Raw genomic sequence first — 57,671 nt, 5'->3', positions numbered from 1 at the left:
CGGGTAGTTGGTTTACTAAATTAAAGCTTTAATTCCATATCTATGCGGTGCATGCCAATTCCCCAGCCATTTTCAATCATCTGAAGCTGCACAGCGCCATTCTTAGCAAAAAATGGCGCTGATAAATGACTGGCAGCTATTTTGATTCCAACAATATTGGCGGCTTTTCCGATCCGGATTGTTCGGTCCATAAATACTGAACCAATCCCTAATCCCTGCACTTTAGCTGAGACTAAAATCCAATTGAGATGGCGCCATGCTTGATCTGCACCCACTAGACCATAAGCACCAATAACAGCGCCATCCAACATACATACTTCATAGCCTGAAGGGGCGGCATCGAGAAATTGTGCATAATCAGCACGTTCATTGGGGGAAAAAAACGCAGGGCAGTTCTCGTCAAACAACCTAAGACAGGCATCTTTATCATTGGCGGCATAACATCTAAAACTGATTGCAGTATTCAACGAAGACCCCCTTGATAAAAAAGAACATCTAAAAAGTGGGTAGAGTAAATCAACGAAACAAAGCATATAACGTTCATTTGCCCAAACTCGATATTATGCAGGCTTAACAGGCGTCGCCGCGCCATCCCCAACCACAGTGTTCCAGGGTTTCACTTGCCAGCGGGCGACCAGGCCGTTCAGCACATAGGGATCAGCTTTAGCAAAAGCGGCCGGAATTTCGGCACTATCGCAGCGAAACAGCAACATGGCGCCGTCTGCCGGATCGCCGATAGCACCACCTAACAACAACTCACCACGCTCAGCGGCCTGCCAAGCCAGCGCCAGATGAGCCATCCGGAATTCACCGCGTCGCGCTAAATAATCTGTGGCGATGTCGTATATCAACAGAAAGTGCATCAGCATATCTCCTGCAATGATTGTAGAAAGGGTCGGGCTGAATCATCGGAATAAGGCAAATGGCTTTGATTGACTCCGGCCTGATAGTGCATCACCAATCGGATAACCCAAGCCAAATTCAGCGAAGCGCCGGTTCAAGTCATGGGCTCCTGGGGTAAACCACAGAGTGACAACTGCAAGGTGCCAACACCATCGTTCAGCACCCGCTGGTATTAGTCTCGGATCAAAGGCTTCGCAGGATTTCCAATCACAGTGACTCCGGGCGGAACACTTTTTGTCACCACAGCACCCATGCCGACTACCGCACCGCGTCCAATAACAATGGGTTTATCGGTACCGTCGCGGATAATTGCGCCAGTCCCAATGTAAGCATGATCTTCTATCACCACATGCCCATTACACATGACACCGGGGGCAAATGTTACGAAATCGCCAATCACACAATCATGAGCCACGTAGGAGTAGATGTTGCCATGGAAGAAGCGGCCAATTTTTGCGTTAGAAGTTACATTGGTAAAGCTGCAGAAAATTGCGCCATCGCCGATGCTGTTTCCATCCAATGACACATGATTAGGTGCATGGATAGAGAATGGCGTTGCGACATCTGCCGGGATACTGTTTGCGATGCGCTCTCGAACAGCAGAATTTCCAATCGAAATATTGAATCGACGCTCCGAAACGGGTGCCGTAAGAAACTCTGTCATGCTCATGACACGATAACCATTAACTCTTTGGTTTTGCGTGAAATACTGATCTTCGACTACAAACACCAGCTCGGAATCATGTTCAATACCATCCCAAATTGGCAACCAATGTGCTGCGAGGGGCATGACTTCCTTACCGAACCCACCAGCTCCGATAACACCATAAAGTTTCATTTTTTCGTCCTGTTACAATTCAATGTAAAGCTAGCTGCTGGATAAACGATTGTATTGTGAGGCCGGACAAAAAACGAGGTCATCAACACAATCCGAAAAGCAGTGCAGCCTGCACCTACATCGATAGTAGCATCAACAACGTCTTGCTCTGAGCAATTTGTTAATTTTTAACAATACTCTCTTTGTAAAGCATAAGGTTACAGCTTAACTTCGAGTGGTCGCTTTTCCGTTTGAGCATCCTGATGGGCGTTCTCTTGTTGTAATTCTGCCTCTAACTCCAGCAAGCGTTTTGACCTGCCTTTAAGTCGTTTTGCCGGACTGCCGAAAAAAACACCCCATGCTTCAAGGCTTTTGGTAACCAGCGATAACGCACCGACAGTTGCTCCTTCACCGATTGATACTTTAGGCAAAACTACAGTTCCAGCGCCAATAACGACATGTCGCTCAAGCGTGACAGCACCACGGGTCAAGTGAGTATATTTTTCTGGCACGGTCGGGTTGGTTAAATGTTTACCGCTGTAATCATCAGTTCTGCTGTATATCTGCACCCCATGTGAGAGGCCGCTGAAGTCCGCCATGCGGATCCCATCCCCTGCCGACAGCAAGCAATATGCACCAATATGAATATGTGAACCGAGTTCCAGCCAACCGCTCCCGGCGGCGATAATAGTGCAATAGCCATCAATTCGAACATTGTCACCAATTTCGATGTTCTCAAGGCCGATGATTGTGCAGTTCTTGGCAATTCGGACATTACTTCCAAGTCTTTTGAATCCTGCAAATTTAAGGTCATGTTCGCTGAAATAACCTATTTCAAATGGGTTCATAATTTCTCCTTTTTAGGCTCCATACCGGATCCTGCAACTTACTCGGTATAAATGACGTAACGATTGGTGAGAGCATCCGATAAATGACATTGTAAAAGAAAATTTTTCTTTTTTGATAAGCATAAAGGTACATTTCTACCTTGCTTTAACAGAGATTTTCAACGGGACAGAACCGGGGCCGAACACAGTGTTGAAAAGGCCGCGAGCTTATATCACGCGCCATCTGCATTTGCCAATGGCCTTAACATTAACTTGCAAATGGCTGCTTCGCGCCTTGTTTTCCGTTTAAGCCACCGCCAGCTTCAGCGCTATCCCGGTTAAAGTCAGCGCCACCAGTGCATCAAAGATCCGCCAGCGTTTGGGTGAACTCAACACTGTTTTTAACTTTGGAGCCAAAGCAGTCAGACTGCTGAACCACATGAACGAGGCCAGACAAGCGCCAGCAGTGAACCAGGCCGGTTGTGGTTGCAAGGTGCCAACTCCGCCAATCAGTACCACGGTATCGAGATAGACATGCGGGTTGAGCAAAGTAATAGCAAGTGCCGTCAAAGCAGTTTGCTGCCAGGGTTTGACCTGCACTTGTTGCGTTGCCAGTAGCCCCGCACTGCCTTGCCAGGCTCGCCGTCCAGCGCCGTAGGCCAACCATAACAACATCAGTACGCCACACCAGGTCAGCACCGGCACCAGCGGCGGAATAATTTGTTGTAACCACTGCACGCTATAAACCCCGGTGACAATCAGCAGCGCATCACAGCTGATACAAACAAGCGCAATCACCAGCCGGTTGGCACCGGCCATACTTTGGCTTAGCACCCAGATATTTTGCGCCCCGATGGCCACAATCAGACTAAGCCCGACGGTAAAACCGGTAAAAAATGACAACATGGTTTAGCTCCATAACAAGGCAGGTCTGCGATCGGCCATTTGCCGGGCGTTTGCGCAGCAGCCACACAACACTGGTCATAGTCTAAAGATCCGCACTACAATGAATCCAACGAATAATTTTCAGATACCATGAGTTTTAATCATGATTGACTATCGACTCCTGCAAGCCCTTGCGGCGGTGATTGAACAACAAGGTTTTGAAAAAGCAGCGCAGCAGCTGTTTTTAACCCAGTCGGCGGTCAGTCGGCGGATCAAACAGCTGGAAGCTTTACTGGGTCAGCCGGTGTTGTTGCGCACCACACCGCCGGTCGCCACCGCTACCGGTCAGCGCTTGCTGAATCACCTGCAACAAGTGCGGCAAATGGAAGCGGCGCTAGGGTTGACTGATGACCCCGAGCATTTGGTGGTGCGCCTCGCCACCAACGCCGACTCACTGGCGACCTGGTTGCCACAAGCGTTAGTGCTACCGGATCATCCCGGCGTACAGTTTGATTTAGTGGTTGAGGATCAGTCGGTTGGCTTAAAACGAATGAAGCAGGGTGAGGTAATGGCTTGTGTCTGTGACGCCGCGCAGCCAGTAAATGGTGGTGCGGCGTTATATTTGGGCGCGTTACGTTATCGTGCTGTGGCCAGTGTCGATTTTGTAAAACGGCATCAACTCACTGAAAACCTGCCGCAGAAAATTGCTGCTTTACCTTGTATGGTGTTTAGTCAGGACGACCAGCTGCAACATCAGTATTTGCAGGACATCGCCGGAGCCACCCCACAGCGGGTGCATTTATGTCCATCATCCGAAGGTTTTGTCCGCTCTGTTGTGGCGGGGTTAGGTTTTGGTTTATTGCCAGAACTGCAAAGCCAGCACTTGCTGAACTCGGGGCAACTTATTGATTTATCGCCGGGTTATGCGCTTGACACACCGCTGTACTGGCATTATTGGCAAAGCGAAAGCCCGCTGCTGCAGTTGTTGCGACAGCGGGTGGAGCAGACAGCAAAGCTGTATTTGATACAAGAATAAAACCGCAAGAGTCCGCGAACTCCCTCTGACTCTGGCAGTCGCGGCTAGCCAGGCAAAGTTGCTGTTTTTGTTGCGTTCGGCATCAGTTCTGGTGAAGTTGACGCCTCAGCCACCCCACGCCAGCGCCATAACAACCACAACGCCAGACAATCAACAAACACCGCAAATATCGAGGCTTCGGCGCCAAAATTACCGCCGGTTAGCCAATCTGGCTGGGCTTGCAGTTGTGGTAACAACCAGCCGTTATGTTCGTGCCCGCTGACCTGAAACCCCAGCAGATACCCTTGCGCCCAATTCCAGCCAAAATGCAGACCCAGCGGCAACGCCAGACTGCGGGTTTTTAGATAAGCCAGGCCAAGCAACAATGAAGCTAAGGCCAGATCCAGCATTGCCACCAATTTGGCGCTGCCCTCAAGGCCAGGATTTTCCATGTGCCCAGCGGCAAAAATGGCGGCAAATAACAGCTGCGTTGGCCAAACCCCCAACCCATCGATCAATCGCTGAAATACAAAACCCCGAAACAGTAACTCTTCCAGCGCAGCGCCTAACAACAGCAAATAAGCACCTAAGATTAAATCTGCGGCTTGAAACTTAGGATTGATGCCAAAGGTGGCTGCTGAAAAGCTCCACATCAGCAACGCAATCACAGCCATCATCGCCATGCCAGCAGCAGTACCAAACAACAGCTGTTGCCACCAGCGGGAATTCAAAGCCAGCCCCAGATCGGCCAGTCGTTGTCTTCGTAACAACACACAACTCCAACTGACTAACAATAAAAATACCAGTGCCAGCGGTTCGAGCTGCATGGTGCTGGCGCCAAGACTGGCCAGCCAATCTCTGGTCGGTTTATAAAGCTGACGTGACACGGCGAGAATGGCGATAAATACCATTACCCACCAACCATTTCTCAGTTGCTGCTGCGCATTAAAGAATATTTTATTCATGGAGTGTTTCCGTTAGTTTGAATCGTTGTTTGAAACATAATTTGGATATATGCCGATTAGGCCACAACGGATGGCAAGTTAAATGCCAAAGGAAATTTATCTATAATTCAATATCTTATAAATTGACGCGTTTTATTGATAACGGATTGCGACCAGTTAATAGTCATTTATGTAATAAAGTGGTTGAAGTTTAACAGCAGAAAGTTGGAGTGGGTTTAGGCTGGCCGTAGCGGGTAACACAGGAAGAAGATGAAGAGGTCAGCATGAGTGCTGACCTCAGTATACCCGGCTAATTAAGCCTTATACGGCATTGCGCCTAAATAGTCTTTTTTGCCCACATCCACACCGTTGTGACGCAAAATGGCGTAGGCGGTGGTGACGTGGAAATAGAGATTCGGAATGGCATGCTGGATAGCAAACTCTAAGCCGGTCAGGTATTTACCTTCCCAACGCGGCTGACTGATGTGACGTTCAGCTGCTTCGGCCAAATCTTCAGCTTTAAAGCTGTTGAGGTAATCCAGCGTTTGCGCGATACGGGTTTTCAGCTCGGCTAATGTGGTTTCGCTGTCGTCATGTTTTGGCGCACTGTCGACCACACCGGCTAAGCGGGCGACACCAATTTTGGCGGTATCACAGGCAATTTGCACCTGACGGATCAGGTTAAACTGGTCCGGTGCCAATCGCGAATTTAACAGCACCGTCACATCGTATTTTTTCGCTTCAGCAACCAGCGCTGCTTTGTCCAGAATAGCGTTCAGGTTATTCAGCATTTTGCTGAACTGCACTACGGTTAAGTCATAAAGCATGTTCATTCCCCGGTTTGGTTGGTCAATCAGAACGGCGGCCAGCACCACGGTGCGAGCGCCAAAAATACAGCTGGAAAGGAAATGGGGTGGCCGCTGACGTTAATCAATCCACCGCCACAGATTTATCACCATCACCGCATTGATTTTGACGCCGCAACCATCAGCGGGTCATTTTTTTCACAAACACCACCACGAACAAGGCGATGGTAAAACTACCGGTAAAAGCTTCAAAAGCAGCAAATAACCGCGACCAGCCAATCGGCGTGATATCGCCGTAACCAAGAGTGGTAAAGGTCACCACCGAATAGTACAAACAGGTACCGAACAGCTTCAACTGATGCCAGAAATTATCGGCCGGATTAAACTGCAATAACTCACCGCCACTCATCACGCCGAGGAAAAAATAACAAATGGCACTGAGGAATATCAGTAATAGCGAAAACAGCACCACCCGCAGTGGCTCTTCACCATATCCGCAAAAGACATCAATCAGTTTTGACAGCAACCGCGGCTTGCTCCAGCGGGGATACTGAAACCGGCGCATCCGTAGTTCCTGTTGAATATAACGACCTGATAACACAAATAAACCTTCATGCTCGGCGGCTTTACGCAGGTCGCGGTAAATTTCCTCTGATTGCTCGAAATAATCATTGGCAAGCGCCCGGTCGCGGATTTTATCGGCTTGATGAGCGATTTTTTCCTGCCGCAATTGTTTACCGAGCTGCATATTTTCAAGACGGGCCCCGGCCCATTTCACCCCTAATAAATTCGCCTGATGCATACAGGTCCAGTGCACGTTGGCTTCACGCAAGTCGGCTTTCATCAGATTGACTTCGGTCAGATTAGCTTTATACAAATGCGCGCCATGTAAATTGGCGCGGTATAAATCGCTGAAACTTAAATCGTAACCGGCTTGCCCCGGTGCCGCTGCCAGATTTAATCCTGCCAGCTGGGCACGTTTCAGCGCCAGACCACGCAGCTGACCACCATTTTTGGCGTACAGTTCCAAGGCTGTTTTGTCCCCAGGCTGATCTTTGCAAATTGTTGGATCGTGCCAATAACAAAGGCCGGACGCAGCGGCCGGTTCGTGGCAACAATGTTTTGCATCGTCTTCCTGATAACAACAAAGAGTGGCGGCGCTCATCAGAACACCCAAACTGGCAGCAAAAGGTAAGGCTAAGTGTAGTCTTAAAACGGCGCTCAGTTTTCCGTATTGAGCGCAGTGAAAGAGCCTGGCTTATCAGCATTCAGGTTAAACACTCGCCGTTAACCTCAGTCGCATTGGTCTTTGCAACATCAAGCTTTACCGGCAACGGCTGCCGCTGCACCCAGTAGTGAAATATCAACATACCAGCGGCAGTCAGTAGTGCGATACCAGCGAACAAAACCCACATCAACAGCGGCTGGTTCATTTGTTTGGCAATGACGGTGTAGGCAAAACCTGATAATAATCCGGCAAATAAATTGCCCAGCGCCATCGCCACAAAGTAATAGCCCATATACATCGCCGTCTGATGGCGCGGTGCTATAGCCGCGACATATTCCTGACTTTTTGGCGACGCAATCATTTCACCACAGGAAAATACCACGACAGCACCGACGATCGTTACGCCGCCAACCAGCAACATGCCGGACAGTCCACAGCCCAGCAAACCAGCGGCCATCACCACAGTGCCGACCACCAGCACCGGTATCGCCGGCCAGCGCTCAATAAAAGTACTGATAGCAATCTGCGCCAGCACTATCGTGGCAAAACCAAGGTTAACAATATATTCCGGGTTAATCTGCCGGTATTCAGCGGCCCACTGGCTGGCCAGTTGTTCGGCGCTTAGTTGCTGCTGTAGTAAAGCCTGTAAACCAGCAGCCATCTCGTCAGGCGGCAGCAAAATTTTGTGATGCGCCAGTTCCAACACCAGACTTTGCCACTGTGCAGGCTCTAAAGTGCCAAACTGGATGGCCAGAGCAGGTAAAGCGGCCGCCAGTTGTGGAATATTGACCGCCGCAAAATAGTCCAGCAACGTTGGCGACCAGGCCGCCAGGCTTTGCACCAAATCACGGGTGTCGACGTAATCGCGTAAATACACCGGCAAGGTGATAAATAACTGATTGTACGCAGTAAAAAAGCCGGTGAGCAGCAGCAAAAAGCAGACAAAACGGCCGTTACCCAGCTGCATTTGCTGCTGATACCAAGCTAAGATTTGCCCGGAGTTGCCGTTCGAATGCAGACTTTTCGCCAGGCGCAGGCCGTAACTCCAGCCCAGATTCAGGCCAATCCACAGACCAGCGACTAACAACATCTGCCACCAACTGATGGCAAAGCGTGGGCTGAACATCAACCCCAATAATAACGGCAACACCAAGAGCGCCAGCCGTCCGTTACCCAGCACCTGCTGCATTTCCTGCAGCACCTGGCGCACGGTGCGTTGATCCGAGGTATTAACCACCGGATCGCGGTACCAAAATAACGCCGGAATAAAATTGATTAAAATCCACAATGACGACATTACAAACACCCAGTCCCAGCTGATCGCCCGCAAATACCCGGCGACCAATGGCCCGACAAAACCGCCGATATTGACCATGGTGTAAAAAATCCCAAACGCCAGCCCGCGATTACTGTCGTCGCTGCAGCGGCCAACGGTGCCCACCACCACCGGTTTAAAACAGGCCGCACCAACCGCCACTGCGGTAAAGGCCATAAAAAATGCCCAAAAGCTCTCGACTTGTCCCAGCAGATAATAAGACGGCGCCATCAGCGCAAAAGAGCATAAAAACATCCGCCGATAACCATAGCGATCAGCCAGCGCGCCGGTCAGCACCGGCAGTAAATACAGCAAAAACGGGATCATACCTTGCAAAAAGCCCCGTTCCTGATCGCTAAAACCAAGACCACCATGGCTTGTTGGGCTGGTCATATACAAAGAGGACAAACTGAAAAAGCCGTACCAGGCCAGTCGTTCGAATATTTCCATGGTATTGGCGACATAAAAAGTCGCCGGAAAGGGGCTGCGTCGGACTGAGCTCATAGGTTTTTCTCTGAGTTTTTTTAACTAGTTGAAGTAGGGGCGCTGCAACACCAATTCGGCGCAAAGCAAATCACTAAGCGCCGTACCCACCGACTTAAACAAGGTGATTTCATCACGATGTTGCCGTGCTGGCAGATTGCGGCGGCACAGCTCGGCCAGTTCGGCGCGAATGTCGTTGGCGGAAAACTGTTGCTCGGCGATTGGGATCAACAGCTCGCCCGCTTCATTCAGCACATTATTGCGATCATCGACATACACCGAAGCGCGCCGTACTAACTCAGTGTCACATTCACGCTGCTGCGGGCTGTGATTGCCGAGCAAATCGACATGACAGCCTGGCGGAATATGGTTGCCAAATAACAGCGGCGTCGGCGAGCCGGTGGCAGCGACGATGATGTCGGCCTGCTGACAAGCCTCGTTAATCTCCTGCACCACCTGGACTTGCAGCCGCGGATATAACTGCTGCACCCTGTGGCAGAGTTGGCGCGCTGCCGCCTGATTACGCCCCCACAGCAATAAAGTTTGTAAATCATGTTCGGCCAGATGTGCCTGAATGAGTGGTAACGCCAGGCGGCCACTACCGAGTAACAGCAGGGTGCGGGAATCCGGCCGCGCCAGATAACGGGACGCCAACGCCGATACTGCGGCGGTGCGCCAGCACGTCACGCTGCTGCCTTCGACCCAGGCCAGCGGCACGCCGTTATCACGCCGGTACAACAAAATACTGGCGTGTAAAGTGGGCAATTGCAGCTCAGCATTATCCGGAAAATAGCTAAAGGCTTTTACTGCGATCACCTGCTCATTCCAGGCTGGCAATAATGCAAACGCTTCAGGGCTGCCCGGCGTCAGTGGCCAAACCTGCCTTGCCGGCATGGTGAACTCTTTGGCAAAACCTTGTTGTAAAGCATTGATCAACAATGGGAAATCCAGTACTTGATCCACTTGTTGTGCGCTGATAATTTGCATTGCGTACGTCTCTAAAAATAAAAGGAGCAGGTGCGGCTTAGCATTCCAGCGCAAACTGCGTCGGTGCTTTGGTCAGCTGCAGATAACCATGCGCGGTCACCAGCACATCATCTTCCAGCCGCACCCCGCCATAATTGGGCAGATACACACCTGGCTCGATAGTGATCACGGCACCGGCTGGTAATTTCAGCTCGTTGCCGGGACTTAAAAAGGGTTGTTCGTGCAACTGCAACCCGACGCCATGACCAAGACCCGGCCCGGCATAACGGCCAAATTCAGAGCGTTGTAACACCTGATCGGAAATAGCAAATAACGCACTGGCTGAAATCCCGGCTTTGACTGCTTTTAATGCGGCCTGCTGCGCCTGCTGTACCGCCTGAAACAGCTGTAACTGCAATAAATCAGCTTTGCCGGCAACATAACTGCGGGTCATATCGCTGCGATAACCATTTACCACAGCGCCAAAATCAATCAGGATTAAGTCGCCTTTTTTCAGTCGCTGCGTACCAGGCAAAGCATGCGGCAACGCTGAACGTGCACCAAAACCAACAATAGTGGCAAAGGACAAGGCTTCAGCACCCAGCTTTTTCAGCCGGTATTCAAGTTCTGTGGCAAAATCAATCTCGGTGATCCCCGGCTGCAACAGCGGCAAGGTTTGGGCTAAAGCGGCATCGGCTATCTGCGCCGCGCGCTGAATTTGCACCACTTCCCAATCGTCTTTGACGATTCGCAAACTGGTGAGCACCGGTGGACAAGGGCTACATTGCACAGCTGACAGATCCTGTTGCAACAGTTGCCATTGCTGCACACTCACAGACTCAGCTTCATACCAGACACGACTCACCTGCTGCGCCGCGAACTCCAGCGCCAGTGCTTCGCCAAGACGTTGCTGATCACGATCCCGACAAATCACCCGGCAGCCATTTTGCGCCACTGCGCATTCCTGCCGCGCCTGTGCTTCAAAACGGTAATCGGTGATCAAAGCCACGCTGTGCTGGGTCAATACCACACAAGCCGCTTCACCGGCGTAGTTCACCAGATAACGTAAATTCTCAGCGCCAAAAATCAGCGCCGCCTGTTGATTGGCTTGTTGCATCGCCTGCCGAAATGCGGCAAGGCGATTGGCAAACTGTGGCTGCAACGGTGCCAGCATCGGAATTCCTGTGTTCATCGGAAGATAAATCCTTCTGCAAATGGATCTTGGGGATCAAGATAAAACTGGTGGCGCCCGGTGACATTAGCCTGGCCTTGCACCCGCGGGATCACCGCCGGATAACGGCCGTACTGCACTAATTCAACTATGGATAATTGAAACTGCGAGCCGAGAATACTTTCGATCACCAGCGTTTGCCCGAGCGCCAGCTTGCCTTGCTGCTGCAAAATGGCGGCAAGACCCGACACACCACTGCCGGTAGGACTTCTGTCTAGCTCACCATCGGCAAACACACAGACGTTGCGCATGGCGGCTGTTGGACTGGCTGGATTGTTTGGACTTAGCGGACGGTTTGCATTGGCTGAATTATGTGCATCGCCTGCAAAAAGCGGTGCGCCAGTAAATATAGTGCCGTATAAAAAGTTTAAATCAGGCTCGAACGGGTGCTGAATCTCAAGTTGCTGCGAAAGCGCCAGCTTAATTCGCTGACCCAGTTCAATAATTTGCCGGTGGTTTTGCGCCTCAAGCGATAAGCCAATACTGGCAGCATCGACATAAGCATAAAAAGCGCCGCCATAAGCGAGGGTGTAGGTCAGTTCACCAATCCCTGACAGATACAGGCGTTGATCCGTCGCCACCACAAAAGAGGGCACATTGTGAAACCAGCAGTGCTGCACCTGACCTTGCTTTACCTCTGCAAATAACCGGATCTGGCCACAAGGCGCATCCACTGCAAAAGCAGTAACAGGCTCCGTCATCGGTACTACGCCGGCTTCAATCGCAACTTTGGCCAGCGCAATCATCGCGTGACCGCACATGGTGCTATAGCCTTCGTTATGCAGAAAAATCACCCCAAACGCACTGTCGGCGCGTTCTGGCGGCACAATAATGCAGCCGTACATATCGGCATGGCCACGCGGCTCCCACATCAACGCCCGGCGCAACCCATCAAAACGCTGCTGACAATCACGCCGTTTTGCCAGCACCGAATCACCCCTAAGTTCCGGAAAACCAGCCGTAATGATGCGCAGCGGTTCGCCACCGGTGTGACAATCCAAGGTGCGGATTTCTAAAGCAGTGGTTGGTGGCATTGTCTTGTTATCGAGCGGCGGTTGCCACTGTGTAAATCGCTGATAGCTTTGCATTTAACCTTCTGTTCCGGCTTGGTACTGGCACGGTTTCGTGTCCTGCGCACAAGGAAAATTCTTGATATAGAATATTGTATACAATATATTTGAATTGAAAGTAAACAGTTTCAGGAGAATTTATGACGAAGATGACATTTTTAATTGCGCTTCAACGGTTGCAACGAAACCGTTGGCTAAAAAGCAGTTTGCTGATGAGCAGCTTGGTTATTTGTAACATCGCCAATGCCAATCCGGCCGACAACACAAAAATGGCGAGTGTGGATCAAATCCTCAGTCAGCAGCACCAATGCAGCGCCAGCCTGACGCTTCGCTCGGCAGCACTGACTCCGGCGCAGCAACAGGCGGCCTGCGCGCAACTTGCCGCCATTGAGCAACGTTTCCATCAGTTATTTCAAAGTGCTGGTAAAGCGGTGAGGCATGATCATAACACCATGCTGCGCGCCAATATTTATCAGTCAAAACAGCAGTATGTTGAATTTGCTGGCCAGCATTTTCAAATGCCGACCGACAATGGTGGTATGTATCTGGAAGGTTTTCCTGATCAGCCAGGCAATCAGGCTGAATTTGTTGCTTACCAGCGTGAGCAAGGCCAGGTCTGGAATTTAAGCCATGAATTTGTGCACTATCTGGATGGTCGTTTTAATTTATACGGTGATTTTTGTGCCACTTTACACGACTCGCATGCGCCACCGGAAAACTGTCCGACCCCGGCGCCCGACACCCCTTATTTAGTCTGGTGGACCGAAGGCATGGCCGAGTACGTGGCGCATGGCACAGAGAATCAGGAAGCGCTGAAACTGGCGGCCACCCAGCAATTTAAACTGAGTGAACTGTTTCATACAGGTTATGAGCGCAATCATGGCAGTGATCGGATTTATCGCTGGGGTTATCTGGCTGCTCGTTATTTGCTGGAGCAACAACGCCCGAAAGTTGATGGGATGCTGAAATTGCTACGCAATGGCGACTACCCCAGGTATCAGGCGCTGGTGCGCAGCTGGGGTACGTCGATGGATCAGGAATTTAGTCAGTGGCTGACGCAGCAGGCCAGCGCCGGAAAAACCGCGCTTCAGCCTGTTAACAATGGCAAATATAGCGCAAATTAAGCTGTTACAAAGCGCGCTGCAAACTGCTACGCAGCGCAATAAGCTGTTGACGCAGCGCAATAATGTCCGGCTCGGCCATCCCACATTTCATGCCGAGATTCCGATTGACCTCACTGGCTGCTGGTCGCAACGCCCAGCCAGCTGGGGTCAGGCAAATTTCTAACGTCCGTTCGTTATCCGGCTGGCGGCGACGGGTTAACAAGCCCTGCGCTTCCATTCGTTTAATCACCGGCGTTAAGGCGCCGGAATCAATATGTAATTGCTCGCCGATATCTTTCAGCGCCAGGCCATCTTTTTCCCACAAAATCAGCATCACCAGGTATTGCGGGTATGTCAGACCCAGTTGGTCTAACATTGGCTTGTAAATTTTGGTCATCAACAAGGAGGTTGAATACATCGCAAAGCACAGCTGCTGATCCAGATGTAAAGCTTGTAAACGGTCGGCAGACAGCGGCTCCATGGCGGAAGTCAAAGGCAAAGCAGTTTTTGGCGTTTTGGCAGACATGGTGACATCCGGAGCAGTATCAATAGCGCAAGGGTAAACAGAGCGAGCCTGAAGATCAATAACTTCTGGCCTTCATCCTTGAAGTTGCAGGGTAAACACCCGTTGTACCCGAAACTTCAGGTACAACGGGCCTCTGCTGTTACAAATACTTCTGCAAAAAGGCTAAATAGGCATTTTGCGCGGTGATGCGGTTGGCTTTTTTGACAAAACCATGGCCTTCATCCGGAAACAATACATATTCCACCGGCACGCCATTTTTCTTAATAGCTGCGACCATTTCATCACTTTCTACCTGTAATACCCTTGGATCGTTGGCACCTTGTACCACCAGCACCGGCTTTTTCACTTTGTCGCCATGGAATAACGGCGAAATACGGCGCAGGCGTTCCCCGTCTTTGGCCGGATCGCCAAGTTCTGCATACAAAGACTCCCGGAACGATTCCCACCATGGTGGAATACTTTCCAAAGTCCGTACCCAGTTGGTTACACCGAAAATATTGATGCCCAGTTTAAATTCGTCAGTAAAGGCCATCGCCGCCATCGTCAGATAACCACCGTAACTGCCGCCCATCACGCCAATACGGTCTGTGGCGACCCAGTTCAGCGATTGCAGATACTTTTTGCCATACACAATGTCCTGCAAATCATCTTCACCGTGTTTTAAATCGTCCAGGTGGAAAAAGGTTTTGCCATAACCGGTAGAGCCACGGTTATTCACCGCCAACACCGCATACCCCTGATTCACCAGATGTTGGATCACCGGATTGTAACCGGTGCGGGATTGGCCGCCCGGGCCGCCGTGGATCCAAATCACTGCCGGTACGCGGCTATTGGCGCTGGCTTGTTTTGGCTGGTACAACAAGGCTGGAATTTGCACCCCGTCAAAGCTGGCAAAACGCACCACTTCGCTCATCACCAGATTGTTTTCGTTGATATTGCTGTCGAGCGCCTGAGTTAACCGGTTGGCGCTGGCATCACCAATTTTCCAGACGTATAAATTAGACGGACTGTTGTCGGCATTGACGTAAAAGCTTAAATACTGACTGTCGGCCGAAAAGCTGATGCCGCGTAAATCGCCGTCCGGTAACTTGGGTAATTGCAGTGGCTGGCCAGTGTTTTGGTCGGTGATTTGAATTTTGGTCGAAGCATCAGCGTTAACGGCTGTCACCTTGTATTTGTTATCTTTGCTAAAACCGATGTAGCTGATATCCCAGTCGGCCTGCTGGTACACCACACTTTGCTTGCTGGCCAGGTCATAACTGAAAGCCTGACTGAATTCCGAACTTTGATCCGAGCCAAAAATCAGCTGTTTGCCATCACGGCTAAAACCATGGGCGGTAAAAGTGACATTGCCATCATGGGGAGTGATATGCAGCGGGGTTTTAGTTGGATCTTGTAAATCAAGTAAATACAGGTTGTTGTCAGCATTGGTGCGTTCTTTACTCAGCGCCAGATAACGGCCATCGTCGCTGATCGCCGCCACTTCAAAACCTTCTTTGTTTTGATACACCAGGGTGCGGGCGTAGGTTTTAGCGTCGTACTGATACAAATCGAAAAATTTTGGGTCGCGCTCGTTGCTCATCACAAAAAACGCCGTATCACCCAGCCAGCCGCCAAACATCGCTTTGAGTTTGTCACCTGGGGTTAAATCAACCACTTTGCCATCAGCTTCAAGCACATACAGATGATGGAGTTCATTGCCGCCCTGATCAGCGGTATATAACACTCTATCGTCTTTTGGAAACCAGTCCACGGGCAATATGGCGTCAGTGGTCGATGTGGTCAGCGGTTGCCAACTTTTGCCATCGAGACTCACGCGGTACAAATTAAACACGCCGGTTTCATCAGAAGCCACCAGTAACGACTGGCCGTTATGATTAATCGCGCTGCCCTGATACGACCTGGTGGCATAAAACTGCTCAGCGCTATAGTTGGCAAATACCGCAGCTTTGGTAGTCGTCGGTTCTGCAGTAACGACGGCGGCAGCGGCTGGTTCAGCTGGTGCTGTGGCCTTCTCGCAACCTGCAAGGATAGAGACGGTCAATAAACTGAGCAATATCACCGAAGATCTGGTTCTCTGTACCTGGTAACTTTTCATTCGAATTCCTTCTGCCTTTATGTAAATGAAATTATCCACTGCAACGCTGACGACTCAGCCCGTTCCCTGACGAAAGTAAAACGTCACTGATTAAAATTCAAGCAACGTGCAAGCTAACCATGAAATTACTACGGTAAAACCGTTGATTTGTAAAAATATATTTCAAAAACCCTGGAAATCGCTGCTTCAGAGGATGCATGAAAAAAAATTATGCAAAGTTTCGGCTGTAATCCGACGAAAGCGGCAGTTTTGTACTATAGGTAAACGGCCGGATAACGGCAGGTAACACTAAAAAAACAATATTCCCAGGTTACAAAAGGATTGCTATGAAACACATTAGATCGAAACTACATCGTTGCGCTTTTGCCGTCAGTACCATTCTTTGCAGCAGCGCCGTTCTGGCGCAGGCTACCCCACCCGCCGAAGAAAAAGCCGTCGAACGGATGCAGGTCACCGGCTCTCATATTAAACGCACAGATATGGAAGGACCGTCGCCGGTGACCGTCATCAATCGCGATATGATTGATAAATCTGGTTTTGATAACTTACAACAATTGCTGGAACGCTTGCCAGCAACCGGTGCGGGCACTTTCTCCACCCGCGGTAACAGCCAGGATTCAACCGCCAATGGTGCCGCAGCCATCAGCTTACGTGGTTTTGGCGCTGACGCGACTTTAGTGCTCATCAACGGCCGCCGTGTGGCGACCAGTGCTTTTGCTGAAGGCATCGTCAATTCGTTTGTTGATATCAACAGCATTCCGGTTGCCGCCATTGAACGGGTTGATATTCTGAAAGACGGTGCATCGGCAATTTACGGCTCAGACGCTGTGGCTGGTGTTGTCAACGTGGTGCTACGCAAAGACTATACCGGCACCGATGTGTCATTAGGTTATGGCTCTGCTACCGGCCCTGGATATGACGAAACCACCCTCAGCACCGTCTGGGGCACAGGTGATGATAAAAGTAACGCCACCTTAATTCTGGATTATTTTAACAACGGCCAAATTGATAACTCAGAGCTGGGCCGCTTTGGCACTGCCAACCAATCCGTTTACGGTGGTCAGGACCTGCGTTCTTCACGGGGTTATCCCGGTCGCTTTATTGTTGATGGTGTAACGCTTCGGGATCCAGGTTGTCCGGCCGACAGCATTGCCGGCCAGACGTGTTTGTATGATTATGGCCCGGCATCCATCGCCATTCCGGCAGCTGAACGGCTTGGCGCTATCTTAAACTTAAGCCGTAAACTGGATGGTGATATTGAGATATTTTCTGAAATCGCCGTTCAGCACAATACCTCAACTGCCGGCGGTGCAGCGACACCTCTGGATGAAGGCGCTGGCCTGACAGTACCGGGTTCGCACCCAAATAACCCGTGGAAAAAGGACATCAAAATAGGTCGTTATCGTACTGTTGATGCCGGTAACCGTCGCTGGGACATTACCTCAGACACCTTGCGGTTGTTAGCAGGTATTCGCGGTAATTTTAACAACTGGGAATGGGAAGCTGCAGCACAAAAAGGTCGCAGCGCAGCGACTCAGACCGGTGAACGGGATCAGGGCTGGGTCAGAACCGACTTTTTACAAACCGAAATTAATGCCGGTCGCTATAACCCATTTGGTGGCGTGCAAAACCCTCAATCGGTTATTGATGCCATTACCACCAGCTTGGTGCGTCGTGGTAAGTCGCATCTGACGTCGATCGATGCACATATTGGTGGCGAACTATTCCAGCTGGAAACCGGTGCTGTTGGCCTGGCGGCTGGTGTGGAATACCGCAAAGAAGATGCACGTGATACGCCGGATGACCAGTTCACACGCGGACTTATTTTTGGTACGGAATCGGTCTCAGCAGCTGCATCGCGCTCACAAAAAGCAGCGTATATCGAACTGTCAGTACCGGTACTGGAAAACCTTGAGTTGCAACTGGCCGAACGTTACGACCATTACAGCGATTTTGGCGGCACTGCCAATCCAAAAATCGCCTTGCACTACACCCCGACCGACACTGTGTCGCTGCGCGCATCCTGGAGCCAGGGTTTCCGGGCACCGTCACTGGCACAAATTGGTTTAGGGCCATCACAGGAATCTCAATTTTTTATTGATACCTTCCTCTGCCCAACACCCAATGCCGCAAATCCAGCCTGTGCTTCAACCGATTACACCATTGTGTTTGCCGGTAATCCAAATCTGAAAGCTGAAGAGTCGGAAAGCTGGAACGTTGGTATGGTGTGGCAGGCCACGCCTGATCTGGATTTCAGCGTCGATTTGTGGAGCATCACCCAGGACAACAAGATAGACGAAGTACCCTTTGGTGAAGTGTATCAGGCCGAATGTGGTAAGCAAAACAGCACCATTTGTATCCGCTTTACCCCATTGGCGGGTCAGACGCTGGGGATCTTAAACCGCATCAACAATGGTTACTTTAACGTCAGTTCACAAGAAGCTCAGGGCCTTGATTTATCAGGGAACTACAAAATGGATCTCGGTGATAACGGTCTGCTGAAATTTAATCTGGAATGGACTTATCTGGATGAATTTGAAAAAGATAACCGCTCTTATGCTGGTGAATATCGTTACCCGCAATATCGCTGGGTGACTTCAGCTGACTGGAGCCGGAACGATTGGGGTGTGGCAGCATCTTTATCTTACATCGGCGAGTTTGAAGATACACCGGACATAGATTTCGACGGTTCACTGGATTTTGACACTGAAACGTCGGAGATGGTTGATTCTCAAATCACGGTTGATACGCAGGTTTATTACAATCTGAATGCTCAAACCAAACTGTTAGTTGGGGTCAGCAATCTGTTGAATGAAGATCCACCATTTGCCGCTGGTGATGGCGACGGTGACTTGTACGGTTACGTGAGCAGCATTTATAGCCCGCGTGGCCGTTACGTTTATGCCAAGGTCAGTTATAAGTTCTAACTATTCGCAGATTTTATGAAAGACAGAACATGGCCGGGCCTAAGCCCGGCTATTTTTTCATCCGGGATTTAATCTTTAGTCAGAGATCCGCTGCTCTGCTCAGTCCGGTTGATCCAATCACTCAACACAATATGGGTTTTAATTTTTATGATGGCAGGATGTGCATCCAGTTGTTCACGAATTTGATGTAACCGCGCCACCGAATCGGCCTGCACAAACACAATTAAATCAATTTCACCACTGATACCGTGACAGCGTCGCACTTCCGGAATGGCGGTTAGCAACGGGATCACATCAGCACAACGCGCACTGTTGTGCTGAATATCAAAATAAGCAGCAACAGCGGGCTGAGTTTTAGCACCTAGCAACACCTGATAACCACGAATTTCGCCACTTTGTTCCAGCCGCTTTAGCCGTTCCGACACAGCACTGCGCGATAAATTAACCTGCTCAGCAATTGATGAAACTGACTGGCGCGCATCTTCCTGTAATGCTTTGATAATCAACTGATCAAATTTATCTGACACAAAGTCTCCAATCTGGACAGAACACCGGCAGAAAGCGGGTTGGCCCGACAAAACGTCGGCAAAGGACAGCAATTTTCCGCCATTTTGCACTGCAAAAACAAGGTAGCATAATGTCAGAAATATAGTGCCAGAGATAATGACGGCGGTTGGCTACAACAAAAAAGGATCTTGCGGGATGAACACAAGTCATAAACTAAACCTCTGGCAAGGAGCGGCACTGCTGGCGACCACCTTGCTCGGTACCGGCGTGTTTATTTTGCCACAACTGACCATCGCCCAGGCCGGCTCTTTTGCCAGTTGGGCCTGGTTGCTGCTGACCATATTAGCCATTCCAGTCACTTTTGTGTTTGCAGCACTGGCGCGGGTGCTGCCTCATGCCGCGGGGCCTGCGCATTTTGTCGGTGAAGCTTTCGGGTCACTGGCTGGTCGGGTCACCGGACTGATGTTTGTGCTGGTCGTGCCGCTCGGTGCTTCGGCCGCCATGATGATGACTTATTCCTTTGTCGCACCACTGCTGAGCCCCTGGCTTGGCGATTTACGTTATTGGCAGCTGCCGGTGGAACTCATGTTTTTACTGTTGTTGTGGCTACTGAACCGGCGTGGTGTGCAGTTGTCCGCCAAACTACAGCTGGGTTTAACACTACTCATTGTGGCAGTGGTGTTGTTGATGTTTGGTGCTTTTGCGTATCAGGCAGATAACGTACCTTTACCAGACAACACCAGGGTTGAATTCAATACCGCCGGTTTTACCGCAGCGTTGGCTCTGGGGTTCTGGAGTTTTCTTGGCGTCGAGGCCATGACCCATTTAGCCCAGGATTTTCGCGACCCCAAACGTGATTTAGTGCCAGCTTTGTTGCTCGGCTTGTTGGTGGTCGGTTGTATTTATCTCGGTTGCAGCCATTTGCTGCAAATCTTAGCCCAGCCAGGCGAAGATTTAAGTATGGTCGATGGTTTTAACCGCTTATTTGGCGGAGGTGGTTATCTGCTGATTGGCGTACTTGGGCTTTGTAGTGGCCTCGCCACTGTGAATGTCTATACCGCCAGCGTGGCGCGGCTGTGCTGGAGTTTCAGTAACAACGGCGTGTTGCCCAAAGCATTACAACCACTGAACCGGCATCAGGTGCCAGAGCGGGCACTTGGGAGTATTTTGTCACTGATGGCAATTGTGTTGTGTGGCGCCGAATGGCTGGATGCCGGATTGCCGGACTTGATCGGCTGGGTGAATGGCGTGTTTGTGCTGATTTATCTGGGCAGCATGACCGCAGCACTGCGGTTACTACCTTCGAAACACCGGCTGGTGGTGTCTGTCAGTATTGGCATTTGTTTGTTGCTGGTATGGATGCTGGGCGCAGCCATGAGTTACGCGGTATTGCTAATCCTGATTACTGCACCACTACTGTGGTGGCAACAACAATGGCTAAGAACCAAAGCAGCCTAAGCTGGACTGTCATCAAAAAATAACCGCAGCCGGTTCAAGGGCTGCGGTTCTCAGACAACACTGATTTTATTGCGTAGTGACTTTATTTCGGCGCCAGCGCCATTTCCAGCTCGGAGTTCATCACCACACCTTGTTGATTCACATCCATTTTCAGCGCCATTTTCATGGTGCTACCAGAGAACTGCTGGAAATCAGGCGGAACTTCAGTACCACTGGCTTTCATGGCGGCTTCAAGCGCTTTGAAGAAACGGCCATAGTCCATACCAAAACTCAGCAAGCCATTTTTAGCCAGGCTTTCTTTAGCAACTGCTGCCGATTGCGTGGTCGCAGTTGGTCCAACGTATAACAACAGGTGCGAATCAGACAAAGCTAATTTTGGCTGAATACCCAGTACAGCGACTTCCGGAACGATGGAAGCTAAATCCAGCTCTTCGCCAGCTGCAGGTAATGCAACGGTTGCCAAAGGTGGGTAAAACGCTTTAATACCTTCAAAGAAGGTGCGGGCGTTATCGGCAGACACCGTCACCAGCGCGTCAGCACTTTTCAGGTTACTGGTGGTGAGGTCAAGTTCGGCGTCGTTGATTGTCACCGACAGACCTTGCAGCCCACTCGCCATCCCCGCCATCGCCACGGCAGCTAATGGATTTGATTGTTTCATCTGCGTTTGCATCTCAGCTAACGGCTGGCAGCTGTAAGCCGGTTCAGTTAAACCGGTCCAGAGTTTACCCAGCGTCGGGGCCAGTTGTGCAACGTCCAAACCTACCGCCATTGAAAACATGCCTGAATTGTGAAGGGACATGGTATGTGCCGGCAGGAAACCACGTAAAGCGGCCAACAACTTCACTGTTTCCTGATTTTCGGTTGGGATCAACATCCGGCCCGTCACTTTCAGCAACGCTGAATTGGACAGGTCAAACTTATTGTCGATAAACAGCCCCGGCCAGCTGGCGCTGATAGCGGCAACATCGGCTTCACAAGCCGGGTTGCGCCAAGCGGCCAAAGCGACGGTGGTTTCTGCACCAAACACAGCTTCAACGTCTTTCGCCAGACGGTTACCGTCTTTACTGGTCAGGAACTTGCTGAACTGTGCGGTGCTCAGATAACCATAAGCACCTTTTTCCAGCTGATATTTCTGCTGCAGATCTTTGATAGTTGAGGTATTCGCCAGGCTTTGCTCTGGTTTTTCTGCCTGCACCATGATGGCCAGATGCTGCTTATCAAATTTCTCTGAGGTAAAAGCAATCGTGGCCCAGCCGTTTTGCACTGAAACCAGTAAATCCATGGTCAGTTCTTCGTGAGTAAAACGGTACTGGCGGTATTTAATAGTGTTGATTTGCTGCGCTACATGGCTGAAACCACTGCTTTTTTCAGCGTCATCGAACAGACGCCAGAATGCAGCTTCATCACCCAGTTCCATCCGCAGTACCGGTGACAAACCAACCATATAGGCCAAGCTGCGCATTTGCGCTTTAATACCGGTATTGGCACTTAATGCGGCTGGATCAGCCAGCGCTTTCATATAGGTCTGAACCAGTGCCAAACCGAATTTGTGTTGTGCTTCGGTAGCTTCAACGGCCATATCGGCAAAGGCTTTTTGCATATTGGCATCGTAGTACTGTGGGCCCATGCCGAGGCTGGACAAATAACTTCCCAGGTCAATTGGCGTTACCTGCGCTGAAAACAACGCGGTGTCAGCCGGAACGTATTCCAGGCCTGCCAGTTCTGGTGCCGAGGCCATGCCCGGGCCAAATTTATAATAAGCCAGCGCTCCGGCGGCAATTACAGCGACAGCTATCAAGGTCTTACGCATTCTGCACTCCTTTTCATTGATCCGATGGTAAGACCTATACCCGTCATCCTTGAAGATTCGGGGTTGTTGGCCGCCTTCACTCGCCCCAGTCACATAGATAGCTATGCTCCTGGGGTCTCGCTCAGTTACCGCCTACCCGAATCTTCAATGATTTTGGGTATACACGTCATTGTTAACTGCACCAGCCATCGCTGGCTACAGATAAATGCCGGGTTACACCATACTTTTGTTTACGTTAGTTTGACAAAACGTCTTTATATCACAACAACATGAATTACGCAGACTGATTCTGCGCCAGCATCGCCAAAGCCAGAGCTTCAGCTACCTTAATCCCATCAATTCCAGCCGACAAAATACCACCGGCATAACCGGCGCCTTCGCCAGCTGGGTATAAACCTTTGATATTCAGACTTTGGAAATCGGCGCCACGCTTAATGCAAATTGGTGACGAAGTGCGGGTTTCGACGCCGGTGAGTAAACCTTCCGGCCGGGCAAAACCTTTGATTTGCTGATCAAAAGCCGGGATCGCTTCGCGAATAGCTGCGATGGCAAAATCTGGCAACACTTTAGATAAATCAGTCAGTGTCACCCCAGGCGTATACGACGGCTGTACTTCACCAAATTCAGTGGATGCTGTACCTGCAAGGAAATCACCAATCAGCTGGGCTGGCGCATCATAGTTTTCACCGCCAAGCACAAAGGCCTGAGTTTCTAAAACTCGTTGCAATTCAATGCCAGCCAGCGGGTGGCCTGGATAATCGCGTTCCGGATCAATACCAACGACGATGGCGCTGTTGGCATTACGTTCGTTGCGCGAATATTGGCTCATACCATTGGTGACAACCCGGCCTGCTTCTGATGCCGCAGCCACCACTGTGCCACCCGGACACATACAAAAGCTGTAAACCGTGCGGCCGTTACTGCAATGATGCACCAGTTTGTAATCAGCAGCACCCAATAGTGGGTTACCGGCATTGCTGCCAAAGCGGCATTCATCAATCATCGACTGGCGGTGTTCAATCCGAAACCCAATTGAAAAAGGTTTGGCTTCAATGTAAACACCACGCTGATACAACATCTCAAAGGTATCGCGGGCGCTGTGACCGACCGCCAGCACCACATGACGACACGGCAAGGTTTCACCGGTCGACAGTTGCAAACCTGTGACTTCGCCATCGGTCAGCAACAAATCGTCAACGCGGGTACTAAAACGAATTTCGCCACCAAGTTCGATAATGTTGGCGCGCATTTTCTCCACCATATTCACCAACTTGAAGGTGCCGATATGGGGTTTGCTGACATACATAATTTCATCAGGCGCACCGGCGGCGACAAATTCGCTCATCACTTTGCGGCCATAATGTTTTGGATCTTTCACTTGGCTGTACAATTTGCCGTCAGAAAAAGTGCCAGCGCCACCTTCACCAAACTGCACGTTTGATTCGGTATTTAACGGCTTTTTGCGCCAGAAACCAAAGGTGTCTTTGGTGCGCTCGCGGACTTCTTTGCCGCGCTCCAGAATAATCGGTTTAAACCCCATCTGCGCCAGCAACAAACCGGCAAATAAACCACAAGGGCCAAGACCAATCACCACCGGCCTGTCGCTTAACTGCGCCGGTGCCTGCGCCACGTACTTATAACTGGTGTCAGGGGACGGTTTAACGTGTTGATCTTTTTCGAACTTTTTAAGCAGCAGCGCTTCTTGATCCACGTCAACATCCAGGGTGTAAATCAGCTGAATGTCAGATTTTTTGCGTGCGTCATAACCACGTTTGAACATACTGAAACTTTTCAGCTGTTCCGGTTTTATCTTAAGCTTGTTAAGAATGGCCGCTGGCAGCGCAGCCTCGTCGTGATTCAGTGGTAATTTAATTTCAGTTAAACGGATCATGCAAAGTCCTATCGGTGTCTTAGCCAGCATGTCGCCAGCTCACAAGATGGTAATTGCGGCTATTTTACGTCAAATTGGCTGATCAGACGTAATAAATGCCGTTACAATTTGCGTCAAAGCTTACAAAGCCACTGCTGACTTGTATTTTTGTGTTTGTTCCGTACAATTCCGCCGCAAATTGGCGGATTTATTGGGCCCGTGGTTTGTGGAGGTCAACATGGCGTTTGTCGTCACTGATAACTGTATCAAATGTAAATACACCGACTGTGTCGCCGTCTGTCCAGTGGACGCCTTTTTTGAAGGCCCCAACTTCCTTGCTATTAGCCCAATCATTTGTATTGATTGTGGTTTATGTGAGCCAGAGTGTCCGGCCAATGCCATTTTTCAACACGACGCCTTACCTGAAGGGCAACAGCCATTTATCGAGCTGAATGCCGAACTGGCGCTGGTCTGGCCCAATATCAACACCGTCAAAGCAGCCCCGACCGATGCCGACCTTTGGAATGGCGTACCAGATAAACTGCAATTCCTCGAAAGTTAACATCACACCGCAGACGCACGCCTCATCGTCGGTACTAGCCGTTTGCCACTGCAAATAACTGCTGTTCTAAAGTTCGTCCCTGCGTCAGGCTGCGATACTGCCAGCCCTGGGCCCGCAGCACACCAATCAGGGTGATATCCAGATCAGGTGCCAGTTCGCGGTCATAGTGGATAGCAAATTCGTTTTTCTGTGCATTCTCAACGCTGCTAACACCGGGCAACTGCCGAAGCACATTCAGTACCAACGCAGCATCGGCGTTTTCGAGTTGCAAACTCAGATAACCGACAGCGCCTTGTTGTACCGAACGTTGCTGTACCAGCTTGCCATGCTCCAGATACAACACGGTGCCACAGAGCCGTTCCAGTTCAAAAATGTTGTGGGAGCTAATCATAAAAGTCGCTTCAGACGTCAGATTTGCAATGATTTGCCGCACTTGCAAGGCATTCACCGGATCCAGGCCAGCGGTTGGTTCATCCAGCAGCACCAGCTCAGGTTGCCCTAACAGAGCTTGAGCAATCGCAACACGTTTGCGCATACCATGGCTCAGCACCGTGGCTTTTTGCGAGATATAATCGGCTAAATCAACCAAGGCTAATACCCGGCGGGTTTCGGCGATGGCCGTGGCTTTATTCATGCCTTGTAACTGGCCATAAAAGGTTAACTGTGTACCGATGGAGAAATTCGGATCCAGCATCGCATCTTGTGGCAATGCACTCACCCGGCCGGACAATCCCTCACTGCCTGGCTTTTGGCCAAAGATTTCAATATTGCCATGGTCTTGTTTCAGGAACCCACACAAAATACTGAATAAAGTAGTTTTGCCGGCACCGTTTGGACCAATCAGCGCAATAGGCTCGCCAGCTTCAAGGGAGAAGTTCAGGGAATGCAGAACCTGATGCCGGCCAAAAGATTTAGATAATTGCTGCGCCTGAATAATAGTGCTCATAATGATTTTCCTTGTAATGCGATCCGGCCCAGCGCCAGCAGTACCACGGTTTGTGCCAGTGGTAAGGTCACTTCTTTAAAGGTCGACCACCCCTGATTGCTGAGTAATGCCGGCACTTGCGCACCAGGCATATATTGCAGCAACCGCAACACATCCGGAAAATACCAGCCAGCCCAGCTAATCAGACCAACCAGCACACCACCGCCAACGATCGCCAGACAAACCGCAAGTTTCGACGAGCGCACTAACACCGAACATAACGCCATCAGCGCGGTAAAAGGTGCCAGCACAATCACCAGATTCAGCGCCATGATCAAAGCTGCCTCTAATGCCGGTAGTGACAAACTGTGTTGCCGCCACACCGCAAGCCCGAGTGTTGCGACCAATGAAATCACGATGAGCAATCCTTGCACCAGCCACTGCCCGAGAAAACGACCGAAAAAAATGGTGTCGCGGCTGGTCCGTAAGGTCAGAAAACGTAAGGTGCCCCGCGAGCGGTCGCTACTGGTCTGATCGGCACTGGTGATGACAACGGCCAGCGGCAGTAGCACCAGGCTAATCAGCCAGTACACGATAAGTTCGGGAAGCGGCCAGGCCATCAGCTTGTACATACCGATCATGCCAAAAACCCGACTCAACATAGCCTGGGTGTCGGCTTGCTGCAGGGCAGAACTTGCTTCAAAAATGGGGTAACGCAGAATTAAAAACCAGATCACGGCAAATGCCGCTAACGCAAACCAACCGCGTGGGCTGCCAAACAAACGAAATAATTCAAAGCGGGTAATTAACCAGGTATTGCGGCAGAACTTTGGAAAAGAAGAAGCTGTGGCGGACATCATGTTGATCCTGATAGCAATAAGTTAATTGAGGAAAGCAAATGCTGCGCCAAAATATATTCATTACAAATCAACAGGATAAATAGCTGCCAAATTTTAACTCCGTCAAATCGGCTATTTTTTAGCAAAAATAACTGCAAATTAACTTTTTTGTTGTTGCTTCAACCAGAAATAACTCAGCCACGACAAGGCCAGACAGACGATCCCCCAACGCAGACGTTGGGCGAAATTCAGTCCGGGGCGGCTGAAAATCAGAATTAATGGCGCGTACCAAAAGTACAGGACGCCAAAGGCGACAAAGAGTTCATTAAAATTAGGTAACAGTTCCATTACAATCATGCGCTTTGCTCCATTAAGCTACGATCGGCATGGTAGGCCGATTCCGGCATAAATTCAACACAAAACTGCAAATTAAATAAACAAATATTATACATATTTACCTGAATTGACCATAAACCAGGCGATTGGCACCAAGTGAGTGCCTTGCAAGCACCGGCCAAAAAACATCCAATAAGACCGGCAGAACTGAGATTTAATGCAAATTCACACCATCAGCAGCCGGTTTGCTTCTGTGGTGTTGATGGAGCTTTCCCGGTGTGGCGGCCTTAAAACCACAGGTCTTTATATTTACCGTAATGAAAATAACCCCACTGTCCCAACCGACGCAGCGCTGGCAATGGAAATTTAGGCAAAGCCGTTTGATACAGCGGCAATGCCGGTTGGGCAATGCCCATGACCCGCTCTGCCAGGCGCTTACCCGCTTGCACCGAAAACGACAAACCACTGCCACAGTAGCCCATGCTGTACAGCACATCACCACGTTCATCTGCTTGATAAATATGTGGAATATCATCCAGCGCCATACAGACCCAGCCCGACCATTTATATTGATAACGAACTTGCCGCAAAGCCGGAAAGCTCTGCTGCAACACCTGCAGCAACCGGTCAGCGTAATATGGATTGGCGGCGTCTTTACCGGTAATGGCGCCACGACCGCCGAATAAAATCCGGTTATCCGGCAGTTTACGGTAATAGTATTTCAGGGCTCTGGTATCCATCACCACGTGACTGGTCAGGAAATTACAGGCTGCCAGTTGCTCAGCAGTTAACGGTTCGGTGACGATAATCTGCGATAACACCGGTAAAGTGCGCGCCTGCACTCCGGCATGAAAGTTTTTCGGCGTGTAGCCATTGGTGGCAATCACCACTTTCTTCGCCTGCACCCGCGCCGATGGTGTGATCAATAATTGCTTGCCGGCCTGTTGCTGCCAGTCAATCACCGGTGAACCACTGTGAATACGGGCGCCGGCGTCCCGCGCCAGCCGTTGATAGCCCCAGGCCAGTTTCAACGGATTGACCCCAAAACCATCGGCATAGCGCAAAGCACCAAAGGCTTGTTGATCACCGACATATTGTTGCCGCACTTGTTGCTGCGTTAATACTTCGACTTGATAGCCAAACATTTTTTGCTGTAATTCGGCTTGCGCTTGTAACACTTTGCACATTGACGGCTTATGCGCCATCCGCAGATAACCGGGTTGCTGCATATCACAATCAATCCCTTTGGCAATCAGCGCTTTAACTGTATCCACACCTTCACAAAACTCGCGGTAAATGCCGTGCATCACCGCATCGCCCCATTGTTTTTGCATCTGGGCATAAGGTTTACGCCCACTGGACTTCAGCACAAATCCGGCATTGCGGCCGCTGCAGCCCCAGGCAGTCTGATTGGCTTCCAACACCACGGCTTTCACACCATGTTCGGTCGCCAGATGATACGCAGTGGAAAGCCCGGTATAACCAGCGCCAATAATCGCCACATCTACACTGATGTCGCCGTTTAACATGCCGTCATCGGCCGGCGCCTCACCAGATTGCGCCGCCCAATAACTATCAGGGTAAGGTTGATGTTGACCGGGAAAAATATCGTGCATCGGATCGTACATGGCGCTGGCCGGATTTTTTGCTGCTGTCATAAGAAGTCTGCTTCGTATCTGCTTACTGAGGGTCAGTCGGAATTCAGGGCGGAGCCCTTTGTAGTTATGCGCCTAATCATGGCAAGATATACCTACCTTGCCAAGCCTTTCAGACCACAGCATGAATACAATCAACAACATCCACTACCGACCGATGCAGCCCGAAGATTTTGCTGCGGTGTTGCAACTTGGCAATCTGGTGCATGGTGATGGTTATCTGACACCCGCAGTCCTGCAACAATATTTCGACCGTGGTTTGGTGCAGCAGCAAAATGCCAGTTTTGTCGCTTATGCGGATGCGAACCAGTTGGTGGGATTCCGGCTGGCATTTGCGGCAGGACAATGGGTTTTAGATCAATGGTGTAGCCCGGACTTATGGCCAGTGCCACCGGAAAAAGTCGCTTATTTTAAATGTAATACCGTGGCACCGGCGCAACAAGGAAGTGGCATTGGCGGAAAATTACTGCAACTTTCGATAGCAGCCTTACAACAACAAGGTGCGATTGCAGGTTTAGCGCACTTGTGGCAACAAAGTCCGGGCAATGCGGCGGTGAAGTATTTCAGCCGGCATGGTGGGGTGCTGATCAAAGAGCATCCGGATAAATGGCGCGCCGAAAGTTTGCAGGGTTATGCCTGTGTGCGTTGTGGTTTTGATTGCCATTGTTCGGCAGCAGAGATGATTTTGCTGTTCCCTGAACAAAGCTAGTTACTTCACAGTAGAAAATCAGCCGCACCTGTTCTCCGAGGATGACAAACGGGAACAGGGCGACTGAGGGAGAGCAGATTTCACTCAGGAAGATAAAGTTGATCTGACAAACAAAATCAGCGCGATAACCACCAGCCAACTTTGTTGCCCATGCCAGATCAACCGGGGTCATATTCACACCAAAAGCGCGTTTCACGTGGAACCAAAAATGCCGGTTCTATACGCATTTTTAGCCACATGTAAGCACTTACATTTATAGCTGAAAGCCATTTGCTTGCCAAGCCAAATTGCAAAATAAGTGGTTGCAACGCCTCACCGATTCAATAAATACCATGCCAATTCATCGAATGCTGCTGCAGCTAACCTGCGCTTTGAAACTCAGCAAGACCATGCAAATCAAGTCTTGCCGAGTCATCCCATCGCCAGAAAGCGCTGTTCACAGAAGCGACAATTTTTGTTTATTTGCTATGCGGATTGTTGTTTTGATCAGCAGTTGATTGCGGAAGTCCGGATTTCCATCGCATTTTTGGCGGCAGCGCCGGTTTTTTCTATAGAATCCGCCGCCCCGAAAACCGGGGCACGTTTTGTGTTATTTCCAGGTACTAAAAAGCTGAAATTGGTCTTTCACTAGCGCAACTAATTTCGACAATTTGAGGTGTACATGTTTCGTCGTCCAATATTAAACCAAGCAATCAGACTGAGTCTGTATTCGGCAGCCGCTGCCAGCACTTTGCTGAGCACAGCCGTTGTTGCCCAACAAACTGAAGCCGCCGTTGAGCGGGTGCAAGTTACCGGGTCCCGGATTATGCGCGAAGGCGCTATTTCTCCTTCTCCAGTCACATCGATCAGTGGTGCTGAACTGCTGGAAACCGGCGCGCTGAATATCGGTGAAGCCTTAAACGAGCTGCCAGCTCTGGCCTCTACTTACTCTCTGGCCAACTCAGGTAATTCAATTGGCACGGCCGGTTTAAGCTTACTGGATTTACGTGGTATGGGCACTTCCCGTACTCTGGTGCTGGTTGATGGCAAACGTCATGTGGCTAGCAGTGCCGGTACGGCCTCTGTCGATACCAACACCATTCCAACCGCCTGGGTGGAAAGTGTTGAAATTATCACCGGTGGCGCTTCGGCCATCTATGGTGCTGATGCTGTCACAGGCGTGGTGAACTTCAAACTGAAGAAAAATATTCAGGGTCTGGACGTTTCAGCCACTGCCAGCAAGGCCAATGACAATCCGTACCACAACCAGAAACTGACCTTCTCTTACGGTCAGGATATCGCCAATGGCGATGGCAACGTGGCTTTTGCTGCTGATTTCGCCACTCAGGATGGTATGAATGCCAACGATCGCAGCCTGACCCGCACGCCGTGGTTTGCCGTGACCAACCCTGCCAACAAAGAAACGCAAAAAGATGCCGCTGGCAATACCATTCATGATGGCGTGCCTGACCGCATTACCTTACCAAATGCCGGTTATTACGACAGTTCAGTCAACGGTAACTTCCTGCTGAACAAAGTTTGGTATACCTTTAACCCGGACGGTTCAGTGCGTCCACAGCAGATGGGTACCGTGTTTGCGTCTGATACAGCCTGTCAGAACTGTGAACTGTTGAACCTGCGTGATTACGACGATTTACAGCCAAACTTTGATCGTTACAGCTTCAACCTGAAAGGCGATTATGACCTGACGCCGGAAATGACGCTGAGCGCTTCAGCCAAACACGTGGTGAATGAAGGTTACACCGATCGTCAACCATCGTTTTTTGAATACGGTTCAGCACTGGTGATCCAGCGCGACAACGCTTTTGTCAGCCCAAGCCTGGGCGCGTTGATGGATGCCAGCAACAAGCAGACTATCAGCGTACACCGCTTTAACAAAGATGCGGGCCGTCGCAAGGAAGAAAACACCCGGATCACCGATCAGTTTAACCTGGGCCTGAAAGGTCAGCTGAACGACGACTGGTCAATTGATAGCTTTGTGACGCATGGCCAGACCACGCTGAAACAGAAAAACTTCAACAACCTGATCCGGAAAAACTGGGCGCAATCGATTGATGCCATTAACGTCAACGGCCAGATCGTTTGCCGTGATGTGGCCGCTCGTGCCGCCGGTTGTGTGCCGACGTCTGTGTTCGGTAACGGCGCAGTGAACCAGGCTGCAGCGAACTGGTTTAACACCACAGCTTTTTCAGAAGCGAAGATTAAACAACGGGTTGTCGGTACATCTTTTGCCAACAGCAACCTGTATGACTTACCAGCCGGTGGCATCGGTTTTGCTGGTGGCGTGGAATACCGTCATGAACAAAGCGATAACGTGCCGGATGCTTTTGCCGCCACAGGTGCAACTTTCCTGAACGCACTGCAAGCCACCCACGGTAAGTTCCACGTCAAAGAAATGTTCGCAGAAGTGACAGTGCCGCTGCTGAGCGATGTGGGTCCATTCCAGGATCTGACCTTTGATGCCGCTGCCCGTTATGCCGATTACAGCACCATCGGTGAAGCCACCAGCTGGAAAACCGGTCTGGACTGGACAATGACCGACGAATTACGGATCCGCAGCACCTATTCAGTCGCTCTGCGCGCGCCAAACATTGGTGAGCTGTATCGTCCACTGAATCAGACCTTCTTCCGCGTCAGCGATCCTTGTGATATCCGTTACAAGCAAAGCGCCAACCGCGTCACTAACTGTGCCGCTTTAGGGGTTCCGGCGCAGTTTGTGTCCACTGCAACCGGCAGCAGCATTGAAGGCCTGTCCGGTGGTAACAGCAATCTGAAAGCAGAAGAGTCAGACAGCTACACCATTGGTTTTGTCTATCAGCCGGAGTGGATTGAAAACGCGACACTGACCGTCGACTATTGGTCGATTGAAATTGACGACGCTATCGACACTGTTTCTGCACAAAACGTGGTCAACAAGTGTGTTGATTCAGCAAACGGTATTAACAATGTGTTCTGTCAGCAAATCGTTCGTGATCCAACCAGCAAAGAGCTGGAACTGATCACGTCAAGCACGCTGAACGTGGCCGCACAAACCGCTGAAGGTGTCGACTTCGAACTGGGTTACGATTTTGATGTTGCCGGTGGCCGGGTTAAAACCAAAGTGGTTGGTACTTACCTCGATTCACGCAAAACTTTCTCGTTCCAGAACAACCCGGCTGAATTTGAACAGCGCGCTGGTACAGAAGGTGAAGCGACCTGGCAGGAAAACTACAGCGTGGCTTATAACCGCGATGCCTGGACTGCAACCTGGAAGACCCGTCATTTAAGCGGTATCAGCCTGTATACTGATCAGTCACTGGCGATTAACCCGGATCCGTCGGACATCATGAACTACGGCAGTTACTTTGTGAGTGACATCAGCCTGGGTTATGAATTCAGCAGCGGTGTGAAATGGACTGTCGGCATCGACAACCTGTTTGACCGCAACCTGCCAGGTGTCACCACCGGCACCGGTACCGGTTCAGCCAGCTACGACAATATCGGCCAGCTGTTCTATAGCACTGTGTCGTTTAAAATGTAACTTCGTTTTTTTGAAGGTCGACACAAGCCCTGCCCGGAAACTGGCAGGGCTTTTTATTTGGGGGTCAGAGTTAATTGTTAACAGCATTCTGTTAACAATTAACTCTGACCCCCGAAATTAACAAACCTAGTCAGCAGGTGCTTTAGCAATAACCCGCTCAGCAACAATAGCTGCAGCCTGTTGAATCAACTCGCTACTATCCGCACTACAAGCTGCCCGCACCTGTTCATATTGGGCGGTATTGGTTTTGTGAATAAAGCCTTCGTTGTCGATAAAACGTCCAAGCCAAATGATGCCAAGCAAGCCTCCGGCTATAGAATGTTGCGCAGCATTGTCCGGAGTGTCAGCAAGTACAAGTCGGCTGTGATCTGTGGGTTTGGTGATCAACATTGAAGTAAAGATGGGAGCTAGCAACTGTGCGCAAGCCCCTTGAATCTTTGCAACCGCTTCCCGCAATATCGCCTGTTGCCGCGCGGTATCATGATGTGCCGGATAATACCGGTCATAGCGTCCACTATCATGTTGCTGAAAATAATGCACAGTTTCATGGTAAACCGTACCGGTCATCCCAAGAAAAAACTCTCTGGGATCCGAGTTATCACATGAATAACGAAATACAAAACGAAGCATCGGTTTTTTGGGATCTATAGGGTTCAGCGTAGCAAAAGTGGATTGCCCGGTCAGCACAATCGTCAAAGGTAAGCGCTGGCTTTCTGACATCAAGTACTCAACCGGAAAATATTGCGCCAAAGGCACTTGCTGCAGCTGTTTTGCACAGTGCTGCAGGGTTTCATCATACTGAATAGTTACATCAAACTGTTGCAGCGGACTATGCCATAACAGTTGTAGATCTTGCCTTTGATAGGGATGCAATGCGCCATCTTTACCGGGATAAAAAGACACTGTGTAAAAGTCGTTATGAAAAAACGAACGGTAATGCATCACTGCATGTAATGACACTTTCTGTACCGAGTCCGTTTTTTTCATAGGAAACTCTTTAGCCATCACGGAACTCAGCATTTGCTCTGGATCAGGTCGCAACGAACATGCTGATAATGCCAAAAGCACAGTGAGCAGCAATATGAAAAAACGTAATGGAGCACCGCAGCCAAAGGTTAGCTTTCTAAAAAATGGCTCAACAAAGCTTCACACCAGCAGTTTTTTTACAGATTGCGCCGCGCTTTACCATCAAGGCGAATTGAGTATTCACCACCAAACTGTCCATCCATAGTCCTTTATTCGTTGTTGCATGACATCTTCCCGGATGCCGCTGAGCTGTACCCAAAATCGCTTTTAAATACAACTCAATATCTGTCTGTTAAACAAATACAACCTTTACCCCCACCTGGTTCACAAAGAACAGTATGAAATGGCGCGACAAAGATGGCTAAAGTCGCAGCCACCATTTCAAGGTCCTTTTCCTGGCAAATCCTATAGGGGAGATTGATCAGCAGACTGAGGCCCTTTAGCAATAATTCAGCTATTACAGATCTTTTAGTTGTAAGCAGACGGCTAAATAGCTGGGCGTCAAGAGAGCTTTGATTCACGAGCATCCATGTTTAATTACCATAAAATATGTAACTTTTTCATAGTGTTACTCTGAAATCATTTCCTGTGCGGCTTATTCTGCTGTCAGGCATTCACCCAAAAAATCCGTCCAACCTTACAAAACTACTTTAGTTATTAAAACTGCTATCTATCCAGCCATCTGCTTATATCAAAAAAAACTTAATCAGAGAGTTTTGGTCATGTTTTATCGGAAGACAGCCTGATTAAATGCGCTCATTGAATGACCGGCATGGCTGTAATCGCAGCTTGTTGTGGTCGATGTTGAGAGTCGGAGTCTGTGATGCATATTGTTACGCGCCCACAATTACCAGTGCTGGATTTAAGTCAGCTGAGCGGAACGGCCACTGAGCAGGCGCTGTTTTTACAGCAGCTGCGCCACGCCGCCCGTGATGTCGGCTTCTTTTATCTGGTGGGTCATGGCATCAGCGACCATCGCCAGCAACAGGTATTACAATTGGCGAAACAGTTTTTTGCCCTGCCAAGTGCCGCGAAAAAAGCGGTGCAGATGATCCACTCGCCACATTTTCGTGGTTATACCGGAGTCGCCGGTGAGCTAACACTCGGCCAGCCCGATCAACGTGAACAATTCGACATCATGCGCGAAGACATTGTCAGCGGCTTACCAGAATCAACAGAGCCGTGGCGCCGGCTGATTGGCCCAAATCAGTGGCCAGAGGCTATGCCGGGTTTTAAAGACGAAATGCTGGGCTGGCAGCAGCAACTATCTGATTTAACAGAAACTTTGCTGGGTGCTTTTATGCAGGCGCTGGAATTACCTGCCGATGCGCTACAACCGACCATTGCTGCAGGTCCTTACCAGCATATGAAACTTATTCGCTACCCGGGCCAACAAGCCAGCAGCAGTAAACAAGGGGTTGGCGCCCACAAAGATCCAGGTTATCTGACGCTGGTATTGCAAGCTGATCAATCCGGCTTAGAAGTATTGACCGACGATGGTTGGGTTGGCGCTGCACCATTACCCGGTGCTTTTGTGGTGAACATCGGCGAATTGCTGGAATTGGCCTCCAACGGCTACTTAAAAGCGACCTTACACCGAGTCACCAGTCCGGTGGCCGGTATCGAGCGTTATTCCTGTGCCTTTTTTATGGCAGCGCAGCTGGATGCCACAGTACCGCTATTACAGCTGCCATCACATTTAGCCGCTGAAGCCAAAGGCCCGGCTTCTGATCCACGTAACCCGTTGTTTTATCAGGTTGGACAGAATGTGCTGAAAGGCCGTTTGCGTTCGCACCGCGATGTTGCCGCTAGTCATTATGCGGATTTGGATCTGGCAGGCTAACAAATCTGTTCAGTTACACGCTACACACTGCAACAAGCAACCCATAACGCTGTGCGTCCGGAAGGCTCCGCTTTCCTGGCGCGAACAGCTACTCTTTGTATAACAGTTTTCAACTTCTGATTGCACCAATGCAGTGGCGCATCAAGCATTTATTCAAGCAGGTACTTTGATGAAATTTCGCACCCTCGCTATTCACGCTGGCCAACAACCGGATCCATCCACCGGCGCTTTAAACACCCCGGTCTATCTGACAAGCACCTTTAGCTACGGCACTGCCGCTGAAGGTCAGGCGCGTTTCGCCGGGCAGAACCCGGGGTATATTTACAGCCGGATGGGCAATCCAACGTCCAGCGCGCTGGAGCAAAAACTGGCAGCGATGGAAGGCGCTGATGAAGCAGTCGTGGTCGCCAGCGGTATGGCGGCGATCAGCAGCATTGTCTACGCCCTGACCCAACAAGGTGATGAAGTGGCCTTTATTGACCCGGTGTACGGCGGCACCGATGCCTTTTTACGCAATACCTTAGTACGCGCTGGCGTGAAAGTGACCAGCTACAGCAGCGACGATGATTTTGTCGCCAATCACAGCGCCAACACCCGTTTAGTATTGTGGGAACCTATCACCAACCCAACACTGAAAGTCATCGACAGCCGCAAAATTGTCGCTGTCGCCCGCGAAATTGGCGCTATTACCGTCTGTGACAACACCTTTTTAACGCCATACCTGTTCCGGCCACTGGAACTGGGGGTTGATGTAGTGATGCACAGCGGCACCAAATATTTGTGTGGTCATGGTGACATTATTGCTGGTGTGGTTGCAGGCAACGGCCCACTGATCCAGCGCATCCGCACTATTGCGCTGAAACACATCGGCGCACCGATGGGCCCGCAAGAAGCTTATTTATTACAACGCGGTGTAAAAACCCTGCCACTTAGGATGGACGCACACCTGATTGCAGCACAAAAAGTCGCAGAATTTCTGGCAGCACATCCAAAAGTGGAAAAAGTGTTTTTCCCAGGGCTTGCTGAACATCCCGGCCACCAGGTGATTAAAGACACCGCAGGTGGTTTTGGTGGCATGGTCGCGCTGGAACTGGCCGGTGGTTTTGCCGCAGCGGCAACACTGCTGGATAACCTGACGTTATTTGCCCAAGCGGTAAGCTTAGGCGATTTAGAAAGTCTGGCCTGTCATCCGGCTTCTACCACCCACGCCGCCATGACCGCCGCCGATCGCGCAAAAGCCGGTGTCACCGACAAATTGGTGCGGTTAAGTATTGGTGTGGAAGATGCTGATGATTTAATTGCAGATTTGTCGCAGGCGTTGGCGCTGTTGTAGGTGAGCTGATTTGCACAGCGCAGTGCAAACTGCGTTGCTTTATGGTTGTTTGGCCATGCAGGCCTGGCGTGGGTTTCGCCTACGGCGAGTATCTTTCTTTTGCTTCGCCAAAAGAAAGAACCAAAGAAAAGGCGACCCCGGATCGCTCGAAAGCCCGGAAGTTTGTCTCGATTTTGAGGCAACTGCGCAAACTCGCGATTTGCTAACGTCAAATCGCTCAAACAGTGTGCAGTTTTAAAACCTCAAAACCGGCCAAACCACCGGCTCGCTTTACGGGGCCAAAAAGCAGCGCTACTCATACTATGTTCAAGAAATTGTATTATCTTCCAAAATATGGCCATTAGGTACCAGTGATTTCGTGCATCATTTAGTAAAACAACTAGGACCAATGAATACTTGCTGCCGACTATACTTTACGTTGGCTAAAGGACAGATTCATTAGAAAATAAGGTCGATGCAATGAATAGCAAAGAAGAAACAGTGACTGTCGTAGCAAGACATGGTGTAGATCTAGATAAACTATCTGAGCGTAACGGGCCCATGTACGTTTCTTGTGGCAGTATAGGCCCAACAATTGCCCAAGCAGTCAAAGAAGGGAAAGGTAAGGCTAATTTCTCGTTGATGAATTTGAAGATCGCTATGGATAATCAGTCTGGGGTTGAAATGGTCTTTGATAATTTTGAAGTGCTCGATTCAAAATCGTTGAAGCCACTTGTATTGTCACTCATTGCCGAACACTTGAATCGCTCCAAATAAAATCAAATATAAAAATATGTTTCAGCGGACAAGGCAATGAATACGGAGTTAAATCCGCAATTAACTCAAACCACACATTTATCTTAATAAAACAGTCCCCAAACCAACAACCGGTAACTGCGCAGTGAGCATTCAACAGTGAGCGCGGGAGGCGCGAACGGGCGAGCGGAGTAGTTACCGGTTGTTGGTTGTGTAGAGAGCAAAGTTTCGGTCATTCAACACCTGCCGCCGGAACAACAGGGATAACAACCTGTCGCCCCCTGATATTCCCACAGACCTTCAACCAAACACCATAACTCACTCAGAGTTGCCGCAGTACCATCGCCGGCGATCGATTGGTCACTTGCCAGGCGAGGCTGGCGACGGTGAGCCAGCTTAACCCCAGAGTTAAAGCCGCGGCAGCAAGATAAGCCAGAGGCGATTGTGTTACCTGCGCTGAAAACTGCGCCAGCCATTGTCCTAATAACCAATAGGTCAGCGGGGTCGCCAGCACGATACTAACCGCCATCAACCGCAGATATTCATTGGCTAATAGTTGCACCAACGCTAGTCGGCTGGCGCCCAACACTTTACGCATTGCTACTTCCCGGCTGCGCTGCGCAGTACTGAATGCCGACAAACCAAATAAACCCGCTAAGGTCAGGCCAACAGCCAGCAGCGCAAACAACGTCACCACCTGGCTTTGCCGACGTTGTCCTTGATACAGACTATAAAAATCATCGGCTAACCAGCTACTTTTCAGCTCGTTTTTTTGCAATTTCTGCTGCACTTGCTGTTCTAACAACGGGCGTAGCGTTAGCGCTTGTGCCGGATCAACTTTGAGTAGCAACTGAGCAGTGCGCATCGGCGAACGACCACAAATCACCAGTAGTGGTTCGGGTGTTCCCACGGCCGAACCGATTTGTAAATCGGCAATCACCCCAACCACCTGCACTTTCAACGGCACCTGTTCACCCGGGATCGTCCAGACTTGGCCAATCGCCTGCTGCGGACTTTGCAAACCGGCTTTATGTAGCAACGATTCGGTAATGAGTACTGCAGCCTGCGCTTGTTTATCATCTGCCTGATACCAGTCGGCAAAGTCGGCACTAAAATCACGCCCCGCCAGCAAACGGAAACCCGCTGCTGCAACCACCTGATAACCAGCCCCTAACTGCCGCACCGGAGGTAAATCGGGTTGCCCCGGCACTTGTAGAGTTTGCGCCTGGGAAATGGTATCGGTCAGATTCATATCCAACATCGTCACGGCTTGCACACCGCTTTGGCGCGCTAATAAATTGGTTAAACTGTGGGTGTTGTCCCAGAACATTTGCTGATTATCTATTTCGCTGATATTGAGCCTGGCCTGCCGATCATAGCCGGTTGGCATACTTTGCAATAAGGTCAGTTGTTGCTGCAGCACCCAGGTACTGACCAACAACCCAACACTGATCGCCCCTTGCAACACCAGCAACAATTTCCGCAGCCAAATCGCCGTCTGGCCGCGCTGAAAATCGCCACTCAGCACTTTTTTGGCATCAAAGGCCGAAAGAAAAAACGCCGGATACGCTCCTGCCAGCAAACCAATCACCATGACCACCGCGCTCAGCATGAAGCCAAAACCACCGAGATAATCCAGGGTCAGTTGCCGATCGACTAAGTGACTAAACCAAGGCAGGCACAACTCCACCAGCACCGCCGCCAACAAACCGGCCATCGCCACCAATAACAACGATTCCAGCAAAAACTGCGCGATCAGCTGGCCACGACTGGCGCCCAGCGCTTTGCGCACACCCACTTCTTTAGCGCGTTGACCCGCTCTGGCGATGCTCATATTGACGAAGTTGATACCGGCAATCACCACTAACAAAGCGGCAAGGCCAAGGCAAATCTGTACTGTGGTGTACGAGCCGTTCACTTTAAACTCATGCGACAACGCCGAATGTAAGTGGATATCGGTCAGTTTACGCAGCTTTAATTCAGTCATTTGCCGGCCGTCATAAGCTTGCTGATTCAGCTGCGTAGTCAGCTGCTGCAGCATAGGTTCGAAGTCCAGTCCAGTGGGTAAGTGCAGGTACGTATAGACGTTATTGATCCGCAACGGCCGATTAATATCGTTCTCATCAATCCGGCGCAGCGAACCGGCAGGCAAATGACTTTGTTTTGACAGCGGCGCAAAAATCGCACCGACCTGATAAGGTTTGTCGCCGAGCTGCAGTTGTTGGCCAAGCGCTGACGCCGAACCAAATAACCGCTCGGCTTCTTGTTGCGATAATGCAATTTGTTGTGGGCTTTGCAGCACCACAGCCAAATCACCTTGCAGCACATTAACCTGAAAAAAGTCAGTGAAATTGGCTTCCACCGCCAGCGGGTGCACTAGTTTCAGCCCTTGCGGACCGCGGCTTGGCACCACCACATCAGGCGCCGCTGACGTCATCCGGGTGACTTTGATGCCAGCATCATAATTTTGCAGCAAACCGATCATCGCTGGGCTTGCCACCGGAAAACGCTGACCCAAGGACTCAAAGTGCTGCTCTAACCGGTAACTCTGCTCTGCATTTGGCTGCTGCTGATCAAAACCCAGTTCATACCAGACAAACAATAAAATCAATAAGGCCGCTGCTAAGCCCAGCGCCAAGCCTGACAAATTCAGCAGCATATGCAGTTGCTGACGCCACAACGACCGCCAGCCGGTGCGTAAATTCAACGCCTGCCCCAGGGTAGAGATGCGACTAGCCATATTTCACCTCCAGCACCCGCTCGGAAACAATCTGCCCATCCAGCATCCGGACGATCCGGCTGGCGTACTGCGCTTCATGCTCTGAGTGCGTCACCATCACAATGGTGGTGCCTTGCCGGTTCAGCTCAGACAATAACTGCATCACTTCTTCCGAGTTTTTCGAATCGAGGTTACCAGTCGGCTCATCCGCCAAAATCAGGCTTGGGTTAATCACCAAAGCCCGCGCTACAGCCACCCGTTGCTGCTGACCACCGGATAACTGCAGCGGTTTGTGATCGGCGCGATGGTCAATCGCCATCCGTTTTAGCATCAAAGCCACCCGCTGTTCGCGTTCTGCTTTGCCGACACCCAGGTATTGCAGCGGCAATTCGACGTTTTCAGCCACACTCAGCTCATCAATCAGGTTAAAACTCTGAAACACAAAACCCAGATGTTGTTTGCGGATATTGGCCAGCTGATGTTCCTTCAGCGGCGCCACATCTTGCTGTTTAAACAGATACTGACCGCGACTTGGGCTATCCAGCATGCCAAGGATGCTGAGCAGAGTCGATTTACCACAACCAGACGGCCCCATAATGGCAACGAACTCGCCACTTTGAATGCTCAGATGAATATTATTCAGCGCTGTGGTTTCCAGCTGACCCGTGCGAAATACCCGGCTGAGTTGTTTCAGTTCAATCATAATGCGTTCCCTGTGTTGAATTGGAGTTGGTCAGCCTGGCGAAAATCGCGATAGCTGGAGATGATGACATTTTCGCCCGCGACAAGACCAGTGCGAATTTCCACACTTTGGCTACTTTGCCGGCCCAGCTGCACGGCACGGCGGGTTGCTTTGCCTCTTTGGTCCAGCACATAAACAAACTGGCCGCCGCCGTCAGTTAAATAAGCGCCCCGCGGCAATACCAGACTTTGGCTGGTGCTTTGCTCCAGCAGCAAATCGAAAATCAATGTCTGGCCTCGTTTTCCCTGAAATTGCTCTGGCAGTAACAGTTCGACACTAAATTGGTTATTCACCACTCTGCTATCGATACGGCTGATTTGAATGGACTGCGGATTGGCTGGCGTCGCAGGGCTTTGCAAAGTGGCGCTCATCCCCGGCTGAATACGGCTTAAATAAAATTCATCCACCTGCGCCTGTAACTTAAACCGACCGGGAATATCGATTTGACCCAGCCGGCTACCCGGCGCTTTGGATTCACCAGGTTCCACCTGAAATTCGCTCAGATAACCGCTGACCGGCGCCCGCACTAACAAATTTTGCAGCTGCTGGCGGGCAAATCCGATATTTTTACTCAGCATCGCCACGCTGTCCTGCAGCTGCTTTTTCTGCACCTGTTGCACCGTCAGCTGCTGTTGCTGGCGTTGTTGGCTGAGCTGTAGTTTTTCGCGTTGAAAGGCTAAATCTTCTTCCATCGTACGAAGCTGTTCTTTGGCCAGCACACCACGGTCCACCAGAGGTTTGCTAAAGCCGATCTGTCGTTCCAACTGACGGATCGCATGACTGGCATCCAGTACCTGCTGCTTTAAATCCAGCTCGGTGGTGGCCATGGCAAGTTCGGTGGTACGTAGAAAACTAAGCTGCTCACTGACCTGTGCTTCCCGGCTGATAAAATCCAGTTGCAGCGCAGTGTTGGTCAACTGCACCAGTGGCTGACCGGCTTCAACATAACTGCCAGGCTCAGCCAGCCGCTGTTCAACCCGGCCACCTTCAATCGCATCCAGAAACACCGTTTGTTGTGGCAATACCACTCCGCGCAATTGCAGGTTTTCGCTGAAATTTTCACTGCGTACCAGCGCGGTTTGCAGCGAACTGATATGCAGTTCGGCCTGCGGACTGGCATTTGCCCGCCATTGCCACAAACTGCCGCCAGCCAGCAGCATGGCGGCAATGGTCAAAGCGCTGAAGCGGAATTTCGGCTGGCGCCAGATAGGTTGTAGCGCAATTATTTTGTCCATTTCTGGATCCTTGCAATCTCGACTTACTTTTATGTTCGCAAGGGCTGTGCCAGTTAATTACCTAAACAAATACAACAAGTTACATTTCATCCAATAAAGTCACTGTCCAGCCATGGACAGTCTGTGAGCGCGAAGTGTCCATTACTGGACAGTTGCGCCGTTTCGCTGGCGATACAGCGATTATTCAAGGGTTTAGCCTGGCTTGCCAGAGCATCCGGCCTTCAGGTAAGGTGCTGGTTTTGGCAACATTCCCACGACATCAATTCACATTTGTTGCCTGTGGTACATCGTTCATCCGGAGTTTTAGCCATGTCGTCACCTGTAGTAGTTCCAGAACCATTTGCAGTGTCGGAGCGGCCGGCGGTGTTAGTGCTGGATGACAACACCGATCTGCTGCTGGCTTGCAAACTGTGTTTAAAGCCGTTGGGTTGTCGGTTATTGACCAGTAACGAACCGGGCGAATTGTTGACGATTTTGCGCTCACAGCGGATTGAGGTGTTGCTGCTGGATATGAATTTCAGTCGGGACGCGGCCAGCGGCGCTGAAGGTTTGTATTACCTGAAACAGGCGCTAGCGCTACAGCCGGACTTAAAAGTGGTGTTGATGACTGCTTATGCTGACGTTGGCCTCGCGGTGCAAGCGATGCAGCTGGGCGCCCGCGATTTTGTCGCCAAGCCCTGGCAAAACGAGCAACTGCGCCAGATCATCGCCCTCCAGCTGGCACAGGTGGCGCCGAACCCGGCATTCAATGCCAACCCGTTAAATTCCGGACAAAGCCAGCCACTGTTAGGTGATAGCCCGGCAATGCAACAAGTGCGGCAACTAATCCATAAGGCTGCCGCCACCGACGCTAACATCTTGTTACTCGGCGAAAGCGGCACCGGTAAGCAGTTGGTGGCCGAAGCTATTCACCGGACATCGCTGCGAGCGCAGGCGTCGCTGGTTTGTGTCGATATGGGCAGCATCACGCCAAGTTTGCTGGAAAGTGAGCTGTTCGGGCACAAAAAAGGCGCTTTTACCGGCGCGGTCACCGATGCCCCCGGCCGCTTCCGGCAGGCGCGTGGCGGTACTTTATTCCTAGATGAATTATCCAATCTGGCACTGGCCGATCAGGCAAAACTACTGACGGTACTACAAAAACGCCAGGTCATTTCAGTAGGTGCTACTGCGGCTGAAGCTATTGATTTAAGGCTAATTTGCGCCAGCAATCAGGGCTTGCAGCAACTCGCCGATCAAGGGTTATTCCGCCAGGATTTGTTGTACCGCATTAATACAGTCGAAATTGTATTGCCGCCGCTGCGCCAACGCCGTGAAGATATCCCGATGCTGGCGCAGTATTATCTGCAATTGTACGCAGCACAGTATCAGCGCAGCGGTTTGCAGCTGACGCCTGGGCAGCTTGATTTATTGAGCCAATATCACTGGCCGGGCAACGTCCGCCAGTTGGCGCATGTGCTGGAACGCGCCGTGGTGTTAAGTGAGAATTCGGAGCTGGATTTTAGTCAGTTGCAGTTGGCTTTAACCTCAGCAGCACCAGATTCTGATCCAGACAAATCAGTCGTCGCACAGCAACAAAGCGTACCGGCCAGTCCGGAGTTTTTGCTGGAACAAGTCGAAGCAAAAACCATTCGGCAGGCGCTGAGTTTTTATCAGGGCAATATTAGCCAGACCGCGCAAGCGCTTGGACTGACTCGCGGTGCGCTGTATCGGCGTTTAGAGAAGTACGGTTTATGAGCCCAAAAACCCAATGGCTGCTCAACATGACAGTGCTGCTGGGCAGTACTGTTGTTGCCTGTTGGTTATGGATCAACGAGCAACATTTCAGCGCGCGTTTAGTGCTGTGTCTGGTGTTTACCGGCTTTAGCCTGTATCAGCTATGGCAACTGTATCAGGCGCCGCAGCAACAAACGCAGCGACTACTGCAGGCTTTAGCCAATGCCGATCTGTCACTACAGGATCAACAACAACCCGCCACTGCGGCGTTACTGCAGCAAATCCGCAGTCAGCTGCTGTATGCCCGCGAGCAGGCCGAATCACGCGCCAATTACCTGCAAACTTTATTGAGCCAGCTGGATATTGCAGTGCTGCGCTTATCCGAACAAGGGGAAGTGCTGGAACAAAATCCGGCAGCACAACGTTTGCAAAGCCAAACCGGGCCGGTGCTACTGGAGCGTGTCCGGAGTTTGCTGCAGGCACCGCCGAGTCAACACACTACACTGCAACTGCCGGAAGATGTGCTGGCTCTCAGTATGGTGCGCACCCGCCTGCTGGGTGAGTGGAGCTATCTGCTAACCTTACAAAGTATCCGTAGCCCGCTGCAACAACAAAAGGTGCAGGCTTATCAACAGCTGCTGCGGGTGCTGAACCATGAAATGGCTAATTCTATTACGCCGATGACATCCTTAACTGAATCGGTCCGCCAGCTGTTACAGGCGCCTGATGCCGAAGATTTGGCAGATGCGCAATTAGCGCTGGCGACGGTGCAACAGCGTGGTAATCATCTGCTGCAGTTTCTGGACAGGTTTCGCAGCCTGACCCAGCCCATTCACTGCGAACTCTGCCGCACGCCACTCCAACCTCTGGTTGAGCACAGCCTGCGTTTACTGCAGGCGCAATACCCGCAGCTGCACTGGCAATGGCCTGAACAAACAGAAATCAGCTCTGAAGTGTGGTGCGACCCGGCCTTGCTGGAGCAGGTGTTGTTAAATCTGGCCACCAACGCTATTCAGGCAGTATCAGCGAGCGCACCAGTGCTGCTCACTTTAACGATCAGCCGGCGGCAAGAGCGCATTTTGCTCGACATCACCGATAATGGCGTTGGTATTAGCCAAGACGCGGTCCACAGTCTGTTTACGCCGTTTTTCACCACCAAAGCCAAAGGCAATGGCATCGGCCTGGCCTTATCGCGGCAACTGATGCAGGCGATGGATGGCGATTTATCGCTGCAGCAAGCCAGTCCGTCAGCCAGCTTCAGGTTGGAAATGCCGGCATAGCTGGTGGCGCTTCCCCCCAGCACCATCGTTGTAGTAAAAGACACAAGCTGCACCGATGCGTGTTGCTGGCAGAGCGTAGCTTGCCGTCATTGTTTCATCCTGTTAACATCCGGCAGGATTTGCAGACAAGGAGCTGAACATGTCGGCATCGGTACGATATAGCCTGATTTTACTGGCAGGATTGGCAATAGGTTATTGCCTGGGTCGTGCGGTAACCACGGAGCGGATAGCTCCACCAACCGAGACTTCCCCCTCAATCTCAACTTCTCCGCCAGCGGCAACAACTCACACTCCGGTAGCTCTTGAAATCGGCAAAAAACCAAAAGCTGAAGCTCTTCCCACTTCAGAGACCGCGGTGAACACAACCGGCAAGGATCTGCTGGCAGAAGTGGCACAACAGGATGGACGGGAATACACAGAGCAAGTTGATGATGCGCAATGGCGGCAATTTTTGCAGCAACACTATCCGGAATCGACCTATCAAATTTTACAATGGCAACCCGCAGCCACTAAACAGTTGATCCGTGCATTTCAGCAATCTGAAATTGACCATCATTGGGCTACGCTGACTGAACATCGACTGCGGGATTTTTATCTGACAAACGAAAACCAGCACTTGATTCAGCTCGATAAAGTGCATTGCCGACAAAACGGCTGTGAAATTACCGGGCTTTATCTGAAGGACGGCTTGGAAATGCAGCTAAACATTGAACTTAGAAAACAGGCCTGGGCTCGGGGTCGCAGCTTTAGTTTTTCCACAAAATCTGAAGATGGTAACAGCAATAAGTTTTACCTGCTGATGCAGGAAATGCCAAAAGAATGAGGTATACCCGCTGAATTTACGCAGTGTGCTCCAGCGATTGCAGTTCGATAATGACTTAGCTACTGTGTAACTAAAAAGCCATAGCGCCACAAGAAGGAACTCAATTTTGGTGATGATCCTGCTCCTGACCGCCCTTGGTATTGCCGCGGCACTAATGTTTGTGGGTGAAGAAGCGGTATTGCCTGGTGCCGTTTTTGGATTTTTACTGGCCAAAGTGCTGCAGCTTTCAGAAAAGCTCGAGTTATTAAACAAGCGGTTGAGCCAGGCAGAACAAAAGTTAACCTCGTTGCAAACGGCACCGCAGCCCGATGCTGCAATCATCACTGCAAGTGCCGACTCTACAGCAGCAAACAGTTTGTCCGAAGAGCCGCCAACTATTGCGGCCGCTGAATTTGCCGAAACTGGCAGCCCGCCACAGTATATCGACGTTACTTCATTATTGTTTCCGCCAGAGCCCGTGGCAGCAGCGAATCAACATGTTTCGCTGCAAGTTCCTGCTTCGACTGCTGAGTTCTCGCCATCTTTATCCGCCCCATCCCTGGCAACACCCACGGCTGGGATAACTCCGGATCAAAGCGCAATTTCCGATCTAAGCCAGTCCCGCATCTGGACCTGGGCGATGAATTATCTACGTGAAGGCAATCCGGTGGTGAAAATTGGCATGGTGGTGCTGTTTTTCGGGCTGGCGTTTTTGATCAGGCATCTGGCGGATCAGGGCTGGTTTCCGATTGAAGCGCGACTGAGTGCTATTGGCGTGACCGGCTTTGGCTTGATTGGTATTGGCTGGCGCACCAGAAACCGTAACTTTCATTACGGCTTAATTCTGCAAGGTGGTGGTCTGGCGGTCTGTTATCTGACGTTATTCGCCGCGATGAAATTCGCGCCGATCCTCAGCAGCGGCCAGACTTTTGCCGGCATGTTATTGATCACCTGCGCTGGGGTGGCGCTGGCGGTAAGGCAACAAGCCCAGGTACTGGCATTGTTTGCTACTGCCGGTGGTTTTATGGTGCCGGTGTTAACTTCTGACGGTTCCAATAATTTTGTCGGTTTATTCAGTTTTTATCTGCTGCTGAATCTCGGCATTCTGACGATAGCCTGGTTTCAAAGCTGGCGGTTACTCAATTGGACCGGTTTTGTTTTTACCTTTGGTATTAGCCTGGGGTGGGCAGTATTGCAGTATTCGCCGGCAGATTATGCTGTGGTGCAGGCCTTTATGCTGGGTTATTTCCTGTTGTATCTCGCAGTGTCGTTATTGTTTTCATTACGACAACCGCCGAAGTTAACCGGCTTGGTTGATGGCAGTCTGGTGTTTGGTTTACCGCTGGCGGCTTTTGCCATCCAGGCGGTGCTGATGGACCCATACGAATATGGTCTGGCCTGGAGCAGTGCGCTGCTGGCGCTGATTTACGCCAGTATGGCCGGCCTGGTATGGCGAAAGTTGTGGCAAAAGAATGGTGCCACCCATCAACTTTATCTGGAAAGCCAAATCGCGCTGGCGTTGTTATTCGCCACGCTGGTGATCCCACTGGCGCTGAGTGGCCACTGGATTTCGGTCAGTTGGGCGCTGGAAGCTGCCGGATTATTGTGGCTTGGGTTACGTCAGCAACGTTTATTGTCGAGACTGGCGGCTTACCTGCTTTATTTACTGGCGCTTGCCGGCTTTTTTGCCTTTGACTTACCCGACGCCGGAGCAGTGCCGCTGCTGAGTGGCGACTTTATTGATCTGATGTTGTTGGCATTACCAGCCTTGATCATGGCGACCTTACTGGAAAAATACGGCCATGGCCACGAACAACAAGCCGCCCTATTTCCATGGGGCATCGGCTGGTTGTTGTGGTTGACGGCCTTTTGGCTGGAAGTGTCGACACATTTGGATCCTGCCAGTCACAGCGGCACTTTCACTTTACTGCTCGCGCTCAGCTGCCTGTTGAGTTACCAGCTGAGTAAAGGCTGGCCAGTGCTGGCAACAGCCATGCATAGCTTGCTGCCCTTCACAGCGCTGATACACCTGCGCACGGCATCACCGCAACCACTGACCCTGGCGGAAATTGCCGGAGTCCTGAGTTTTGCCCTGATGCAGTACTTTTGGCTTTACCAACAACGCCAGCTGATGAATTCGTCACTGCGCCGTTTTTATCATCTGGCCACCGGCTGGTTGCTGGTGACTCTGGCTTTGTGGCAAATGTTCAGCTGGCGCGAGCTGTGGCATCTGACTGACTTAACTTTCAGCTATGGCCTGTTTGTTATGTTAATGCTACCGGTTCTGTGCTGGCTCTGGTTAAGCCGCCAGCCACACTGGCCTGGAAGCTTCGAATCTCGCGATTATCAGACGGTATTGCCGAAACCGTTACTGGCATTACTGCTGGTTTGGGGTGGCTGGGTTGCAATGTTCCCGGCACAGCTAAACGCCTGGTATCTGCCACTACTCAATGCACCCGATCTGCTGATGCTGGCCGTGGTTTGTTTGTTCGGATTGTACCTTTGGTTACCACAGCAAAAACTGACCAATTCCGCCTTGCAGCTGCTTGCTTTGCTTAGTTTCGGCTGGCTGAACGTGGTGCTGCTGCGCAGTCTGCACTGGCTGTTAGACATTCCGTATCAGCTGGCATTCTTATGGCAAAACCCGCAGGTGCAGATGACACTTTCCATTAGCTGGACTTTGCTGGCACTCATGAGTATGCAACAAGCTTCCCGTCGTCAATTTCGCGGATTATGGCTTGGTGGTGGCCTGTTGTTGCTGGCGGTGGTGGCGAAGCTGTTTACCGTTGATCTGGCCGACCAGGGTTCGATGGCGCGGATTTTATCCTTTGTGGTGGTTGGGGTATTAATGCTGCTGATTGGATATATAGCGCCGGTTCCGGCGAAGAAGCCGTCAACTGACGCAGGATCGGAAACTGGTGCAACGACCTAGTTTCAACATCGGATGGGGCAGTAACCCGTCACTGCCCCGACCGGTTTGCAAATATTTAACCAAAGGATAATACTGCTGGCAGTCAGTGAATATTGCATAAGTCGGCAATCACTGACTGCCAGCACAGCCAACAAAACAATAAAAGCCTACAGGAACCTCTGATGAAATCACTTCAACCCAGTTTAATAGCGTTACTGGTCAGCACAGCACTGCTGGCCGGTTGCCAACCCGCAGCTGAAAAACCAGCAGCCAGCACACCGGTAGCAGCAGAAGCCGCAGCACCGACGGCTGAACAAGCGAAAGCCTTTTTACAACAGTCCGCCAGCGAGCTCGAAGCGTTGAGTATCGAAAGCGGCCGCGCCGAATGGATCGCCAACAACTTTATTACCGAAGATACCGAAGCTTTAGCGGCGTCAGTCAATGAAAAACTGACCGCCAAAATCGTCAAAATGGCCAATGAAGCCGCCCGGTTTAATCAGGTTCAAGTGGACGCGGATACCCGCCGCCAGCTGGAATTACTGAAACAAGCACTGACCTTAGCCGCACCAACCGACAGCGCGAAAACTGCTGAACTGGCTGGCCTTGCCGCCAAACTGAATGGCATGTACGGTAAAGGCAAATATTGTAAAGCTGACGGCACTTGTCTGGATTTGGGCCAAATGTCCGGCACTATGGCCAGTTCGCGTAATTACGACGAACAATTAGAAATGTGGAAAGGCTGGCACGATACCGCAGCGCCAATGCGACCGTTGTATCAACGGCAGGTCGAACTGGCCAATGAAGGTGCGCGCGAGCTTGGCTACGCCGACACCGGCGCCATGTGGCGGTCCAAGTACGATATGGATGCTGATGCATTCGCCGCTGAACTGGATAAACAGTGGGCCACCGTCAAGCCGCTGTATCAGGCGTTACATTGCCATGTCCGCGCCAAACTGGGTGAAAAATACGGTACCGACAAAGTGCCACAGGACAAACCTATTCCAGCGCACTTGCTCGGCAATATGTGGGCACAAACCTGGGGCAATATTTACGATTTAGTAGCGCCGGAAAATTCTGATCCGGGTTATGACGTCACCAAGCTGTTGGCCGCCAAAGGGTATGATGAACTGAAGATGGTCAAAGGCGCTGAAGCATTTTTCAGCTCCTTAGGTTTTGCGCCATTGCCAGAGACTTTCTGGACCCGCTCTTTATTCACCAAACCTAAGGATCGGGACGTGGTATGTCACGCTTCAGCCTGGAACCTCGATAACAAAGACGATTTGCGGATCAAAATGTGTATCGAGCGCACCGGCGAAGAGTTTGCGGTGATCCACCACGAACTGGGGCACAACTACTACCAACGTGCGTACAACAAGCTGCCAATTTTTTATCAGGGCAGCGCCAACGATGGTTTCCACGAAGCCATTGGCGATACCATCGCTTTATCGATCACCCCAAAATATCTGCAACAAATTGGCCTGCTGGAACAAGTGCCGGACGAGTCAAAAGACATTGGTCTGTTGATGAAAATGGCGCTGGATAAAGTGGCTTTCCTGCCGTTTGGTTTACTGGTTGATCAATGGCGCTGGCAGGTGTTCTCCGGCAAAGTGACGCCTGAGCAATACAACGATGCCTGGTGGAAGCTACGTGAACAATACCAGGGCGTCAGCGCTCCGGTTGCCCGTAGCGAAAGCGATTTTGATGCCGGTGCCAAGTATCATGTGCCGGGCAACACGCCTTACACCCGCTATTTCCTGGCGCATATTCAGCAATTCCAATTCCACAAAGCCTTGTGTGAAATTGCCAAAGACGACGGCCCAATCCATCGCTGCTCGATTTACAACAGCAAAGAAGCCGGTGCCAAGCTCAACACTATGTTGGAAATGGGTGCCAGCAAGCCATGGCAAGACGCCATGCAAAGCCTGACCGGTCAGCCAACGATGGATTCATCGGCCATTCTTGCTTATTTCGCGCCGTTGCAGACTTATCTGGACGAGCAAAACAAAGGCCGGACTTGCGGCTGGTAAAATCGGCTAAAGTGCACCTGCAGCTTCAAGGATGAAGGGAATGTACCCAAAATCATTGGAGATGCAGAATGGCCACGGTGGAACCGCGGCAACCGAGGGAATCCACAGGAGCTTAGCTGTTCTAAGTGACTGGGGTGAGCGAGGGCGGCCAACAACCCTGCAGCTTCAAGGATGAAGGGTAAAAACACAACCGCGACACCGGCCACCTGTATCTTCCAGGATGCACATCGGGTGGCTGGTGCGCGGTTGTGGACACACCTTTTTTGCGGTTAGTACTTACTATCCAGCAATTTTTGCAATTCCTGCAACTGCTCTTTGCTGAGCTTGGCATTTGTGAGCAGCGATTTCAGCAGTGAAAACTCTGAGCCATCACCACCGCCGATTTTGTGCATAATCACTTTTTTGTTGGTCAGCACTTTGACACCATCAGCATCCGACCCCAGATGATGGACCATCACCTTGTGATCTCCTTCTGTGACCAATTGCAGACCGTTGCCTTCTTTCATCTGCGATAACAGTTTTTTGATGTTTTCACGTTCAGCTTCCGGTACTTCTGCCAGTGCTTTTTCCATCGAGGCCGGATCCGCCAAATCAGCGGCAGACCAATCAAACGTCTGTGCATTGCCATTGGTGACCAGCACCAGTTTGGTGAATTTGTTGGTTTTTTTCAGCTGGATGTCTGTTGTCTGAGATTTTGGAGTCTGGGTTTCAGCTGTTTGAGTCTCAGCCGGTTTTGCTGCAACAGCCTGAGCGCAACCTGCTGCGAGCAGCGCACTGAACAGCAAAGGGAAAATCAATTTGGTTGTTTTATTCATGTTTTTTTCCTTCTGTTGGAACTGATACCGCAGTGCGGCTTGTTGCAACACTGTCAGTGTGCTGAGTATTGAAAGATTGATGCCATAATTTTTATCTTTAAATATCAATCACATAAAACTCTGCGACCTTGAGCCTCTCCGAAATATCCTGATATCAGGATAATAGCTTCCTGATATGGGCATTTTTTCTGTTCCGGTGCGGTCATAGCATCAAGCAATTCTTGTAACTTCTTCAAATTTAACCGATATTTTAACAAGACTATGGTTGGCATTAAATTTGAGTATGCCATCTCAGCAGCTGCAACCATTCTGGGATTGCAGATGAACCGGGAAGTCAGGATGAAAATTCAAAAAGCACTGGGACTGGGGTTATGTGGCATTTTTACCCTGATGACGGTCGGGCAACTGGGCACTTTATGGTGGTTCCAGCAACAATTGCAGCAACAATTGACCACTCAAAGTGGCGAGCTGAGTAAGTTAGTCTTGGCTCGAACTGCGGAAAAACTGCAACTGGTCACTCATAACATTAGTGCTGAAGGGCAAAGTTTTGTCTTTAGCACTGACGAAGAGGTTGAGGCAACGACCACAAAACCGGACCCGGAACATGCAACCAATAAACGGGTCAAAGTGATCCGACTGAATACACCACCAACTGACGCCTTACCCGGTGTGATGCAGCAAGAGCTGGAACAAATTCTGGTTGAACTGAAAACCGATCGGCCTGGCAGCGCGCAATGGGTTCAGCAATTTAAACTGGAACGAAATGACAGCAGCGCGCAACTGCTGCAAAAATATCTGGCTTATCAGGTGATGGCACTAGCGGTCACCATTGCGCTGGCGTTAATGCTGGTGTTATGGCTGGGCTACCGGCTGATCGCACCATTGCAATTGTTGGTGCAGGGGTTTCGGCGGTTAGCCGCTGGTGAAAGTTCGGTGCAGTTGCCGCAGCAATCAACCTTGACCGAATATCAGTATGTGCTGGAGCAGTTTAACCATGCCAGCCGGCAGCTGGACGAGTTGGCACAACAACGTGAACAGATGCAACAGCAACAGCAGTTGGCTGAACTTGGTGAAATCAGCCGCGGCCTGGTGCATGCACTGCGAAATCCAATTCACACTATGGCACTGGCACTGGAACAACTACCGCAACAGGCGCCCGAGCAGCAGGCGTTACAAAAACTGATTGAACAAAAAATGCAGCATATCAACCGCACCCTGACTGCGCTGTTAACGTTAAGCTGTGAAGGTGTTGATCGCAGTCAGCCGGTATCCTTACCGCTGGTGCTGAAAGACATCACGCTGGAATTCTCAAACCAGCCGGTGAAAATTGAACTGCATCTGCCGGAAGATCTGGCAATCCATGGTGCAGAAACCGAGCTGCGCAGTATCTGCCATGCCGTGATCAGTAATGCCGTTGAAGCGAGCCCAGCAGGTGGTTTAGTGCAAATCAGCCTGAGTAAAATGCAGGGTGGCGCCGTGCTGAATGTGCATGATCAAGGCTCAGGCCTGGCACCAGATATCGCAGCTGCTCTGTTCCAGCCGCATATCAGTAGCAAAGCCGAGGGCGCGGGAATGGGCTTGTATCTGTGTCAACGTCTGCTGCAACGCTACTATCAGGGCAGTGTTGAATTGCATCAGGCAGAAAACGGTGGTTGTATCGCCACTTTGCATATCTGTTCTGCAGCAGGAGCCACCCGATGAATCTGCAACTGTTAGTGGTTGAAGACGACCATAGTCAGCGAGAACTGATTTGTCAGTTGCTCAGCACCGAAGGTTATCTGCTGCATCAGGCCGACAGCGTGGAAAGTGCCATTCTGACCCTCAAAGCACAACCCGCTATCGCGCTGGTGTTATGTGACTGGAAACTGGGTACCGGCACGGGCTTGCAGGTGTTGCAATATGTCCGCCAGCAGCTGCCAGCCGTCGCATTTGTGGTGGCAACGGCATATGGCTCGGTCAGTCATGCGGTGGAAGCTATTCACGCAGGTGCCGATGATTATTTGCCAAAGCCATTTAAGCGCCAGGAATTGCTACTGGCAATCAGCAAAGGGCTGCGCGCCCGTCACCTGCGCCAGCAGAATTTACAACTGACAGCACAATTAGGTGAGCAACAACAGTTAGTCGAGTTGATTGGTCATGCCCCTTGTATGCAGCAGTTGTTTCAGCGGATTTCCAGAGTAGCCGGCAGTGATGTCACGGTGCTGATCAGCGGCGAAAGCGGCACCGGCAAAGAGCTGGCGGCCCGGGCATTACATCAGCTATCACCCAGGCGCGACCGGCCTTTTATCGCCATCAACTGTGGTGCTATTCCAGAAACTTTGGCCGAAGCTGAACTCTTTGGCGCGGAAAAAGGCGCTTACACCGGCGCCACCCAAAGTAAAGCCGGTAAGTTTGAAGCAGCCCAGGGTGGCACAGTGTTTCTGGATGAAATCGCTGAACTGCCGTTGCCACTTCAGTCAAAACTGTTGCGGTTATTACAGGAAGGCCGTGTAACCCGGCTGGGCAGTCATCAGGAAATTAAACTGGATGTGCGGATCATCGCTGCCAGCCACCAGGATTTGGCCACAGGTGTTGCCGAAGGGCGCTTTCGTCAGGATTTGTTCTACCGGCTGAATGTGGTGCCGGTGCATATGCCGGCGCTGCGCGAGCGTACAGAAGATATTCCCAAATTGATTCAGCACTTTATGCAGCTACAGCAACAACGCTATCGGTTACAGCTGCCGCCGCTGTCCAAAACGGCCCTAAAAGCACTGATTGAATATCCGTGGCCGGGCAACGTGCGGGAGTTAAGCAACAAAATCGAGCGTTTTGTACTGCTGCAGGACGAGCAGGAACTGCTGGCGGATCTGCAACCCACCGCCAGCCAAAAAACAGCGCTGAGCAGCAGCGAAGGTTTTGTGTTGCCAGCAGCCGGTATTCATTTTGAAGCGCTGGAGCGCAGTTGTCTGGAACAGGCGTTGCAGCTTTGTGAAGGTAACCGCACCAAAGCGGCGCGGTTGCTGCAACTTAATTACAAAGCATTTTTGTACCGGCTGGAGAAATATCAGCTGGATGGCAAGACGGATTAGCACACGCTGAAATAACGGTATAGCTGGCCATTCGCCAGACATTGGAACTGACCACTAGCCTGAACTTTTTAACCGGTCAGCGCGTAATTTCAACCTGTTATCACCTACACCTACGATTTTTTGACAAAAGGCTTAAACTTTTTGCGAAGTGACTGCGACCAATCAGCAACAACGAACAACTTATCAGTACTAAGATTTGCCGGAGCTCCAAAATGAAGGATTTTGACCAACATGAACTGATTGTCCTGCCTTCTGGCTGGCAATTATGCCGCTTACTGGCGTTGTTGTGCCTGTTCCTGCTGTTGTGTAGTCCGTTATTGGCACCGCTGGAAGATAAATTTCATCAACTGGTGTGGCAGCAACCGGTGTCGCTGCAACTGGTGCTTAGCAGTCTGACCAGCAATGCAGCCAACGTGAAATTGTAACAACCGATAGCCACAACCTCCTACGGTCACGCAGCGCAACGTGGCCGTCACAACAGCAATCATTTGTCCTTTTACCTCGCTAGCAGCACCCGCAATCTACCGGTTAACTGCAACCTTGCGTGATCACAGCCAAATTCATCAAAGATGAAGAGATAAAACCCGCATGGCTACTTGATCTATGCTTAGCAAGTGTATTACTGTATCAATACACCACTCTGGAAAACACAAGGATCAACAAGTGATAATTGCTATGGACGCGCTGGTACGCAAATTTGATCAACATAAAGTACTGAATGGTTTAACAGCGCACATTCAGCGTGGTGACGTCGTGGCGTTGCTGGGAAAAAATGGCGCAGGTAAATCGACCTTGCTCCATACCATTCTCGGTTTTGGCGTACCGGATAGTGGTGAAATCACCTTATGGCAAACCCCCAGTATTGCGTTGACGCAGCAACAAAAACAAAAAATTGGTTTTGTGCCACAACAGGACGAATTGCTGGAACAACTAACCGGCGCCGAGCACCTTAAACTATTCAGTAAATTCAGACCGGACTGGGATCAAGCTTGTTGTGATCGGTTGGTCGACAGCTGGAAAATCCCGCTGACGACCCGGATCAGTAAAATGTCGCAAGGCCAACGACAAAAATTATCGATTGTGTTGGCACTTTGCCATCAACCGGAATTGCTGATCCTGGATGAGCCCGTCGCCAGCCTCGACCCAATGGCCCGCAGGCAGTTTTTAGCAGAACTCATCGACATTGCCGCCGAGCAACAACGCGCCATTATCTTCTCGTCACATATCGTCTCGGATATGGAGCGTATCGCCAATCAGGTGTGGCTGCTGAAAAATGGTGAGTTGGCGTTTCAGGGGCCGCTGGATGACCTGAAAGAATCGGTGGTTCGGCTGCATTTCCCGCAAAGTCTCCCTGAAGTCCCTAAAGACCTGACGTTGGTGCGTCGCCAGCAATTAGGCAACAGCACCACCTTAACGGTGCAACACTGGCAGCCGCAACAACTGGCAACGCTGCAAGCTACCTATCCGGCAATGCAAGTTGAATATTTATCGCTGGAAGAGATTTTCCTGGAGCTCAACCGATGATCAAAAGCCTTAGCATACCGCTGGTCGGTCGCAAGCTGGCAGGTACTTTGCCATGGCAACCACTGCTCGCAGTAACGCAGGCGGTCTTCTGGCCAAGCCGTTGGCTGGGCATGGCCTGGGTGCTGGCGATTGGGCTGTTTGTGACAGGCATGCTCATCGAGGAAATCCTGCCAACCATCACCGGTATCGTCGGATTACTAAGCCTCCACCTCAGCATTCCAATCCAAATCAATAATTTAACTAGCAAAAAAAGCTGGCTGTTGTTGCCAGATTTTAAACCCTCAGTGCTGACACTGCTGCTGATTTTATTGGTGCTATGGCTGCTGCTTATCACCGGTATTAATTTAAATTCAGAGTCTCCGCGGTGGTTTCATCTGCATTATGTGGCGTTTCTCTTCAGCCTGGTGATGCTCCCAACGATTTATGTCAGGCATTTGTGGCCATTGCTGGCAGAAATTGTTTTGCTGATGGTCATTGCCATGCGACCGGACAGCCGCAGCTGGCTGGTGGAGCATCGCTCATCAGGATGGTTTGCCGGTCTGGTCATCATGATGACAACTTTG

The 57,671-nt window shown here is 50.7% G+C and carries 47 protein-coding genes (1 of these 47 only partly in view); 21 read left to right on the top strand and 26 right to left on the bottom strand.

Annotated features, from left to right (window positions below):
* Positions 1 to 20 precede the first annotated feature (20 nt).
* The 5 genes from A5320_RS20290 to A5320_RS20270 form a co-directional block, all read right to left on the bottom strand.
* Positions 21 to 467, bottom strand: coding sequence for a GNAT family N-acetyltransferase (locus A5320_RS20290; protein ID WP_068069568.1), 447 nt, complete (start codon positions 465 to 467; stop codon positions 21 to 23).
* A 93-nt stretch (positions 468 to 560) separates the two neighbouring features.
* Positions 561 to 863 (bottom strand): YciI-like protein, encoded by a 303-nt coding sequence (locus tag A5320_RS20285; protein ID WP_068069691.1) that lies wholly within the window; start codon positions 861 to 863, stop codon positions 561 to 563.
* Between the two features lie 212 nt (positions 864 to 1,075).
* On the bottom strand, positions 1,076 to 1,741 hold the full coding sequence (locus A5320_RS20280; protein ID WP_068069567.1) for an acetyltransferase: 666 nt from the start codon (positions 1,739 to 1,741) through the stop codon (positions 1,076 to 1,078).
* 197 nt (positions 1,742 to 1,938) lie between these two features.
* The gene (locus A5320_RS20275; protein WP_068069565.1) at positions 1,939 to 2,568 is read right to left on the bottom strand and encodes an acyltransferase; all 630 of its coding nucleotides are present in this window, start codon (positions 2,566 to 2,568) and stop codon (positions 1,939 to 1,941) included.
* Positions 2,569 to 2,853: 285 nt separating this feature from the next.
* Complete coding sequence (locus A5320_RS20270) at positions 2,854 to 3,453, bottom strand: LysE/ArgO family amino acid transporter (protein ID WP_068069563.1); 600 nt, start codon at positions 3,451 to 3,453, stop codon at positions 2,854 to 2,856.
* 142 nt (positions 3,454 to 3,595) lie between these two features.
* Here A5320_RS20270 and A5320_RS20265 point away from each other — a divergent pair, with 142 nt between their 5' ends.
* Entirely contained in the window at positions 3,596 to 4,468 is an 873-nt protein-coding gene (locus A5320_RS20265) for a LysR family transcriptional regulator ArgP (RefSeq protein ID WP_068069561.1), read from the top strand.
* A gap of 44 nt (positions 4,469 to 4,512) precedes the next feature.
* Here the strand turns inward: A5320_RS20265 and A5320_RS20260 are convergent, their stop codons facing one another.
* The 7 genes from A5320_RS20260 to A5320_RS20230 form a co-directional block, all read right to left on the bottom strand.
* Complete coding sequence (locus tag A5320_RS20260; RefSeq protein WP_068069559.1) at positions 4,513 to 5,412, bottom strand: CPBP family glutamic-type intramembrane protease; 900 nt, start codon at positions 5,410 to 5,412, stop codon at positions 4,513 to 4,515.
* A gap of 293 nt (positions 5,413 to 5,705) precedes the next feature.
* On the bottom strand, positions 5,706 to 6,218 hold the full coding sequence (locus A5320_RS20255; protein ID WP_068069689.1) for a DUF1993 domain-containing protein: 513 nt from the start codon (positions 6,216 to 6,218) through the stop codon (positions 5,706 to 5,708).
* A gap of 160 nt (positions 6,219 to 6,378) precedes the next feature.
* A complete protein-coding gene (locus A5320_RS20250; protein WP_068069557.1) occupies positions 6,379 to 7,362 on the bottom strand; it encodes an ion channel in 984 nt (327 codons plus the stop codon).
* A gap of 103 nt (positions 7,363 to 7,465) precedes the next feature.
* Positions 7,466 to 9,244 (bottom strand): MFS transporter, encoded by a 1,779-nt coding sequence (locus A5320_RS20245; RefSeq protein WP_068069556.1) that lies wholly within the window; start codon positions 9,242 to 9,244, stop codon positions 7,466 to 7,468.
* A 24-nt stretch (positions 9,245 to 9,268) separates the two neighbouring features.
* Positions 9,269 to 10,210: an ornithine cyclodeaminase family protein gene (locus tag A5320_RS20240; RefSeq protein ID WP_068069554.1), complete on the bottom strand. Its 942-nt coding sequence runs from the start codon at positions 10,208 to 10,210 to the stop codon at positions 9,269 to 9,271.
* 37 nt (positions 10,211 to 10,247) lie between these two features.
* The gene (locus A5320_RS20235) at positions 10,248 to 11,381 is read right to left on the bottom strand and encodes a M24 family metallopeptidase (protein ID WP_157606147.1); all 1,134 of its coding nucleotides are present in this window, start codon (positions 11,379 to 11,381) and stop codon (positions 10,248 to 10,250) included.
* Complete coding sequence (locus A5320_RS20230) at positions 11,378 to 12,508, bottom strand: proline racemase family protein (protein ID WP_197490226.1); 1,131 nt, start codon at positions 12,506 to 12,508, stop codon at positions 11,378 to 11,380. Before A5320_RS20230 ends, A5320_RS20235 begins: the two co-directional genes overlap by 4 nt.
* A gap of 122 nt (positions 12,509 to 12,630) precedes the next feature.
* Here A5320_RS20230 and A5320_RS20225 point away from each other — a divergent pair, with 122 nt between their 5' ends.
* A complete protein-coding gene (locus tag A5320_RS20225) occupies positions 12,631 to 13,614 on the top strand; it encodes a collagenase (RefSeq protein WP_197490223.1) in 984 nt (327 codons plus the stop codon).
* A 4-nt stretch (positions 13,615 to 13,618) separates the two neighbouring features.
* Here A5320_RS20225 and A5320_RS20220 read toward each other — a convergent pair whose 3' ends face one another.
* Both A5320_RS20220 and A5320_RS20215 read right to left on the bottom strand, forming a co-directional pair.
* The gene (locus A5320_RS20220) at positions 13,619 to 14,119 is read right to left on the bottom strand and encodes a MarR family winged helix-turn-helix transcriptional regulator (protein ID WP_197490221.1); all 501 of its coding nucleotides are present in this window, start codon (positions 14,117 to 14,119) and stop codon (positions 13,619 to 13,621) included.
* A 139-nt stretch (positions 14,120 to 14,258) separates the two neighbouring features.
* Positions 14,259 to 16,217, bottom strand: a complete 1,959-nt coding sequence (locus tag A5320_RS20215) for a S9 family peptidase (protein WP_068069550.1) — start codon at positions 16,215 to 16,217, stop codon at positions 14,259 to 14,261.
* 326 nt (positions 16,218 to 16,543) lie between these two features.
* Between A5320_RS20215 and A5320_RS20210 the strand changes: the two genes are divergently transcribed.
* The gene (locus A5320_RS20210; protein WP_068069548.1) at positions 16,544 to 19,144 is read left to right on the top strand and encodes a TonB-dependent receptor; all 2,601 of its coding nucleotides are present in this window, start codon (positions 16,544 to 16,546) and stop codon (positions 19,142 to 19,144) included.
* A 68-nt stretch (positions 19,145 to 19,212) separates the two neighbouring features.
* On the opposite strand, the gene A5320_RS20205 is transcribed toward A5320_RS20210, so the two are convergent.
* Positions 19,213 to 19,671, bottom strand: coding sequence for an Lrp/AsnC family transcriptional regulator (locus tag A5320_RS20205; protein ID WP_068069547.1), 459 nt, complete (start codon positions 19,669 to 19,671; stop codon positions 19,213 to 19,215).
* Positions 19,672 to 19,846: 175 nt separating this feature from the next.
* On the opposite strand from A5320_RS20205, the gene yjeH reads away from it, so the two are divergent.
* Positions 19,847 to 21,109 (top strand): L-methionine/branched-chain amino acid transporter, encoded by a 1,263-nt coding sequence (gene yjeH / locus A5320_RS20200; protein ID WP_068069545.1) that lies wholly within the window; start codon positions 19,847 to 19,849, stop codon positions 21,107 to 21,109.
* 82 nt (positions 21,110 to 21,191) lie between these two features.
* Here the strand turns inward: yjeH and A5320_RS20195 are convergent, their stop codons facing one another.
* Positions 21,192 to 22,919, bottom strand: a complete 1,728-nt coding sequence (locus A5320_RS20195; protein WP_068069543.1) for a hypothetical protein — start codon at positions 22,917 to 22,919, stop codon at positions 21,192 to 21,194.
* A gap of 274 nt (positions 22,920 to 23,193) precedes the next feature.
* Positions 23,194 to 24,810 (bottom strand): NAD(P)/FAD-dependent oxidoreductase, encoded by a 1,617-nt coding sequence (locus A5320_RS20190; protein WP_068069541.1) that lies wholly within the window; start codon positions 24,808 to 24,810, stop codon positions 23,194 to 23,196.
* Positions 24,811 to 25,027: 217 nt separating this feature from the next.
* On the opposite strand from A5320_RS20190, the gene fdxA reads away from it, so the two are divergent.
* A complete protein-coding gene (gene fdxA, locus A5320_RS20185) occupies positions 25,028 to 25,351 on the top strand; it encodes a ferredoxin FdxA (protein WP_068069681.1) in 324 nt (107 codons plus the stop codon).
* 34 nt (positions 25,352 to 25,385) lie between these two features.
* Here fdxA and A5320_RS20180 read toward each other — a convergent pair whose 3' ends face one another.
* From A5320_RS20180 to A5320_RS20165, 4 genes are all read right to left on the bottom strand, one after another.
* On the bottom strand, positions 25,386 to 26,297 hold the full coding sequence (locus A5320_RS20180; protein ID WP_068069539.1) for an ABC transporter ATP-binding protein: 912 nt from the start codon (positions 26,295 to 26,297) through the stop codon (positions 25,386 to 25,388).
* Complete coding sequence (locus A5320_RS20175; protein WP_068069537.1) at positions 26,294 to 27,136, bottom strand: ABC transporter permease; 843 nt, start codon at positions 27,134 to 27,136, stop codon at positions 26,294 to 26,296. Before A5320_RS20175 ends, A5320_RS20180 begins: the two co-directional genes overlap by 4 nt.
* A gap of 138 nt (positions 27,137 to 27,274) precedes the next feature.
* Positions 27,275 to 27,472 carry a hypothetical protein gene (locus A5320_RS20170; protein ID WP_068069535.1) on the bottom strand — a complete coding sequence of 66 codons (198 nt, stop codon included), beginning with the start codon at positions 27,470 to 27,472 and terminating at the stop codon, positions 27,275 to 27,277.
* Positions 27,473 to 27,738: 266 nt separating this feature from the next.
* A complete protein-coding gene (locus tag A5320_RS20165) occupies positions 27,739 to 29,109 on the bottom strand; it encodes an NAD(P)/FAD-dependent oxidoreductase (RefSeq protein WP_231916797.1) in 1,371 nt (456 codons plus the stop codon).
* A 121-nt stretch (positions 29,110 to 29,230) separates the two neighbouring features.
* Between A5320_RS20165 and A5320_RS20160 the strand changes: the two genes are divergently transcribed.
* The 3 genes from A5320_RS20160 (at position 29,231) to A5320_RS20150 (ending at position 33,335) form a co-directional block, all read left to right on the top strand.
* Positions 29,231 to 29,815: a GNAT family N-acetyltransferase gene (locus A5320_RS20160; protein ID WP_068069533.1), complete on the top strand. Its 585-nt coding sequence runs from the start codon at positions 29,231 to 29,233 to the stop codon at positions 29,813 to 29,815.
* A gap of 298 nt (positions 29,816 to 30,113) precedes the next feature.
* Positions 30,114 to 30,446, top strand: a complete 333-nt coding sequence (locus A5320_RS20155; protein WP_068069531.1) for a hypothetical protein — start codon at positions 30,114 to 30,116, stop codon at positions 30,444 to 30,446.
* A gap of 30 nt (positions 30,447 to 30,476) precedes the next feature.
* The gene (locus tag A5320_RS20150; protein ID WP_068069529.1) at positions 30,477 to 33,335 is read left to right on the top strand and encodes a TonB-dependent receptor domain-containing protein; all 2,859 of its coding nucleotides are present in this window, start codon (positions 30,477 to 30,479) and stop codon (positions 33,333 to 33,335) included.
* A gap of 126 nt (positions 33,336 to 33,461) precedes the next feature.
* Here A5320_RS20150 and A5320_RS20145 read toward each other — a convergent pair whose 3' ends face one another.
* The gene (locus A5320_RS20145) at positions 33,462 to 34,322 is read right to left on the bottom strand and encodes a hypothetical protein (protein ID WP_157606144.1); all 861 of its coding nucleotides are present in this window, start codon (positions 34,320 to 34,322) and stop codon (positions 33,462 to 33,464) included.
* Between the two features lie 862 nt (positions 34,323 to 35,184).
* Between A5320_RS20145 and A5320_RS20135 the strand changes: the two genes are divergently transcribed.
* The 3 genes from A5320_RS20135 to A5320_RS20125 all read left to right on the top strand — a co-directional run bounded on the left by A5320_RS20135 (position 35,185) and on the right by A5320_RS20125 (position 38,293).
* Positions 35,185 to 36,204: an isopenicillin N synthase family dioxygenase gene (locus A5320_RS20135; RefSeq protein ID WP_068069524.1), complete on the top strand. Its 1,020-nt coding sequence runs from the start codon at positions 35,185 to 35,187 to the stop codon at positions 36,202 to 36,204.
* Positions 36,205 to 36,373: 169 nt separating this feature from the next.
* Positions 36,374 to 37,537 (top strand): trans-sulfuration enzyme family protein, encoded by a 1,164-nt coding sequence (locus A5320_RS20130; protein WP_068069522.1) that lies wholly within the window; start codon positions 36,374 to 36,376, stop codon positions 37,535 to 37,537.
* Between the two features lie 459 nt (positions 37,538 to 37,996).
* Positions 37,997 to 38,293, top strand: a complete 297-nt coding sequence (locus A5320_RS20125) for a hypothetical protein (RefSeq protein WP_068069520.1) — start codon at positions 37,997 to 37,999, stop codon at positions 38,291 to 38,293.
* A gap of 301 nt (positions 38,294 to 38,594) precedes the next feature.
* Here A5320_RS20125 and A5320_RS20120 read toward each other — a convergent pair whose 3' ends face one another.
* From A5320_RS20120 to A5320_RS20110, 3 genes are read right to left on the bottom strand one after another with little or no spacing between them, the layout of a single operon-like run.
* Positions 38,595 to 41,012 carry an ABC transporter permease gene (locus A5320_RS20120; RefSeq protein ID WP_068069518.1) on the bottom strand — a complete coding sequence of 806 codons (2,418 nt, stop codon included), beginning with the start codon at positions 41,010 to 41,012 and terminating at the stop codon, positions 38,595 to 38,597.
* Entirely contained in the window at positions 41,005 to 41,694 is a 690-nt protein-coding gene (locus tag A5320_RS20115) for an ABC transporter ATP-binding protein (protein WP_068069516.1), read from the bottom strand. Before A5320_RS20115 ends, A5320_RS20120 begins: the two co-directional genes overlap by 8 nt.
* The gene (locus A5320_RS20110) at positions 41,691 to 42,968 is read right to left on the bottom strand and encodes an efflux RND transporter periplasmic adaptor subunit (RefSeq protein ID WP_068069514.1); all 1,278 of its coding nucleotides are present in this window, start codon (positions 42,966 to 42,968) and stop codon (positions 41,691 to 41,693) included. Before A5320_RS20110 ends, A5320_RS20115 begins: the two co-directional genes overlap by 4 nt.
* Positions 42,969 to 43,277: 309 nt before the next feature.
* Here A5320_RS20110 and A5320_RS20105 point away from each other — a divergent pair, with 309 nt between their 5' ends.
* From A5320_RS20105 to A5320_RS20085, 5 genes are all read left to right on the top strand, one after another.
* Complete coding sequence (locus A5320_RS20105) at positions 43,278 to 44,702, top strand: sigma-54-dependent transcriptional regulator (RefSeq protein WP_068069512.1); 1,425 nt, start codon at positions 43,278 to 43,280, stop codon at positions 44,700 to 44,702.
* On the top strand, positions 44,699 to 45,961 hold the full coding sequence (locus A5320_RS20100) for a sensor histidine kinase (protein WP_068069510.1): 1,263 nt from the start codon (positions 44,699 to 44,701) through the stop codon (positions 45,959 to 45,961). Before A5320_RS20105 ends, A5320_RS20100 begins: the two co-directional genes overlap by 4 nt.
* A gap of 139 nt (positions 45,962 to 46,100) precedes the next feature.
* Entirely contained in the window at positions 46,101 to 46,784 is a 684-nt protein-coding gene (locus tag A5320_RS20095; protein WP_068069508.1) for a hypothetical protein, read from the top strand.
* A 112-nt stretch (positions 46,785 to 46,896) separates the two neighbouring features.
* On the top strand, positions 46,897 to 49,695 hold the full coding sequence (locus A5320_RS20090; protein WP_231916799.1) for a DUF2339 domain-containing protein: 2,799 nt from the start codon (positions 46,897 to 46,899) through the stop codon (positions 49,693 to 49,695).
* A gap of 161 nt (positions 49,696 to 49,856) precedes the next feature.
* Complete coding sequence (locus tag A5320_RS20085) at positions 49,857 to 51,701, top strand: M2 family metallopeptidase (protein ID WP_068069501.1); 1,845 nt, start codon at positions 49,857 to 49,859, stop codon at positions 51,699 to 51,701.
* Positions 51,702 to 51,970: 269 nt separating this feature from the next.
* Here A5320_RS20085 and A5320_RS20080 read toward each other — a convergent pair whose 3' ends face one another.
* Positions 51,971 to 52,516 carry a hypothetical protein gene (locus A5320_RS20080; RefSeq protein ID WP_157606138.1) on the bottom strand — a complete coding sequence of 182 codons (546 nt, stop codon included), beginning with the start codon at positions 52,514 to 52,516 and terminating at the stop codon, positions 51,971 to 51,973.
* A gap of 339 nt (positions 52,517 to 52,855) precedes the next feature.
* Here A5320_RS20080 and A5320_RS20070 point away from each other — a divergent pair, with 339 nt between their 5' ends.
* The 5 genes from A5320_RS20070 to A5320_RS20050 form a co-directional block, all read left to right on the top strand.
* Positions 52,856 to 54,217 (top strand): sensor histidine kinase, encoded by a 1,362-nt coding sequence (locus A5320_RS20070; protein WP_068069677.1) that lies wholly within the window; start codon positions 52,856 to 52,858, stop codon positions 54,215 to 54,217.
* Complete coding sequence (locus tag A5320_RS20065) at positions 54,214 to 55,584, top strand: sigma-54-dependent transcriptional regulator (protein ID WP_068069498.1); 1,371 nt, start codon at positions 54,214 to 54,216, stop codon at positions 55,582 to 55,584. The genes A5320_RS20070 and A5320_RS20065 overlap by 4 nt, the downstream gene beginning before the upstream one ends.
* Positions 55,585 to 55,796: 212 nt before the next feature.
* Positions 55,797 to 56,009, top strand: coding sequence for a hypothetical protein (locus A5320_RS20060; protein ID WP_068069496.1), 213 nt, complete (start codon positions 55,797 to 55,799; stop codon positions 56,007 to 56,009).
* Between the two features lie 238 nt (positions 56,010 to 56,247).
* Complete coding sequence (locus tag A5320_RS20055; RefSeq protein ID WP_231916796.1) at positions 56,248 to 57,108, top strand: ABC transporter ATP-binding protein; 861 nt, start codon at positions 56,248 to 56,250, stop codon at positions 57,106 to 57,108.
* Positions 57,105 to 57,671: the start of a hypothetical protein gene (locus tag A5320_RS20050; protein WP_068069492.1), read on the top strand. Its footprint extends 777 nt past the window's final position; only the first 567 of its 1,344 coding nucleotides appear in the window; the start codon lies at positions 57,105 to 57,107; the stop codon falls past the right edge of the window. The genes A5320_RS20055 and A5320_RS20050 overlap by 4 nt, the downstream gene beginning before the upstream one ends.

The sequence above is a fragment of the Rheinheimera sp. SA_1 genome, assembly GCF_001669775.1.
GTDB lineage: Bacteria > Pseudomonadota > Gammaproteobacteria > Enterobacterales > Alteromonadaceae > Pararheinheimera.
The sequence above is the reverse complement of the archived record's forward strand: the minus strand, read 5'-3'. Positions and strand labels throughout refer to the sequence as shown.

What these genes read in the sequence shown, in the direction of transcription:
- A5320_RS20125 (WP_068069520.1), top strand. Translation starts at nt 37,997, where the DNA reads ATGAATAGCAAAGAAGAAACAGTGACTGTCGTAGCAAGACATGGTGTA.
- fdxA (WP_068069681.1), top strand. Translation starts at nt 25,028, where the DNA reads ATGGCGTTTGTCGTCACTGATAACTGTATCAAATGTAAATACACCGAC.
- A5320_RS20110 (WP_068069514.1), bottom strand. Translation starts at nt 42,968, where the DNA reads ATGGACAAAATAATTGCGCTACAACCTATCTGGCGCCAGCCGAAATTC.
- A5320_RS20135 (WP_068069524.1), top strand. Translation starts at nt 35,185, where the DNA reads ATGCATATTGTTACGCGCCCACAATTACCAGTGCTGGATTTAAGTCAG.
- A5320_RS20245 (WP_068069556.1), bottom strand. Translation starts at nt 9,244, where the DNA reads ATGAGCTCAGTCCGACGCAGCCCCTTTCCGGCGACTTTTTATGTCGCC.
- A5320_RS20235 (WP_157606147.1), bottom strand. Translation starts at nt 11,381, where the DNA reads ATGAACACAGGAATTCCGATGCTGGCACCGTTGCAGCCACAGTTTGCC.
- A5320_RS20210 (WP_068069548.1), top strand. Translation starts at nt 16,544, where the DNA reads ATGAAACACATTAGATCGAAACTACATCGTTGCGCTTTTGCCGTCAGT.
- A5320_RS20085 (WP_068069501.1), top strand. Translation starts at nt 49,857, where the DNA reads ATGAAATCACTTCAACCCAGTTTAATAGCGTTACTGGTCAGCACAGCA.
- A5320_RS20230 (WP_197490226.1), bottom strand. Translation starts at nt 12,508, where the DNA reads ATGCAAAGCTATCAGCGATTTACACAGTGGCAACCGCCGCTCGATAAC.
- A5320_RS20265 (WP_068069561.1), top strand. Translation starts at nt 3,596, where the DNA reads ATGATTGACTATCGACTCCTGCAAGCCCTTGCGGCGGTGATTGAACAA.
- A5320_RS20255 (WP_068069689.1), bottom strand. Translation starts at nt 6,218, where the DNA reads ATGCTTTATGACTTAACCGTAGTGCAGTTCAGCAAAATGCTGAATAAC.
- A5320_RS20080 (WP_157606138.1), bottom strand. Translation starts at nt 52,516, where the DNA reads ATGAATAAAACAACCAAATTGATTTTCCCTTTGCTGTTCAGTGCGCTG.
- A5320_RS20165 (WP_231916797.1), bottom strand. Translation starts at nt 29,109, where the DNA reads ATGACAGCAGCAAAAAATCCGGCCAGCGCCATGTACGATCCGATGCAC.
- A5320_RS20275 (WP_068069565.1), bottom strand. Translation starts at nt 2,568, where the DNA reads ATGAACCCATTTGAAATAGGTTATTTCAGCGAACATGACCTTAAATTT.
- A5320_RS20190 (WP_068069541.1), bottom strand. Translation starts at nt 24,810, where the DNA reads ATGATCCGTTTAACTGAAATTAAATTACCACTGAATCACGACGAGGCT.
- A5320_RS20280 (WP_068069567.1), bottom strand. Translation starts at nt 1,741, where the DNA reads ATGAAACTTTATGGTGTTATCGGAGCTGGTGGGTTCGGTAAGGAAGTC.
- A5320_RS20090 (WP_231916799.1), top strand. Translation starts at nt 46,897, where the DNA reads ATGATCCTGCTCCTGACCGCCCTTGGTATTGCCGCGGCACTAATGTTT.
- yjeH (WP_068069545.1), top strand. Translation starts at nt 19,847, where the DNA reads ATGAACACAAGTCATAAACTAAACCTCTGGCAAGGAGCGGCACTGCTG.
- A5320_RS20120 (WP_068069518.1), bottom strand. Translation starts at nt 41,012, where the DNA reads ATGGCTAGTCGCATCTCTACCCTGGGGCAGGCGTTGAATTTACGCACC.
- A5320_RS20150 (WP_068069529.1), top strand. Translation starts at nt 30,477, where the DNA reads ATGTTTCGTCGTCCAATATTAAACCAAGCAATCAGACTGAGTCTGTAT.
- A5320_RS20170 (WP_068069535.1), bottom strand. Translation starts at nt 27,472, where the DNA reads ATGATTGTAATGGAACTGTTACCTAATTTTAATGAACTCTTTGTCGCC.
- A5320_RS20220 (WP_197490221.1), bottom strand. Translation starts at nt 14,119, where the DNA reads ATGTCTGCCAAAACGCCAAAAACTGCTTTGCCTTTGACTTCCGCCATG.
- A5320_RS20240 (WP_068069554.1), bottom strand. Translation starts at nt 10,210, where the DNA reads ATGCAAATTATCAGCGCACAACAAGTGGATCAAGTACTGGATTTCCCA.
- A5320_RS20215 (WP_068069550.1), bottom strand. Translation starts at nt 16,217, where the DNA reads ATGAAAAGTTACCAGGTACAGAGAACCAGATCTTCGGTGATATTGCTC.
- A5320_RS20160 (WP_068069533.1), top strand. Translation starts at nt 29,231, where the DNA reads ATGAATACAATCAACAACATCCACTACCGACCGATGCAGCCCGAAGAT.
- A5320_RS20100 (WP_068069510.1), top strand. Translation starts at nt 44,699, where the DNA reads ATGAGCCCAAAAACCCAATGGCTGCTCAACATGACAGTGCTGCTGGGC.
- A5320_RS20105 (WP_068069512.1), top strand. Translation starts at nt 43,278, where the DNA reads ATGTCGTCACCTGTAGTAGTTCCAGAACCATTTGCAGTGTCGGAGCGG.
- A5320_RS20115 (WP_068069516.1), bottom strand. Translation starts at nt 41,694, where the DNA reads ATGATTGAACTGAAACAACTCAGCCGGGTATTTCGCACGGGTCAGCTG.
- A5320_RS20175 (WP_068069537.1), bottom strand. Translation starts at nt 27,136, where the DNA reads ATGATGTCCGCCACAGCTTCTTCTTTTCCAAAGTTCTGCCGCAATACC.
- A5320_RS20270 (WP_068069563.1), bottom strand. Translation starts at nt 3,453, where the DNA reads ATGTTGTCATTTTTTACCGGTTTTACCGTCGGGCTTAGTCTGATTGTG.
- A5320_RS20095 (WP_068069508.1), top strand. Translation starts at nt 46,101, where the DNA reads ATGTCGGCATCGGTACGATATAGCCTGATTTTACTGGCAGGATTGGCA.
- A5320_RS20285 (WP_068069691.1), bottom strand. Translation starts at nt 863, where the DNA reads ATGCACTTTCTGTTGATATACGACATCGCCACAGATTATTTAGCGCGA.
- A5320_RS20060 (WP_068069496.1), top strand. Translation starts at nt 55,797, where the DNA reads ATGAAGGATTTTGACCAACATGAACTGATTGTCCTGCCTTCTGGCTGG.
- A5320_RS20145 (WP_157606144.1), bottom strand. Translation starts at nt 34,322, where the DNA reads ATGAAAAAAACGGACTCGGTACAGAAAGTGTCATTACATGCAGTGATG.
- A5320_RS20195 (WP_068069543.1), bottom strand. Translation starts at nt 22,919, where the DNA reads ATGCGTAAGACCTTGATAGCTGTCGCTGTAATTGCCGCCGGAGCGCTG.
- A5320_RS20070 (WP_068069677.1), top strand. Translation starts at nt 52,856, where the DNA reads ATGAAAATTCAAAAAGCACTGGGACTGGGGTTATGTGGCATTTTTACC.
- A5320_RS20225 (WP_197490223.1), top strand. Translation starts at nt 12,631, where the DNA reads ATGACGAAGATGACATTTTTAATTGCGCTTCAACGGTTGCAACGAAAC.
- A5320_RS20130 (WP_068069522.1), top strand. Translation starts at nt 36,374, where the DNA reads ATGAAATTTCGCACCCTCGCTATTCACGCTGGCCAACAACCGGATCCA.
- A5320_RS20180 (WP_068069539.1), bottom strand. Translation starts at nt 26,297, where the DNA reads ATGAGCACTATTATTCAGGCGCAGCAATTATCTAAATCTTTTGGCCGG.
- A5320_RS20065 (WP_068069498.1), top strand. Translation starts at nt 54,214, where the DNA reads ATGAATCTGCAACTGTTAGTGGTTGAAGACGACCATAGTCAGCGAGAA.
- A5320_RS20250 (WP_068069557.1), bottom strand. Translation starts at nt 7,362, where the DNA reads ATGAGCGCCGCCACTCTTTGTTGTTATCAGGAAGACGATGCAAAACAT.
- A5320_RS20260 (WP_068069559.1), bottom strand. Translation starts at nt 5,412, where the DNA reads ATGAATAAAATATTCTTTAATGCGCAGCAGCAACTGAGAAATGGTTGG.